Source organism: Catalinimonas locisalis, from assembly GCF_038039535.1.
Lineage (GTDB): Bacteria > Bacteroidota > Bacteroidia > Cytophagales > Cyclobacteriaceae > Catalinimonas.
Map to the genome: position 1 here is coordinate 57,672 of NZ_JBBPHP010000021.1, position 57,671 is coordinate 115,342.

Below are 57,671 nucleotides of genomic sequence, written 5' to 3' on the forward strand. Positions count from 1 at the left end.
TAATGCTTTTTGCCAAACCCTATCTGCCTGCTCTCTTTCACCTAATGTTAACAAAGTACTACTGATATTGAAATAAGAGCTTGCCAGACTACGTTGATACACCTGCTTAAAGCTTCCTTTTTTTTGTAGATTATCAATTAAATGATAGCAGCTCTGCTCTAATCCTAATATTCTGTCTAGAGCGTTTTTGCCTCTACTGATAGATTCGCCCGAATGTCTTCGCCAAAAGCAATCCGGTTGTACATTCAATTTCTTATAGGTGAAATTTTTAAGTAATGCGTTAAGATGAAAGTCATAATCCTGAAATGCAGGAAGATCCTCATTCCATCTTAAGTTTTTCTCTACTAATGATGTTTTACGCCAGATAGGATTAAAAATGAGCCAGGGTGTGTTTTGATCAATAAATCGCATTATATCATCTTCTTCCTCATCAAAATAATTGATCAGTAAAGAAGTATCTCCAGGAGCCTCTTTGAAGACCAGTCCTGGAAATACCCAAAAATCAAATAAGGAATATTTTTGAATGACCTCAACACGTTGCTGTAGGCAAAAAGAAGCTAAAATATCGTCAGAATCCAGAAATATTATATACTTACCAGTACTTTTTTCTATTCCAATATTTCGGCAGGTAGGTGCCCCTTTAAGTTCGCGGTCCCGATAAAACAACTTAATCCTATTGTCTTTTTGGGAATAGGACTGAATAACATTCTGACTTCCATCAGTTGAACCATCGTCCACAAAAATATGCTCCCAATTTTCATAGCTTTGACGGAGTATAGACTTAATAGTATCCTCAACTAAAGTTTTCCTATTGTACAAAGGGGTGATCACTGAAATTTTGGGTTGCATTATTTGATCACTTCCCATAATTCATTAATTCTCTTTTTGATATCGTAGTTTTGTTCCATCCACTTTCTTCCTGCTATACCAAAAGTCTCAGCTAGCTCTATATTTTCTGCCAAATGAATCATATACTTTGCCATATCTTGTATATCTCCCTCATCAACCAAAAAGCCAGTCTCTCCATGTTTGACTGCATCTTTTATTCCGGCATGTTTTGTACTTACAATTGGCAAGTTTGATGCACTAGCCTCTAGTATGGCTAATGGAGTCCCTTCCGCATCCCCATTTTCCGCAGTTACAGAATGTTGTACAAAGCAAAATGTTTGCTCCATTAATTCAGCAACTTTTTGATTAGTTAATATACCTTTAAATTCTACTTTATTTGAGATATCAAGAGACCTAACTAATTGTTTGCATATTGGCAATAAAGGTCCATCTCCAACCATAAATAATTTAGCTTTGGCTACCCTCTTTGCTACTTCTGAAAATGCTAAAATTGTAAGATAGGGTGCTTTCTTTTCTACAAACCTTCCAACTGCAAGGAAATTACAAGTGGTTTGAGATTTCCTTTTTTTTCCAAATTCTGAAAGATCAATGCCATACGGAATACACTTTACTTTATCTTCCAAGGCACCAAACGCAATTAACTTTTTTTTCATATCAGAAGAAACAGCAATTATAGCCTTTGAAAACTCAAACATTACCCTGTATTTGTTTTCATATAATTCTAATATGTCTCGCTTTGAAGCATCATATCCGTGGAAATGAACTACCAAAGGTATTTGATAGTATTTACAGGCTTGTACTAATTTTGCTCCAGTAACCCCATACTCAGCCAAAACACAGCTTACTCTCTCTTTTCTGAGTATCTTAAATAAAGATCTGATCTCCTGATCCATTAAGCTAATACCTTTGATACGTCTTTCCAGAAATCTGAATAAACGAGCAAACTTATTCATTCTGAGCAGAGTAGTTTTATTTCCAAAATGAGCATCATGACCAAATGAATAAACAGGTATTTTTTTACCCGGAAGAAAGTTTATATGATTATTGATGAATGTTTCAGAATAGGTATTATAAGTTGGAGATACTATGGCTATACATTCTTTTGCTTGCATATTAGCATCACAATTATACACTTGAAGGTTTTAAATAATTAAGGAGTTTATCAAAAAACAGTATTCTCCTGATCATAAGAGGAAATAGATTATTTCTCTCTTTTCCCAAGGATAAACGAAGTGCCTTACTAAAAGCCCACATTTCCTTAATAGTATAAGTACTCGCATCATGATATAGTGAGCTTGCCCACCTTTTAGATAGCAGTTTATATGCTTCTCGTTTATTACTTTCTTTAAGAATAGGCTCAATTTTGTCCAGAATCATTAATATTTCTTTAACCGCTAATTTTGTATAAGTATTCTTGACTCTTTGTGATTGATCGTGTCTCCTATTGTAATTTAGAGGCTCTGAAACAAATGCAATATTAAATTGCATTAATATTTTTATATATAACTCCCAATCTCCTGCATATTTCATACTATTATCAGCCTCCCCAACTGAGATATATGCATCACGCCTGATAAGAGCTGCGCTTACATTGGGAATAGTATTTTTCAGGCATAAGTTTTCATTAATTTCGTTTACCCCTAAATTCCAATAATCTTCAACCCATTTTTTATGATTACTTAGATCATTTGTCCATTCTATCCTTGAAGCAATTACTTCGTCACTTTCATTTATTTCATAAGATTGAGAATAGGCAATACCGATATTTTCACCTTTATTGATTGATTTAATTAATTTTTCCAGAAAAGTTATGTCTGCCCAATCATCACTTTCTGCAATCCAAATAAACTTACCTTTTGCCAGCTCCACGCCTTTATTCCACTGTCTAAAAGTACTTCCACTGTTTTTTTTATTAAAGTAAGTCTTAACTCTGGCATCTCTTTGTGCATACTCTTTGATAAACTCCTGACTTTGGTCAGTTGAGCAATCATCTAAAATTATTAACTCAAAATCTCTAAACGTTTGGTCAAAGATTGACTCAATTCTTTTAGGGAGATATCGTCTATGGTTGTAATTTGGCAGTATAACAGATACCAAAGGGTTCATATTAGTGATTTAATTACACTTAAAATTTTGGGTGCAGCTTCATCAACAACTAATTCCTTCACCTTCTCCTTTATTATCTGACCATCTGCTAACAAATCTGAAGGGTTATTAAAATAATACAGGATTGTTTGGGCAGCTTCATTAATATCTAGATAAGAAACCGTTTTTCCTCCCCCATTTTCAATAAGTTCAGGTATACCGCCTGCCTTATCAAAACAAATAATGGGTTTCCCAAGCATTCCACTTTCGATACAGACCAAAGGAAAAGGATCTTCTCTGGAAGAAAGAAAAAACACATCAAAGCTTTGAAAGTCAGCAATAGGAAACTGCTTCTCCCCTAAGAAAAACACATGTTGTGAAATTTCTAATTTACGGAGGTCTTCTTCAACTATTGCTCTATGTTCATCATTCATTGCTCCTACCCACGTAAACTTTATTTTATCTGTTGATTTAAGTACTTCTTTTGCTACTTGAATAAAAATGTCATAACCTTTCCTCCAATGGACTGTGCCAGCACTACCAACATTAAAAATATTTGAAGTAGAACTATTTGATTGAGCAGGAATAGTTATCTTTTCTATATATTCATATATCAGATGGATTCTCTCTTGCTCAACTCCTTTGTTTACCAGCATTTTTGATACTGCGGAAGATACAGCAATAAATTTATCTGTGTCCTCTTGTAAAGACATGAAATTTGGGACATACCTCCTTATAACTGTATCCAGTTCATGGACATGACAAAGTAGAGATGCCTTGCATCTTTTTTTAATAAAAGTACCTACTTCTAGGGTAAGCACCGAGTTACAATATAACAAATCATAATTCCTTGTAGCTAAATTGCCTTTCAGATATCTAAATATATGATCGCTGGAACCACCATATATCTTATTAAATAGGCGCAAGCTAGCTTTCTGTACCTTATTACCAAATAATTGATTTGACACATAATAATGGTCAGAATAGCGGGCAAATTCCTCCTCAAGCGCCCCTCTTCTTATTACCAAAACGTCTATAATAAAATGATTATACTCAGATCTTAACCATTTAATGAAATATAGTAAAAGTAAAGGAGCTCCAGTTCTACTAGCCTCATGTACGATAAAAAGAATACGTTTCATAGAAAGATATATCCGCTAAATTACTATACTTGATAAAGCCTTAAAGAGCTTATGCTTAGTTAAAAAAAGAAAATAACGGAAGTTTTTTTGCTCGATCAAAAATTGATTTCTCGTCTGCTTAAGTGATTGTTTTGCCTTTTGTGCATCAGATGACTTATTACTTACTGTAGTATAAAATAAGCCTAAAATTTTATCTACTTTATGTATATGGTATCTATGATAAGCTCTAAGTAAAAACCAATAATCCATGGTCAAGTGATTATCAATCGGAAAGTCACCAATATTCTGTTGTACATGTCGCCTATAATAATAGCTTACCGGGTTAAGAGGAAATGCACAAGGCCAATACAATAATATTCTAAATATATCAGTACTAGGAGTTATAACTTTACTTTCTCCCCATTGATTTACTTTCTCTAGTTTACCAAGCACAAAATCTACCTGAGGATCTTCAAACTCTTTTAGCACAGTTATAAATACATTTTCTTTTAGCTCATCGTCCGCATTCAGGTACACAATAATATCCCCTGAACTCATGCTGAATGCCTTATTCATAGCATCCGATTGCCCCTGATCAGTTTCTGATATCCATTTCAAGTGAGGATATTTGTTTAATATGTTTAAGGTATTATCCTTACTTTGACCATCTACGATAATATGTTCCCAGTTTTTATAATCTTGCTTAAGTACACTTTGAATAGCCCTTTCAATATATTTCCCTGAATTGTAAGAAGGAGTCAGAACAGAAACTTTCAAGATTAATTAAATAGTTTTGTAAAAATTTTTAATGAAGAATACCTCAGCAAAACTCTTAATAAGCTTGTAAAATTGTATCTTTCAAAAAGATTAAAGTGATCACAATAAAATTTGAAGTATGTAAATTTTAAGCTTTTCTTAGCTTCTCTAACTTTGTAATTTCCATATTCGTTAAGAAAAGATTTACCTAAAAAATGAGCATATCCATTAAGTAACTCCTTATATGAAACAGCAGGATGTTTGTCGCATTTAAGTTGATCCAATTTGTGAGATTGCAAGCTGGTGTATTTATTTACCCCTATCGGATCACCATACTTACCTCTAAACTTTACATTATTACCGTAATTTAACATCTCTGCACTATATTTTATTTCTAACCAATCACATAGCTCTTTGACAATTTTCTCAGATGAGGCTAACAATTCCTCGAAAGTAATTTTTTTCACTCGCTTGTCATCCGTATGATTTTGATAAAACTCTTGAATTAATAAAGGAGCTTGTAAAATGTCTCTTCTATGATGCTTACATAAATTATAAAGATCATATCGCTGCCAAGTTTTCATCATTGATGCCCAACTTGCTAGCGGATTTCTTACAAGAAGAATAATCTTTGCCTTGGGAAAAAGCTTTAAGAGTTCGGGTAAGATTTCATAGTAGCGAGGTGTTTTATCAATGACTAAATTGCCTGTATTCTTTTGCACCTTCTCGTAGTATTTTAACAATAAGCGCTTAGTATCATTTTCAAACTCTTTAACTGCATCATACTTTCCTAAAAAATCTTCAAAAGCATCAGCACATGTATGCATATCAAAATCAGCTCTTAAAAGCCCAGGTTTGAGCAATGATGCAAATCTTAGTAATATCCAATGTTCGCTGGTAGTGTCTACTTTAGGGTGATTGGAGAGTATTGCTTGCAGAAGGGTAGAACCTGATCTGGGTTGAGAAACAATAAAAACGAGTTGACTACTATCCAATAAACTATTCATTTAATTTGATTACATAATCATAGATTTTATATGCTAAACCATTATTATTCTTAAACTTTCTGATAGCTGCATTAGATGGCCAATTCTCTCTTCTTGATACATTTTCATGAGAAATTTTTAGTGAGTTTTTCCCAAGTTTAGCTGCTATAATATCTATGGATTCCTGAAGCTTCTCCATTATACCAATATGTACAAAATAGCTATCTATCACTTTTTGATAGTTATTTCTATCAACTTTTAAAGGCATAAAAAATGGGATTAAAGAGATATTATCTTCTAAGTATTTATCAACAGATAGTACTTCCATTTCATTTGGAATTCCATTTCTAAAATCTTCTCTTTCCCTAAGTCTTTTTTTCCTATAAAAATAATTAGAAAGCGCTATTTCTAAAGTGTCTCTGAGTATTGCAATACATTGTTTAGCCAAAGGGTAATAATCAATTACTCCAATATTCCTTTGATTATTAAAATGACCATGTATACAAATTTCAGGTTTTTTATAAAATGGAAGCCTATATCTTCTCAGCTTCCTATGGTGGTTTTCGGGTAATTTCCCTTGTTTTTCATCAAAGTAGTGTAAATACAAATTTTGCCCATACCACGACTTTAATAGCTGACGAAGACTCGTGCCCCCAGTTTTAGGGACGTGTATTGAAAATAAAGGCTGTTTTGGATTATAAATAACCATTTTTTTACTTCTAAATCTAGAGGTAGTTTTTTCTTTTTAAAATAAATAGATCAACATTCATCCAGATATGTTTTAACGCCCGATTGATTACTAAAAGCAACCATTAAGGAGAAATTATATTTTTTGAATTAGACTTATTAACTTCTCTTTTACTTTAAATTTAAGCTTAAAATGAGATGGATTCCTAACATTTTTCTTCACCTCCCATTTCTGAAAAAAAGATTGAAACCTTTCCTCAACATACACTTTCTGCTCCTTACTTAAACCCTCAAAATCTTCTTTATATTTATGATAAATGTATTGAAAGCTCTCCAGATGTAACTGTGAGTGGCTTCTGGATAAACTATGTGTATCTGTCCTGATCATAGACAGCGGCTCCAAGGTATAATTAATTTTGGCAAGTTTTGAAAGTCTAATCCTCATTTCATAATCTTCATAAATCTTCATATTCAGATCATGAAAACCTGCTCTTTTCCATAAATTATAGTTGACAAGTTCCATACGAAAAAGACTGTCTCTGGGAAATTTTCTTGCAATCACTTCAAAATACATATTCCCAGGATTGGGTATATCGGATTTATTATATGCCCAAATCCATAATAACTCTTTTTCTCTTTTAAAATAGTAATTATTTGAAAACGCAATATGAAAATCACCCTTTTCAATAAGCTTTGCCTCTTTCTCTAGTTTTTCTGGTAAAAACAAATCATCACCATCTAAGTAAGTCACATAATCGCCAGTAACATTTTGTAAAGCATCAATTCTGGTTTGGGTGACACCTAAGTTCGTTTCATGGAAAAAGGGCTTGATGATATCAGGATAATTATGTCTGTACGAATTTATTAACTCTTGTGATCCATCTGAAGAAAAATCATCAACGATAATAATCTCATGAGGACGATAAGTTTGCGCTAAAACACTTTCAATCGCCTCTTGGAGTACCTCTTTTTGATTATAAGATGTGATAAATACAGATATATTCATTAGCTCAGTTGATATCCGTAAGAATTTGCCAACGCTAAAGTGTGTGTTCTCAATTCCGCTTTATCTATATCATTCCACTCATTAAAATGTGGATATTGCGTTAGCTTATACAGGTTTGATGGATCGTCATCCTTTTTTACCTGATTGACCTTTTCTGATTGTATTTTTTTGACAGTTGCTTCATCAACGATATCTCCTCCTGTAAACTGTAACAACTGGTTTACCTTATCTGTATCTTTTACCAAATCTTCTATTTTTAAGCTAAGTACTCTCTCTACAGAAATTGTCTTTTTAAAATCCTCTATAAAATGATGCGTAGCATTCCAGGTCCAGGATAGTCGTTCTATTTGACTCATCTTTTCCCACCTTTCTGCATCATTTAGTTTGACCCTTCCCATTTCCCATATAGTATCATTTTTATGCCATCCCTTCATGATTCCACTTCTGACAAAGGTAGCAGGATGCCGGGTTATGTGCACGAATTTAGCACCCTTCATAAGATCAGCTATTTGGTAGGCGTAAAAAGTCAAACAATGATTTGTCTCTATAAAAACTTTCTGTTTCACACATGCTTCCAGCATCATTTCCAATCTGGCACTCAAAAAAATGGATTTGAGAAGTTCATGATTTGATGCATTTTGATATGCAAAATTACTCAAATACATCAAGTTCGGAAAAGCTTCGTGATAAGCTGCACAATGGGATGACAATTGAAAAACATTTTGAAGAAACTGAGAACCACTCCTGCCTGTATTTAGTATAAAGACAGGGGGGTAAGTGGCAAAAAAAGTTTCTAAAGAGGCATTATCTACATGGTGAATGGATTTAATAATGTCATTTTTGTAGGTAAGCGGGGGAAGTATACTTTTCTCAGACTTTTCGCTTTCATCACTAACATGGCCCAGAAAATTAAGCCCTAAGTACCGGAAAAGCTTCCTTAATATACGCATCAGTTTTTGTAGTAATTTCTGTCAATTGCTTTCTGATCTTCTCAAATTCTACAGAATTATACTCCTTATAATCATCCAGAATACTATCCTTCCATACTTTATCATTTCCTAAATGAAATGTGAGGTGTTGATCGCTGAACTCCTTAAAATTATTGCTAAACACTCTCATATTGAGATAAAGCCCCAGACCAACTTTAGCGGCTCCGATGATGATACGATGTAACACGAACTTATTGTATATATGTGCAGGAAATACAAAACAGTCATAACCCGGATGTTGCTCACCAATTTCAGCATACATCAAGGGTAAATCATTAATTGTAGTATACCGATCAGTGATTGTCCTGCGGTTGATTACAAAAGCATCATACCCCCCCTCAATATATTTTTTTATGCTTAAATAAAAGTGGGGTATCAAAGCAATATCCACATTGGTATAAATATAGTAATCTGTCGCTAGAGGTGCTTCTATCAGTTTATCCAAAATATCTTTAAGCAGCGGTAGCTTTCTAGACTTACGAAAAGACCCAAAATCCAAAACTGAACGCTTCAGGTCTGAAGTTTTATGAAAGTAATCCGGAATAATCTCATGATCTTCAGCGTACTGCGTGCTTAAAAGACTGATTTGCAAATCTGAGTTTTGCTTCTCTGCAACTTCTTTAGCCACCCGCATACTTTCAAAGGTAATAGGTTGGGCTACATGCAGATCTGATGATGAAGTAACTTTGACAGGGTTAATAATATGAGCAATCTTCATTTCTTTTTAGCTATTCTTAGGGCTTCGCTAAAAGTAATTTTTGGAAAAATAGTCAATTTACCCTCATGAGTAGCATCAATGATTTGCTTCTGATCCTGATTGAAATAATACTTTGCAAGCATATAACCAGCTTCACTTCCATCTAAATCAGCTAATTGCCATTCTTGGCCTTTGAAATAATTAGGATCAAAATGGTTAGGGTCATCACCAGACAATACTTGTTTTTCATTCGGCTTGCCTGATTGAAAAAAATTATGGTCAACCCCCACTAAAAAGACCCTAGAAAAACCCATATAATAAGCTAATTGCATAGCTGTAAAAGTAACCGTATATCCTGGTCCTATGTAATCTTTGATATTCCTAGAAAATTGAATATTACCTGGTTTGACATAAACATAATTTATACTTTTTGTAAACTCTAAATTTTTCTTAAGCACAGATAAAAATGATAAAAAGATAGTAGCATCCATCTGTTTAAATTTCTCTATACCTTGCTCAATTACATATGGGTTTATAGATACTAGATAGTCAATATGTAAACTTTTCTTTTTATTGATTAGGTATATCTTATTTAAGCCAAAGGTGTAAAAATCGTTAAGCGTCTCTATATCTATCTTATTTAAAGAAGGTCCATTGCCAATAATGAAACAATCTTCTCCTTTGTGAATATCCTTGAATCTTTTTAATCGTTCTGCGTATTGATTTTTCCAGATATAATAATCCAAAGGCTTATAACGATTTTCCCTGTAGTTTTGAATAGCATCTTTAAGTACATACCATTCTTTTTTTGGAGAAAATAATTTCATATCCTGTGCTATCTTATTTATTCAGTACTTAATTTAATCGTGGCCCCTCCATCAATGGTAATACATTGACCAGTAATAAAGGAGGATTTGCTACTATCAGCTAAATAATATATGGCCTCAGCTATTTCTTCTGGTTGCCCTACTCTACCTATCAGGTGCTTTAAGCCTAAAGCCCTCACCAGGGAATCTTCAGAACTTCCTTTTACATGCCCTCTTTTTAGTCCATCTCTCAACATAGTCGTGTCAACTGCTCCTGGTAATACTGCATTGACTCTCACGCCATCATCTGCACATTCTACCGCAAGAGAACGCGTTAATGTTGTTAATCCTCCTTTACTAGCTGCATAAGCCAATATATTTTTAGAAGTAGCTATCGCATGTACTGAGCTTACATTGACAACAGCTCCTTTATTTTCCTTTAGCAGGTCATACAAAGCGCTTACTAAAAAGAAAGGGGCACGCATATTAACATTAATCACCTGATCCCACTCTTCCACTTTCATCTCCTGGAACGGCTTGCAAACCTGAAGTGCAGCATTATTTACAATTGCATCTACTCTACCTTCCTGTTTCTGTATAGATTGAGCTAAAGTATTGATCTGGTCAACATCCACAATATCTGCCTGAATAAATCTATCTAATCCGGCCTGATTCTCTACTTTACGAACATCAATCCCTATAACTATCCAGCCCTCAGATTTAAACTTAGTACAGCTTGCACTTCCAATGCCGCCATTACATCCTGTTACGACTACTACTTTCTTCATTTGATTCCTAAACCTTCGTATAACATATCCAGTGTGTTTCTATGTACTTTATTCCAGTACTTAGGACTGGCATTCACGTTATGAGAGGATAATATACAGTTATCCATACTCCTGAGTGGGGAGTTAATAGGCAGAGGCTCATGCTCAAATACATCAAGACCAGCCCCGGCAATTCTTTTTTCCTCCAGTGCTTTTATCAAATCAGGCTCATTTACAATCGGACCTCTGGCAACGTTGATAAGGTAAGCCGTAGATTTCATTTTACTCAGGGTATCCGAATTGATCAAATGATGGCTAGTCTCATTGAGGGTACAACAGGTATTGACAAAATCAGACTTTTCCAGTAAAACCTCTAATGGAACGATCTCCACATTTAATTCATCCACAATACTTTTAGGGATATCAATAATATCGTTTGCATATACTTTTGTACCAAATGTTCTGATCTTCCGGGCTACTGCCTTACCGATATTTCCTAATCCAATAATTCCTAAGCTCACCTCACTCAGACAAAGCCCAAAGGCCTTTTCCCACTGACCTGATTTCATAATCCTGTCAGATTCAAAAAGCTTTCTGGAAAAGGCCAGCATGATTGCCAGCACAGAGTCCGAAACTGGCTCAGTAAACGCATTAAGCGTATTCCTTACTGGTATTCCATGTTCCTCAGCATAAACTTTATTGATTGAATCTATACCTGTACCCCATTTAACGATCACTTTAAGGTTTTTAGCCTGATCAATTACTTTAGCAGTTATCCTGTCGTCCCCACATACTATTCCTTCATACTGCTCTATGATTTTCAACAACTCATCTTCTTCTACACGCTCCTTAACCGGATATACAAAAAAATCAATCCCTTTCTCTCTAAGTTCTTCCTCAAACTTATGAATTTCATTTTTCAGATAGGGGGCTGTTATCAGTACTTTACGCATTTTTTTGCTGTGCTTTATATAGTGTTTCCGCTACTAAAAAGTCAGTTTCAATATCAATATCATGAGCTTCATGTTTGGAAATCTCAAACAGACAGGGCCTTTCTCCAATACGATTATGCCGCTGCCTGAGCGTTTCTTCCGTAAAGATATAGATACAGGAATTCTCCTCATAAATAGGAGGCAAATCTTGTGTCCTGAGAAGAATAGCCGCATTATGATTGACCGGCCTGGCTAAACTATCCCAAAGTCTGGTCTGTAAACGTGTTACACCGAATAGAGAATCATAAATGGGATAGTTTTCCAGTAAAAATTGAACTGCCTTGTCAATAGACCTGCTGCTCAACAAGGGATTGGTACTATGCGTCTGTAGGTAAAAATCACTTTCGACCTGAGAGATAATATTAAGCAATACATCATTCATAGGGATGCCTCCATCTCTCAGATGTTCGGGCCTCTCCAAAAGCCTTACCTGAGGAAAGTGCTTCGCAGCATCTTCCATAATGTTTGGACTATCAGTATCAATAATAATCTCATGAATGCCTGGTACCGCAATGAGTGCATGCATCACATGATGGTAAAGTGGCTTTCCAGCAAACAATCGGTAGTTTTTTCCCAGCACTCTTTCACTATTGTGCCTCATTGGCACAATCGCAGCTACTTTTTTACTCATACAAAGTTTCTTTTTTAGAAGACAACAGTTGACTGTAATCTATCAAGTTTGTAGTTGTATTTTCTAAACCATTATTATCGTTACGTCTCAAGTTAAAGCTTTTAGGGTAGTAAAAACGCTGACGTAGTTCATTATTTAGTATCTTACTTTCTTTATGCCCCCTATAGGTTCCATAGTACTGCATAAACCGAAACATCAGAATATTTCTAACTTCCTTTATAAATACTCTATCATGTAAGGCGTGTAGCATATCATGAAATATGCTGCTTAGTGAAAAATTAATGAAGTCAAAAAAAGTAAAGCTACTTTCCTTGATGATCTGCTTCATGGCCATTGCCTCTCGTCTATACCGGTTAAGTATCTTCTTAGGAGTTTCCTGATGCACATGGATAATTTCTGCTTTGGCAGAGTACACTATTTTATACCCTATTGCTTTCACTTTTCTGGCCCAGTCCAGATCCTCAAGGCCGGTTAGCGATTCATCATAGGGTATTACCTGCCATAATGACCTTCTTATTGCTGCATTAGCATTGTTGCAGAAAGGATGCAGTTGATCTTGATCTGAAACTTCAGGAAACCATTTGGCAAATACCTGATGCTCTGAATATTGGCTTTGCTCATTACCCCGCTGTTTTCCATACACTAAGCCAACATCATCATTGTTAAAAGGATCTACTAATTTTCTCAGCCAGTCGGTATATACCGGATAGACATGCGCACTGGCAAAAACTAACACTTCCCCACTAGCCTCATCACAACCTTTATTAAGAGCGTAACCAAAGGAAAATTCTTCCGGGCGTATAGCAATAATCTTCACCGGATAATGGGAAGCAATACTGACAGTAGCGTCCGTTGAGCCAGAATCTACCAGGATAATCTCATAATTCTGATAATCCTGCGCCAGGATACCACTCAGTAATTTGGCAATATGCTCTTCCTCATTAAAAGAACGAATGATGATGGAAGCTTTAAACATACCTCAGTTATCTTAAAAAAGAGTTATAAAACCACTTTACCCCCGGAATCTTCTTTAAAAAAGTCCTCAACGCAGATGATTGCCCACTTTTGAGAGTATTTAAATAGTTGTTATAAGTATAATAAAAATCCTTTGACCTCTCATTAGGTATGAAAATTAGATTGCCCCATGAAGGGTCATGGTTTAGGGGGTACTCTTTACATTGTAGCCAAGTATGTGGCTCGCTGTTAACACCCTGTATTCCATATTCTTTAATTGGAGCCCATTCTGACACAAAACTCTTATAGCCAAAATCCTTCATATACAAAACCATATCATGATGAGAATAACCAAAATTTTTAATTGAACGATTATCCATAAACTCCACCATAATTAATTCTGGCTTATACTTATTAAAATTAAATCCCTTCAAAGCAAGAAAATCTGCTCCTTCTGTATCAACTTTAAGTAGGCTTATCTTGTCAACTTCCAAGCTTTCTAAAGCAGTGTTCAAAGTAATTGTTTCAACTTCATAAGCAGCTTTATGTGTATCGTGAAAAGGCTTAAGAGAATGGATACCATAATGCTTGTTACTTACGAAAAAGGGGACCTTCAAATTATCTTGATCCGATACTGCCTTGTTAATCAGTTGAACATTCTCAAATCCGTAAAGATTTTTTTTAAATGCTTCATGATTTGAGTTTTCAGGTTCAAAAGAAATGACTTTCCAATTTAGTTGAGCAAATTTTTTTGAAAAGCCCCCTTGATGAGCACCTACATCCACTAGGACTTTAAGGTTATCCTGAAACGGAAAATTTATTATTAATTGAAGTTCAGAAAATTTAGACATGTCCTTTAAATGTTAGTTAATTTCTATACATCATAATATCTACTCCCATTAGAACATCATTAATTGGTTTCTGATTTGGAAAAAAATTATGAGCAAACTTTAAACTCTCAATTGCCTGGGGCATCAGGAAACAAACTTCTAACAGTAAAAAGCTACAAGCTTTGAGTGTATTTTCACCCCCTTGCAGCGCAACAAATTCTGCTCCCTGTATATCTAGCTTTATTACATCTACTTTAGGTATGTTCATTTCTGATACAAAGCTATCCATTGAACAGGACGCTACATCAAACACTTCTAATTCCTGTCCTTTAGTAAAAGGCTGAACTGCCTCTTTTAAAAGAGAATTAGTTTGAAAACTATTCCTGTTTCTATAGAATTTAAGTTTCTCACTGTGTAGATTAGAAACTGCCAGATTATGAATATGGATACCTTGAAGCCCCTGGGTATTTTTTTCAATGAACGGTATTAATTGTGGATCAGCCTCAAAAATATATACCGTAGATTCAGGAAAGTAGTGTTTTACGAAAACACTAAAAAGTCCCAGATTAGCTCCTACATCAAAAAAAACGCTTGGTACTTTTGTTCCTTTTGTTTGCTCATATACTGAAATAACAAGTTTTTCCACTTTATCAATGGAATTAAGAATGTGGTACAAGGCTGGCCCATCATGATTTATGTAAAAAGTAAATTGTTCATACTCTACTATTAGCTCATTTAACTGTTTAAGGATTTGATCTGCAAGAGATTTAGAATTTCTAATTTTAGAATTACCTTGAATTTTCTTAATCAATAATTTACTCTGGTAAGCAGGCCTACCTGTCAACCTCTGTTTGATTTGAAACATTCTTTGATAAAAATAAGAGAGCAGCTTTTTCACTTTCAATTACTCTTTAACAAGTCATTATAGTGCTAAAAAAAATCATAAATTTATAGCTTAATTAATCATTCAAAACTTGAATTTGAGTATAAGCCTGATCTATATTTTTCACCCCCTTAACCACAAAAAAATTCGGATATTCTTTTCTTCTAAGCATTAGATCATTGAGATTTTTTCTAAGAATAAACCTGATAGAATAACGTGAAGAAGCAAGGGATACATTTCCCAGGTCTAAATGGATACTATTTTCACCTATTTTCAGGTCTAGTTTTTTATAACAGCTAGCAATGGGCTGCATCTCACCATTGTCAAAAATGAAAGTCAGTAAACAATCCTCCATGGCATAAGAGCTATTCAGTACAAAATGAATAGCATATGCCTGATTCCAGATAAGGGTATCTACTTCTTTTCCTTCATCATTTAAGAAAGCCAAACGCCTTATTTCTATTTGTCCAAGCTCATCATTGTTAAATTCCCCAGAGCTACTTTTACTGCTATTTACCTGAGCGGCCAGGAACTCATTAACCCCGGTTCTCACATCATCACTGTCATACATTACCTTTCCTTTTGCCAGCATGAGTAAATGATTTGTGATCCTGCCCACCTGTGTCATGCTATGAGAAACAAAGATAACAGCAGCTTTGGATAGCAAAACACTAATCTTATTAAGACACTTCATGCGAAAACTAGCATCCCCCACTGCCAATACCTCATCAATGATCAGGATATCCGGTTCCATCTGGGCTGCTACGGCAAAGCCCAGGCGCACTTTCATACCGGAACTATAGCTTTGCACAGGCGTTTCCATAAAGTCCTGCAGTTCGGCAAAATCTACAATAGCCTCGTACTTCTCGTCTATTTCCTTTTTGCTAAAGCCCAGTATCTGCCCATTGATAAAGACATTCTCTCTTCCAGTAAGTACCGGATTAAAGCCTGCTCCTAATTCAATAAGCGCCCCTACCCTACCGTTCATTTCTATGCGTCCCTGGTCAGGTTTGATGAGACCGTTGAGCATCTTCAGTAAAGTACTTTTACCGGCACCATTATGGCCGATCAGCCCCAGGCATTCGCCCCTACGCAGCTCAAAGTTCACATCTTTTACTGCCCAGAATTCATCTTTACGAAGCGTATCTTTCTTACTCCTACCCACTACTTCTCCTACCATATCCTGCACCCCATACCAAAGTGAACGCTTAAGATCACGGCAAAACTTTTTGGAAAGGTTCTCTACCCTTACCAAAACCTCACCATCCTCCTTAGTGGCAGTTGGTGTATGCGTTTCCTGTACTTCCAGCTTCTGCAGGGCTTTACTTTCCTTCATCTTTTCCATAATTAACTCCCGATACGTTCAATGATGATGGGCATAGTAAGTCGGTAAACAAATATTCCAAGTAGAAAAAGTACCAACGCTCCTCCACTTACCCAGAAAAAAGACTCCAGTCCCGGTGTAGGTGCGCCTATCATCAGGTTACGGGTGGTCGTTAGGATTGGTGCTACCGGATTAAATTTCATGAGATCCGCCACAAAGCCACTCTTGGGTTCAGGATAGATTACTGGCGTCAGATAAATGGCAAACTGTAATACTACCGCTATTCCTCTTTGTACGTCACTATAGAGCATAGCCATAGGTGTCAGCAGTAGTCCTATGGTACTCCCCAGCAAAATAAGAGAAGCAAAGCCCAGCAGCCCAAAGAGTGTGCTCCAGGAGGGCATCTGCTGAAAAGCGATAAATACCAATACCAGTAGCCCAATCTTGATCAAAGTATTAAATATCACCTCATAAATACCGGAGAGGATAAGGGATTCACGGGGAAAGTTGATCTTGGCCAGCATGGATTTTCCCATCGTTACCCCTTTGATCGGCCCGTTTACGCCTTCGGCAAAGCTTTGCCATAGGATGGTACCAATGATCACAAAGAGCGGATAAGAAACACCCGGTACGTCAATGTTCACCACCCGCTGCCCATTGAGCAATATCCAGATAAGCGAAGTAATCAGGGGAGGAATGACCGACCAGAACATGCCCAGCAGAGATTGGCGGTACATACCTTTCAGGTTCCGCAGAAAAAGGCGATAGCCCAAAGCATGGGCCTGCGGCAGGCTTTCTACGAAATCACGGATCAGTTCTCCCGGTCGCCGCAAGCCAGACTCGGGAGTGTATACAATACGCTTTACATTGTGCATAAAGCTCTAAATCAATTTTTTACGCTGCAAATTAAGCAGAAAAAGCGAATCATCAAGTAGCCTGCGGGTAATCACAAGCACTATGTTCATTTCTAAAAGGGAGGCTCACATACACCTTGTTTACTTTAGAAGCCTGAATACTAGCGCGCTAAATTAGAAGGAAAAGCTTGTAAGAAAAAAAGTAAATGAAAGATATTTCTTCAAGGCGGATGTACCTTTTAGCGTTTATATACTTCTTTTCCCCCTCAGCGTCACCGGCAGCGGTCGCTCGCAGAGAACGCTGAGGCAGTGGAATAAACGCTCAAAGCAAAGCAACCAGTGCCAATTATTGGTGCAATAAAGGAGCTTTCCTGAGGCAGTAAAACACTTTTTCTGGGGCAAAAAAATTACTTCTGTGGTGCAGAAAAAGGATTTTTTTGGGGCAGAAAAATAAAATTACTGGTACAGCAAATAGCTTTTTCTATGGCGCAGTAAAAACAACTTTCACTGCACTATCTTTTTCAGCAGGGAGGGAATACTAATGCCATACTAGGGTACATTTTCTGATAGTGGGCTGTGGGTAGCGCCCTGCATTGAAAATTAATATTGCTCTCAGTTTCCCACGGTCAAGTGTTCCCTCAGGTTACTTTGCGGTTGAAATTCCGTTTTGTGAGACACAAACCGGGGAGTAAGCAGGGAGGAAATACTAATTACATAAGTTTCAAAACTAAAAACAGTGGAGAGTCAGCCAGAGTAGTAATGCTTATTGCAAAAAATAAAGGTTTGTTAGACACCCATTCATGGACACCGACCCTGGTGGGGCTACTGCTCCGCAGGGGCTGCTCCACAGCGGCTGCTCCATAACGCATATCATCCAGAACGGGCAATAAACGAGATTCATTGACAAAGTACTAGACATTTTCACCACCCCTCCTGTCATCCTGGAAGGAACTTTTTATTCTTGAAATGGAGAATGACTTTCTTATAGCTGTTTTATGTTATTAGTAGGCAATTCCGGTCTAGAGGGCTTGACTATCCCTTCAAATTAATTTCGGATAAGGTGCTGGTTCCACAAGGCGTTGTGGCCTAAACTAAATTATCCAAACCCTACTCATTACATAATTTTTCATTATATCAAAGCCATCCATTCCATACCAAAAAGATCCCTCGGCATCGGCCGTCCGACAGGAAGACAAGATAGAGTTGGCACTTTTTTTATTAATGAGCTTTACTTCCTAACCGTTCGGCATGATAAGTAGCTAAGTGGCTTATGAAAAATGTGATGGGGGAAAGTAAATGCCAGGCTATCTGAAATGAGCAAACACAAAAAAGCCTGTCCCAAATGGAACAGGCTTGCTACTGAGGAAAAAGCTAATGATCAGCTTACTGTAAGCGGGCTGGTAAACTCCCCTACCCTGATCTCACTGCCCATATGGGCTCTGATCTTTAGGGTATAGTTACCACTGGCCAGGGCATCGGGTACTGTCAAGGAAATCTGCTTGTTGCGGCTTTCCATATACATATCAGCCCGGCTCTCAGTCTGGTCGGCCATGTTGACGAAGAACACGCCCTGGGCAGTATCCTGAGGGTCCAGCTTCAGGAACTCTCCGGTGATGCGTATCGGCTTGCCGGGCGTAAGGATATCATCCGTACTGTCGCTGGCATGATCATAAACATCGTCCACATAAGGTACATTTTTGTTGCCCCGGATTTTCTCGGCCCCAATATTATTGGCTACCTTTTTCAACTGCACCCCCGCTGTCACATTAATCTTGATCCGGTGCTTACCTTTTTCAAAAACCGCCTTCTTGTCGGCAAATACGCCACATACCGTAGGGGTAATGTTGAAGTAAGGCGTAGTGATACGGTTGCCATCTTCCAGAAAATACTCTATGGCTACAAAGTATTCCTTCAGTACTGATGAAATCTCAGACTCGGTGAGTCCGGCGCTGCGCAACATGATCAGCTTAATGAGCTGATCCATGGTAATCGTTTTTTTGTGCTGGGTAATAGCCCGACAATCATTGGGGTCTTCCGTCAGATGATTGTCCGTCAGAAAGAAATCTAACATAGTTTTTATAATTTTTATTAACTTTTTAAACATGCCCAAATTTATGCAGGGGCTTGAGTATATACCATCAACATATGTCTCCTAACACACTTAAATAAAACATAAACACTTAAGCATATTTTGCAGTAAATTTTTCTAAAACCACAAAAACACTTACCGTATAAAGTGATGAATCGTTATACACAACGTGTACCTACACGATTTTATTTTTCATAATTTGAGTGTAAATATTTAGGTATAAATCTGGCAGAAAAGAAAAAAATATGTAATCCGCAGAAAAGAGGGTGTTGATGCAAAAAATTTTAAGAAAACTTTAGAAGTGCAGATTTAGCTTACAATCAGGCGCAGAGAAAAGACAGGATAATCGCTAAGCTAGAACAGCTTTTGGGCAGGCACACCGGCATAAATACCCGGCTGGTTGATGTCTTGCAGTACAATACTGCCCATCCCGATGAGGACATGATCGGCTATTTTCACGCCCTGTCGCAGTGCGGCCCGGCTGCCTACCAGAATCTCATCACCCACCTGGCAGTCACCGTTGATGACCGCAGCGGTAGAGATATGGCAATGGTTACCCACTACCGCATCATGCTCTATCAGCGCCTGGCTGTTGATAATGGCATTTAGCCCCACTTTTGCCCCGGCATTGACACAGGCAGCATGCATGACCACGCTTCCTTCCCCTATTTGCGCTTTTGGTGATACATAGGCATGGGGGGAGACAATCACTGGTAATTGCCCTCCGGCAGCTTTGATGCGTTCAAAAAGTTTTATCCGTAGCGCTGAGTCTCTCACCTGTCCTACAGTGACCATTGCATAGGGTATGCTTTTGAGCAATTCCGGCAGTTCCTCTTCAGTACCGATAATGTTATAACCCGATACCTGTTGTCCTACCTTCTCAGCTACATCTATTATGCCTTTGATGGTGTAGCTACCTTCCTGTTCAATCACATCAATAACCGACTTACAATGCCCGCCTCCACCGATAAGCAGAATTTCCTGCCTCATATAAACTATAATTTAAAAATGTCCCCGACTTTAATTTTAAAAGCTGGTAAAACGGGTGAAGCATCCAGGATATCGTCTTCAAAAAAACTGTGCGACGTTCTAATATTTTTGAATATCCTTACCATTTTCAGAGCAGGAAAAACGTGCCAAACCAACTTCACTCCGGCTTCCAGATACTCTTTAGTTTTTAGCTCTACCTGATTGATTTCATCGTTTTTTGAAATGATCTCTATCACAAAAGCAGGAATAGGGTGCTCACCTTTGGCTGATTCCTCTATCTGGGCATGAGTAAAGTAAGCAAGATCTGGTCTCCGCATCTGATCTTCTGATAACCAGCAGTCTGTTTCAGGAATTAACTCAGCACCTTCTTTATAAGCTTTAGTATTTTGCCACTTCCTTTGCAGGTTACTCACCAGATATCGCCCGGTATTTTTCATAGACGTTACCGGTACTAATTGTCCTTTGTCATACTCGTAACTTTGTTCACTTTCTTCCTGTAACTTCAGGAATGCATCCACAGAAAGATAAGAAGTATCATTTTTCAAATAGGTTGATTCTATCATGCCTATATTTCTTTTAGAATGAATATAATCAGAGAAAACCTGGTATCATAACTTTCCTTTTAACAACAAAAGCATATCTGCAAAAGTAAACACACGCTTCCACTTATTTTGTAAAACTCGGCAAAAGTACCAGGTGTTGCGCTGCCCATTCGGCATTAGGTAAGGCGGTGCTGATGCAATTCTGGTACATAGGCAGGTGGTTCATCAGCGTCCAGGCAGGGCGTGTCAGTATGCCATTCGCATTGGTATTTTGCACAAAAGCGTCACGTTCTGAAGGTTTGGCAAAAGCTACTGCGTTTAACCAGTAGTTAGACTTCGTCTCCACACATTCTTTTACTACTTGCAGACCGTAGGCAGTGAAGAAAGTATGATAGGCCTCTGCCAGCTGATGTAACTTATTTATTTTTTCTTCCAGACTTTCCATCTGTGCCAGTCCCAAAGCAGCATTGAGATTAGGCATGCGGTAGTTATAGCCCACAGCATCGTAGCTAAGCCCCCTGTCCTGCTGTCGCCGGGCCTGTACTGACAGATGATGCGCTTTTTCTGCTATTTCTTTGTGCTTCGTAAGGAGCATCCCCCCCCCTCCACTGGTTACTATCTTATTTCCGTTAAAGCTCAGCACCGCCATATCTCCCCAGCAGGCAGCGGGCTTTCGCTGGTAGTTGCTACCCAGGGCTTCAGCAGCGTCTACGATCAAAGCAATATTATATTTGTTGCAAAGGGACTGTATTGTGTCCAACTCGGGCGGATGACCAAAAGTACAGACCGGCAGGCAGAGACTGATCCTTCTGCCGCTGGCTTTATGATAAGATTTTCCATCTTCTCTTACTTCTGTTTCCTGCTGCAGAAAAGCAGCCAGGGCATCAGCGGATAAGCCTAATGTTTGCCGGTCAATATCTACAAAGAGAGGGTCGGCTCCACAGTAACGGATAGCATTGCAGGACGCTACAAAACTAAAGGGCTGGGTAATGACCAGATCATTGGCCTGTACGCCTGAACAAACCAATGCCAGATGCAGGGCGGCTGTTCCGGTATTGGTAGCCACTGCGTATTCCGTATTGACTGTCCTGGCTATTTTCTGCTCAAATTCCTCTACCAGACGACCTACGGTAGACACGATGCCCGAATCCAGACAAGCTTTCAGTTGCAGATAATCCTGCTCACCTACAGAAGCTTCGTGCAAAGGGATTTCACCTTCCGGCCTTAGGTAGTACTCTCTGATAAAGCTGATAAATTCGGCTAACATAAAGCGCAAATTACGCGATTCTATGCTTTGGACCAACCATTAAATAAGGTTGATAAAATGTAGACTGTGATTGAAGCTATCATGATGTAATTGATAAATTTGCGCCTATGGATCGTAGTAAGCCTCAGCAGATTGTTTTTTTATGTCCTTACCCTCAGGGAGAAGCGCCCAGTCAGCGTTTTCGTTTTGAACAGTACCTGGATATACTTACGCAAAAAGGCTACCGCTATCGTGTAGAAGGATTTCTGGATAAAAAAACCAAGCGAATTCTTTATCAGCCGGGTCATGCCATTAAGAAATTGCTGGGCGTATTCAAAGGCTTTCTACGAAGGTTTTTGCTCCTGCCCAGCCTGAGTAGAGCAGATTATGTGTTTATCCATCGTGAAGCTACACCGCTGGGACCTCCCTTCATAGAATGGATCATTGCCAAAGTATTGAAGAAAAAGATCATCTACGATTTTGATGATGCAATCTGGCTCCCTGACAGTTCAGGGGTAAACCAGTTTATGGTGCTGCTTAAGTGGCAGCAAAAAGTAGCCAGCATCTGCAGGTGGAGCTACAAAATAAGCTGTGGAAATGATTACCTCCGTAGCTTTGCCAGGCAGTATAATGCTCAGGTAGTACTTAACCCAACCACCATTGACACTGAGCATTATCACAAACAACTAAAAAATCAGGCAGACATACCAATTACGATCGGGTGGACCGGCTCACATTCTACCATGAAATACCTCTATCCTATAGAGGGAGTGTTACAAAATTTAGCCAGGAAATACGATTTTCGTTTTGTAGTCATCTCTGACCGACCACCTGAGATGAAGTTGGAAAACCTGCATTTTATCCCCTGGAAAGAAGTCAGCGAGGTGGAGGACCTGCTACAGCTTCATATCGGTATCATGCCTCTGCCTGATGATGCCTGGGCCAAAGGGAAATGTGGCTTCAAAGCCTTACAGTATTTATCTTTGGGGATACCCGCGCTGGTTTCTCCGGTAGGCGTAAATGCTAAAATTGTAGCACAGGGGGTAAACGGTTATCTCTGTTCTTCTGATCAGGAGTGGTACGATGGCTTATCCAAACTACTAAATGATCAGGAACTGCGTAGGAGGATGGGAACAGCAGGAAGGAAGAAAGTGGAGGAGGAATACTCTGTAAAAGCCAATACCAGAAACTTTTTAGGCTTATTTGAATGACTAAATGGCTAAAGATTAGGTACAAACCATAATGTTATCATTTTTCGTTATTAACACCTATTATCTTGTCTTTAATCCTTCAGCCTCTGACAACTCTTTCAATATAGCATCTGATGTAAAGTAATATTGAATTTCATTTTTAACCATTAAACCAGATGCCAGTTGAAGCGAATTCAAAGTCCTTAATCCGTTCTCCCAATACTTTCCAATCAATTCACCTGCCATTGTTTTTAAACTACTTGAATCTGGCACATAACTATATCTTATTGCATCGATAATAAATTTCTCGATAAGCTTTTTAGCTATTGTTTCGTCAATATCTCTTTTACGGCATTTTTTCCAAACTGTAGATACAAACTCAATCCTTGCAATTTCAGCGAGATAAATTTTTTCAATAGAGTTATTTTTAAAAAAATCCATCAACTCTTTGGTTCCGGATTCTTTATGATAGAGTTTGAAAAGAGAAGAAGTATCAAAAAACACCCTCATTAGTCTCGCCGCCGCTCTTCAATCAAATCATCTGAAAAAGATGAATCGCATTCTTTTAGCAATTCTTGCGTTTCCAAAAATGAAAAATCTGATAATTTCAATTCACTGGGATCATCCTCTTCAAACGTTAATGTAACCCTAATAGGCTTCTTAGTCTTTAATGGTTTATCTAATTTAAGCTTTCCATTATGATACGTCCCTGTTATTGTACTCATACCTTTTATTTTTAAGTTAAAACAAATGTAGGATACATAATAATTCTTTTTATCCAATTGTCTTAAAGTAATTTTTAACGGTTCGGAGATTCATGCAATCCAGTTATAAATCGAAACTTAAATTCACCAACTTTCAGAAGTTGGTAGATCTGTTAGAAATCATAGTAGCGCTGCCGAATGTTCCAGCGCAGTGCTATGGAAGTAAAGTTGGTGGTTTCTGCTTCGGGCAGCAAGTCATTCTGACGGCTGCGATGCAGATAGCGTAAGTCTATAAACATATTGTGCCACAGCTGATAAGAGGCAATAAGATCAGCGATTAATAAATTATTCTCTACCCCCTGTCCTAGTACATTCCCATAATCCTGCTCCTTGGTACGATTATCCAGAAGAATATTATGTCCCCAATTAGCGTTTAGGGTATCTCCTCCGTACTGTGCGCCAATGAGTTTGGCCTGTAATTGTAACCTGCCCATGGGTTGAAATCTTGCTATCCCTACTACTTCCTGAAAATTTGCGCCTAGCGGATGCGCCAGCGGCTGTTCGTAATGGGTATAGCTGCGATACAAGTCTTCATGGGCGTAAGTATAAGGTCGTACCCTGTTGTATTCCAATTGCAAATCTAAGTTATTGATGGTAAAAGCATTGGCGTACTCAGCACCAAATTGAAGCGCATACTTGTTGCCCCACCAGTTTTCCCCTGAGCGAATTTCAGAGATCACAAACTCATCAATCAAAGCCTGTGTGTAAAAGGCTATGCCTTTAAGGGGAAGCCAGCGAAGGTCTAAGCCTAACAAGGCATTACCGGCACTACCTCCCTGTTGCTCTACCGCGCGATAGAAAATGATGGGATTCAGGTAGTTGAAATCAAAATTACCCGACGCATCTCCATAGGTAATACTCTCAAACAAGCCAATCTGTAACTTAGGCGTAATACTGGCGCCCAGCCTATGCATGGCAAAGTATTTATGAGGAAAAGCTGCAGTTCCGTAAAGACCGGTACTATTGCCGGTGATGTCTGCCGTCATCTGGGCGAAGATATTGGTATACTGTAACTTCCAGATATTTGTATTGATTCGCAGAAAAAGATAATTGTTGGCAAAATCAGAAAGCAGCAAGGAGCGATAGCCATTCCCCACAAAGTGCCGTCCATGGCCTAGTTGCAGATCTATGTGTTTACTGGCGCTGAAACTGATGTGTCCACGGGCAGTCAGGAAATCTACTCCCCTGTCGCCATAACCTTTCCAGAAACCTTCCTGCGGAACATTAAGATTGTTTCTGATGTAACGGTCTACATAGTCGGGAAAGGCGAGCTGATTTTCACCGATGTAGGTGTAAAAGCCAATTTTGTGATCAATGGTCCCGTGCAATTGCACGCCTCGGGTGTTGATATATGGGCTGCCTTCTGCCTGATCTGCTCCCACACCCAGATGCAATACAGGATTTACATAGAGTTCAAAGTCTTTTTCTCTTACACTGAGCAGGTCACGCTGATTTTTGTAAAAAACACCAAAGATGGCACTACGACTATTCTCTGCCAGTGTATCTGTATATTCCCAATTGTCTAAACTCAGATAACTGAGGTTAAACTGATCTACCTGTGAAGGATTAGTTAGCTCCAGAGAATCCAAAAAATGTGCGATAGCCTCTCGCTGAAAAGGCTTGACCATAGAACCTAGTTCAGCAGACCAATGCCCATCCAAAAGCTCATAGCGATGCAGCAGTTGGTAATATGATTCCTGCAAAGGCGCATAGGTACTCTGAGCAAATGTGGGAAAGGAGTACAAAAAAAGAAATAGAGAGAAAGAGAGGAGAAGTTTTTTCAAGGGTTTACAAGGACTTTAGTGCGCTGTTTGGGTTTTATTTTTTTTCGCTGGGCAAGATAGCGCAAGATAAATAAGCCCGCCAAATAAAAAGGGAACATTGGAATCTTATATCTTACAAGGGAACCAAAATTATAGGTAGAGATGCCCACCGCAAAGCTAAAGGCAATAGCGAAGAGCAGACAGAAGCTGATAATAGGCTTAGCCAGCAAATATCTGAACACATTGAAAAGCCCTGCCTGATAGATTACCCACAAAGTTAGCAGTAAAGTAGCAAAACTTTCCAGCGCCGATAAAAGCATGACTACATTATGGGCCTCCCACAAATAGGGTCGGAAAAGCGTTACATTAACCGCCAGAGGAAACTTCCTGATCATACCTGCAGGACTAAAGTCATAATCATCCCCTAAGGTATACACCGAACCGCCCTGACTTTCGCCTACATAAGTCAGATAGCGAGCCGTAATTTCTGCAGTCTCCGATACTTTGTCCAGGGAGTAGCGTGCATTATCCTCGCCAATTTTTAGCATGGCAAAGTAGCCTAGTACTCCTCCAATAATTAGTACGAAAGGAAGTATCATTACCCTAATAACCACTGACTTTATTCTTTCGGCATTTGCCAAAAATATCCAAAGGATGGCTGCCGGGAGAAAACAGAGTACAATATAAATTTTGATAGAGTAAATGGTATAAAGACTAAAAAGCAGGATAAGCCCGGCAATCACCACTCCTTTTCGTTCAAAGAAAATTCTTACTATAGCCCAGGTCGCCCATCCCAATGCCCCTAAAGTAATGGTATCCTTCAATATCCCTGATCCCCAAAAGAATACTGAAGGAATGAAAAGCATGGCTATCGCAAATTCTTTGTGCAGGGAAGGAAATAACTTATAAAAAGAACGATACATTGCCCAGATGCCTGAAAAGCTCAGCGCAGCAAAAATTACCGCCACAGCCGAATAGGTATGGGCTGTCAGCAAGGAAAAAAAAGCAACTACTTTGATCACAAAATATTCGGTAGGCGAGCCAAACCAGTACATGCGATTGGCATACTGAAAGATATCGGGCGTCACTTCTCCATTGGCCAGTAACAATTTGATTCCTGCTTTCGGATTTTCCCAGAAAGCCTGAAAAATCACACTGGCATCTTTAAAATAGGCAAAAGTATCCCCACTGGGGCGACCCCCTCCGTAGTAGAACTGGTAGATAAAACCTACCGCCAACGCACCGATGATCTTTACACTAAGTCCGGGAATGAAATAGCGTTTGATACTAGGATCCGTGAAAGCAGGCCTTAATGCATAAGCTATCATGTAAATGATGCCTATACAGACCGGTGTTATTAAAAGATCCTTTATCCCCATAGCACAAGATAGACAAATTCTGCACTAAAAATCCAGCGGCTTGCCCTGATAGAAATCCAGTACTTTGAGACTGAAAATGTAATTGTATTTTGCCCGTATCAAGTCGGATTCGGCAGCATTCAGATCATTCTTAGCCAGATTGAAATCCACAGCATCAATGGCACCTACCTGGTAACGGGTTTCGGTATTCCTGAAAGCTTCCTGTAAAGAGGTTACTCTCTTATTATTGGCCTCAAAACTTTTGGACGCTGCCTTGGCATCCAGGTATACCTGCTCTATGGTCTGGCGCAGCTGGTTGCGCTGGTTGAGCACTTCCAGACGAGCACTTTCCAGGTTAATCTGGGCATTGGCTACATTGCTTCGTACCCTCCAATTATTGAAAATAGGAATGTTTAGATCCAGGCTGATGAAACGGCGCAGGTTAAAATCCAGCTGATTCCAGTAAGTATTATCTGTAAACTCTGAAGGAATCTGTGTCTCTGTCAGCACCGGAATACGCGTCCCGCCCGGCACATTGGGGATAAGGTTATCTGGTACCTGAAGAAAATCTCCGGTAGGAATCACACTGGTAACATTGTCCGTCCCTGCTCGGGGAATCTGGTCCGGGGCGATACTGGAATACTGAGAAAAAAGCCCGGCGCTGAGGGAAAGCGTAGGATAATAACCTCCCTGTGCAATGGAAAGACCATAGCGGGCACTGTTTACCTGCAGTTCTGCACTTTGCAAATTTGCCCAGCTTTGCGCTGCATTCTCATAAATCATCTGAGCAGAAAATGGTATTTGTGCTGCAACAGGATCATCAAATTCCGGAATCACAATCTCTATTGAATCACTTTCAGGAATTTGCAATAACTGTTTCAGATTAAGGTAAGCCAGTTCCAGATCATTTTCCGCATTGACGATATTCAGTTCGTCATTGGCCTGTTGCGCTTCTAGCTGCAATTGATTGGCGATGGGTAATGAACCGGCATTCACCAGTTTTTCCGTACGCTGCAACTGTTGCTGGGTAGTCAGCAGTTGAAACTCAGCGGTTTCTAATAACTCAATATTGAAGAGAATCTGAGTGTATGCCTGTATCACATCCAGCGTCACCATATCTTTGCTGGCTTCCAGATCATATTGACTACCCTCCAGATTTAAATTATTTTGTTTAATTGTATTGAGCCGTTGTAGTCCGTTGAATAGAGTCAGTTGGGAATTCAGTCCCATATTTTGCTGGCGTACCGGCTGGTCTACATACTCATTGGTAAACTGGTTGATGGTACGCCCTACACTATAGCTAATGCCAGTACTGGCATTGATGGATGGTAAAAGGTCTGCTTTGGACTGCTTGAGTGCGACCTGACTACCTACCACCTGTAATTCAGTCTGCTTGACAGAAATATTGTTACGGATAGCACGATCAATGCTTTCCTGTAGGCTTAAGACCAGAGGGTCATTATCCGTAACCTGGGCCAGGCTGGCAGTTGCATAAAAAAAAACAAAAAGAAGGCTGAGGGCTAATGTTCTGATGGTTGTGGTCATGTTGGCTAACGTTCTTGCTTCAATTTCTCGAAAAAAGCATCTCGGTAAACTTCCCCTATAGGTATTTCCACCTTTTGAATAAAGACTTTACGCTTTTGCACCAGGGTAATCCGTTCAAAATTGACAATAAAACTGCGATGTACCCTCACAAATTGCTCCGGCAGGTCATCTGCCAAAGTCTTCATACTCATCAAAGATACCACAATCTTTTCATCAGTATGTATTTTTACATAATCTTTTAGCCCTTCTATATAGCGAATATCCTTATAATGTACTTTGATAATGTCATAGCCCGACTTCACAAACATATAATCCTTCACCACGGGGGCTGCCTGTTCTAGTGGGGCAGGCTGCATGTTGATCTGCTGATACGCTTTGTTTACTGCCTTGAGAAAACGCTCAAAGGTAAAAGGCTTGAGTAGGTAATCTACCGCGTCTAAGTTAAAGCCTTCCAGTGCATAATCGGAGTAGGCAGTAGTAAAAATCACTTTAGGGCGATGTTCCAGGCTTTTCAGAAACTGTACTCCTGAGATTTGGGGCATTTGAATGTCCAGAAAGATGAGCTGGATATTTTCCTGATGGAGAAGCTCTATGGCTTCCACCGCGCTCTGACAGCACTTCACTAGTTGAAGGAAAGGGACTTTTTTGATAAAGTCTTCCAGTACATCCAGCGCCAGGGGCTCATCATCAATCGCTATGCATCTAATCATGGGTCAAATTTAGCTTCAAATCTACTTCAAATGTTCCTTCTTTCTCTTCTATGTTCAGCTGATACCGTTTGGGATAAAGTAGGTCAAGCCTCTTTTCTATATTTTTTAACCCAATACCCGAGTGCTTATCTTTAACGTGTCCGTTCCTGCTTACAGTGTTTTTTACTTTAAAATTTAACTCGTCGCCTACTACTTTTAACTTGATGCAGATATTACCCTCCTGCCGAAAGATGTCTCCATGCTTAAATGCGTTTTCTACAAAAGGCTCCAGAAGCATAGGTTCAATCTGCTTGATTTCCAGATCTCCTTCGGTATCAAAACAAATCTTCTTCCCCTGCTTCAGGCGGAGTTTCTGCAAATCTATATAGTTTTGCAGGTGCTCTACTTCTTTGCTCAGACTGATCTTATCGGCGCTGGAATCATAAAGCACATAGCGCATCATCTCCGAAAGCATCACAATGCCTTTGGGTGCATCTTCAGACTTTTTGATAGCCAGCGAATAAATATTATTAAGATTGTTGAACAGAAAGTGAGGGTTGATCTGCGATTTGAGCATGGCCAGTTCGGAAGCCATTTTTTCTTTCTCCATTTCATTTTTCAGCCGCTCATTTCTGAACCATTCCTTGGTCATTTTCAAACCTCCGCTCACGGTAAGAATCAGAAGGCTGTTCAGTACCGAACGACTGGTCACAATTCCCGGATACCAGCTATGGCTTTCGTAAAACTCCCAGTTGAAAGTTCTTTCAATCCACAAAGTAAGTAGGGCCACCAGGCCAACGGCTCCTATAACGGCCAGTATATAAGGGATTACTCTTTTCTTAGCCAACAGGCGAGGAATCAGAAAAGAGGTATTGGAGTAGAAGAGCGCGATCAGGGGAATGGTAGACAGCAAGGTTCTCATCGTCACACTCGGATCATCAATAGGGGTACCGAATATCACGAACAGTAGTAAAATAAAGGCAATCCATGCTCCAACATGGATCATGACCACGCGAAAGGTAAGTGGCGAATTTATATCAGTAGACATATTAATTGATTATACAAAATTGAAGGTACACTTTCTACTGATTCGCCACATTTGTATTAGACGGAGACCTCCTAAGATTCTACATAAGTATTTTTGCAGTAGATAAGAATCTCATCGCTGATGACTTTCTTCGGGCTTTAGCTTTAGGCCTTAACCTTTTAATAGTTTAGATAAATGTTCTGAAGTATTTTTTCCATTTCTCTTTTCAACGGAGCAGTAGAAGTAATATAGTTATTATGTAAAAAACTGAAGATCAACTTTTTACCGGATTTAGTATAGATGTACCCACTCAACGCGGACTTGTTGCTAAGCGTTCCTGTCTTGGCAAATACAAAAGGCTCCCCGCCATCCGGATTCTCATACCAGGAGCTTATGGTACCGGATTCGCCTCCTGCCGGGAAAATATCTTTGATTCTTTCGTCGCTTAACTCTTCGTCTACTTTTTGCAAAAGAGCAACAATACTCCTCGGCGTCTGTAGATTGTATCTTGATAAACCCGAACCATCTCTCCAGATGGGTTCATCCGGCAGATCGTTCAGGTAATGCTCTTTCATATAGTCAATCGTCCAATCGGTGCTCAGCGTATCCTGAAAAACCGATGAGCAGGTCATAAGTAACTGCTCCGCAAAAAAGTTATCACTGTTCTGCATCATCCTTTTGTACACACTATCGGCAGGCAAACTATAGAGTTTGTGCGTAAAAACCGGAAAGCTATCCAGTTCATTACCTTGAGGCTGCATCAGTTGTACATTTCTCTTCAGTGTATCGGAAAGTAGTTGGGCGACCAGTTCATTGGATTGTATGAAAGGTACGTCTCTTTCAAAGCTCAAGGTATCATCTTTGGGTGCGTAGCTAAAATAGTTTTCGTGCTGCTGCCTGAATACTGAATAGGGCGCATTTGGATCCGCAAACCCTTCTACATAACTGGTGAAAAAATCAGGGCTTACCAGCGGCTTGTTAAAGCCTTCCATAAAGTTGAAATGTACCACATTGGCATAAATAGGAAAGACAGATTTCTCTGAAGAGTAATAGAAATTGTAGTCACTCCACGCCCAGCCGGGTCCGAAATATCTGTCTTCTGTAGGTCTGGGCACATAAAGCAGTTGTCCGTCATAGTCTTTCAGGAAATTGTAAACATGCTGATTGTAGGTAGTATCCAAATCCGTGATTTCATGATGCAAAAAAGTAGGGTCTCCCGTACCGGTAAACAGCATTGAATCTCCCTGTACGGTATATTCAAGCGCCGGAATAGAATCTCCCAACAGCTTCAGAGAAGCATACAGGGTAAATATTTTGGTATTAGACGCAGGTGTGTAGTATTTATCCGCCTGATAGGTATATACCATTTCATCCAGCTCGGTATCATAGAGGGCAAAGCCGGTAAAGTTGGTTTCAAATACCGGTGACTCGGCTACATAATCTTTAAACTTTCGGGAACTGATACCCGGCCGGTTAGCACAGGCACTGATGCATATCATGATAGCAATAAAAAACAGTAAATGAAGCGATTGTTTCTTCATAGAGAAAGTAACGTATTTTGATTTAGAGATACAGATTTTTTCTTTTCAAGGCATACAGCGTAATACCTGTCCATTCAAAGTGCAGTAGGAGCGCATCAGGTCGGCAGTCAGGCAGGAATGTACCGGTAAAATGCCAATCCAGTCGCCCACTTTTATCTGCTTCATGACTTCTTCACTCAACTTCACTACTCCATGCTCCTGCGAAAGTGATTTTACGTAGCAACCTGCCAGAGGGGCACCCCAGCCTTCGTTGTGGAGGGGTACTACTTTACCATAAATCTTTTGATCGCCTTCAGCCAGGGTGTCTTTGGAAAAATGCACGGCACCTCCATGTACAATCACTTCTCCTCTTTCAGCATGTTTTTCAACAATAGGCGAAGCCATGCACACGGCTATATCCTCAGTGGTGCAAGAGCCAATCTGGGCCTGTACCAGATCATAGAACACATAATTACCAGGACGAATGATATCTACATCGCTAAAATCATCGGCCAGGCTACAGGAAGGAGTATCACCCAGACTCACTTTAATCGGACCAAAATCTGCTTCAAACTTTTTCCTGACTTCGTTGAGGCGGTCAGCAGTCTCCCAGTGAATTTTGCTTACCGCTTCTTTGCCCTGCACATGATAGGAATGACCCGCATGTGCATACACGCCCTGAAATTGCAGATGCTCCGAGTCCTTGAAAAAAGAAAGCAGACGAGAAATTTCCTCATCAGCTTTATAGGGGATGCCGGAACGGTGATAGCCTGTATCAATTTCAGTAAATACGCCCACAGGTCTTTTCAGGTGGTTTTCCAGGTACTGAGCAGATTCCAGATTGTTGATAAAAAGGTTAAGTCGGATTCTTTTTGAAAGGTCTTTGATAATGTCTTTTCGGAGTACGTTGACCGGAAAAGCTACGGTAATTTCTTCCCAGCCATCATCAGCAAAGTAGGAAGCCATGCGCAGAGAAGAAACCGTAATGGCTTTGATTCCCTCTTCGGCAAACCACCCTCCTACAGCCTGTGATTGATGTGTTTTAAAGTGGGGATGAAGTTCAACACTCAGGTTTCGGGCTTTATCAGCCATCATGGCGATATTATTTCTGGCTTTTTCCTCATCCAGCAATAAGGTAGGTTCTGTAAGTTTCATGTATGCTTTAGCTAATCTTTTAGCCGGTGAATTTAACGAAAATTTGCTAAGTGCTAAGCAAGCCCATCAAATCTATTGAGAAAGCAAGGAAAATTATCAGTAAGAACTGATTTAGAGATTCATCACTTTACATTTGATAACCTAACGAAAGTAGATGAATGCTTAACAGCATTGAAAGCTTATACCCTATTTAGATTAGCCTTTTCAGCATCAATGGTTAAGATTAATAATTTTCTTTCTCCTACTCCACTACCGCATCAAAAGCAGTGTTAAGTACCTGTCCCTCACGCTTCATCTGTATCCAGATACGATAATTGCCCGGCTCTGGAAAAGCGTATGGAAAAGTTACTGTAGAATGACCGGCATGCTCTCCTTCTTCATCTTCCTCATAAGTATGCCCCATCAGTTCCATCAGGTAATCATTTCTTTCTTCTTCACTCATAGCCTTGATGCTGGCTACCACCTGATCTACACTATCGCGAAACTGATCAGCAGATGGCAGTGCAGCCATTCGGCTATCATCCTCCATGCGCCGTTTGATCAGATCCTGAGAAGCAGATGAATAATTACCTACCGGATGAAGGTGGATATAAACACTACCATCATGCTTCATGACTACTGCATGTCCCATCATCCCCATATAGGGTTCCAGTTCAGCAGGTTCACCATCGGGGTCAAGAATACTGAAGGTCATGGGATAAAGGCGGTTGGCCTGTAAGCTTTCGCCTTCATGCTCCCAGATTGCCGAAGAGCCATCCGGCAGAGGCGTACGAATACCCGGCTTACCGCAGACTACTATATCTCCGGCAGCCAGTTGCACCTGATTGGGTAAGACCGGATTAGAAATAATGTAGGTGTCATCAGGGTCGGAAGGCTGCCATCTATCATTTTCGCCAACTTTAGTCAAACTTACAGGCATCTCCGAACTCATAATTTCTAAAGTATCAGCAATTGTTTCATGAAAGCCATTGCCCCTTACAATGTCGCCAAAGACAAAGTAACGGCCGTTGGGGAGCGGGGGTAAATCTACTTCAAATGTAAGCGAATCGGTACGAACAGGATGCACATGGGCGAAGGCATCCAGACTTCCTTCCCTGACCAGAAACATATGCATAAGCTTACCATGATCGGGAATGAGATAACTAATGGGCAGGTAATTCTGGCGATATTCTTTATAGGCTGAATCAATCTCAAAGATCATCTTCCTCCCATTTTCTGTTGTCACAACTTTGGAGTTTGCCTGGTAGGGCTTATACATATAACGGCGGTAATCCTCAGCCCAGTTGTTCCACCAGCTCATTCCGCCATAGAGGATAAGACAAAGAAAAGCAGCGGCGACTACCATACCTTTGGTTTTGCGCTTACCGGTTTTCTTATTTTCATCTCCGGGTGGAACTACCGCATCACTGACACTTGCACCAATGATAGTAATCATAAGGATGACCAGAAATAAACCTAGAGCTCCCAGTATCCAACCCAGGGCAGGGTCCATTTCTTTCTGGGCAGTAGACATCGCCATTACCGGAACCAATGCTGTTCCTTCTCCTAAGTCACCACTCACCCTGACTTCTATGCTGGCGGCCCCATTGCTCATCAGCCAGGTCAATCCCTCGTATTGCCCGGGGGTTCCTGCCACCGGCAAAGCCTCATCCGCCCTGGGCGCACCCTCAGCCCCACTAAACCAATAAATAGGCTTGAGCAATACCTGTTGTACTTCTCCATTGGTCACATATACCTGCGCGGTAGCGGTACCGGGGATCACATCGGGTGGGTTTAAATTGACCATAATCTTATAAGGACCGGCTTCGCCTTCGTAGATAACTCCCGGACTTCCTACGTGGGCGTAGGCAGGAGATAGTAACAGTAAGAATAAGATAAGAAGACAAACTGGATTTGTGATGTTTTTCATAAACTCAGACTTTAGCGCATTACTTTTTTCATCCAGCCTCCCCAATGGAGGCCAAGGCGGGTAGTCAGTATGGAGATTCCTATTGCGATCAGCAGACTTTTGATCAGGGGCCATCCGCTACTCACCATCCAGGGTGCGTAGGCATAGCGATATTCCCAGTCAGGATTACTGCCAAAATACCAGCTCTCCTGCGCAAAAAACCAATTGCGTGCATAAGGTGACATGAGAAAATCACCGAATGGCCACTGCACTGCCAAAAGCAGTAAGACGAAAACTGGGCCGATCACCAACGCAAGCAGCCATTTATTACTTGCTTCCTTTCTCTGCATAATCATATCAATGGCAATTGCAGGAATGATCAGTAGCAATGGAAAGTCAAATGCCTGATAGTGAGTGATATCATTCAGAATTGGGCCCAGCAAGGGTTCGGCAGGAAAAAAAGGCAGAATCCAGGCGAGCAGCAATAGTACCAGCATATATACTCCGGCAGTAGCAGTGGCAGCCCACTTAAGCTTGGAAGAACGCGCTATCGCCGAGAGAAAGAAAGGGTACAGTAGTCCACCCACAATATAAAAAGTACCACCGTGCATATCATGCCTTCCCTGAAATTCAGAGGCCATAGTGTACAGCATCACCAGGAAAAAACCTGAGGTCACTACGTAAATTGTTCTCAGCAGTCTGTTGCGCCTATTTTCCTGCGAAGCAGAAAGAGCAGCTGGTGCAGGCTGATTCTGCATAGCCAGTACGCTAATCATTGCCCCAAACTGTACCATCATCATTCCCAGGAGCAATACTGTGTGAGGTGGTGAAAGTATGGTTACGTCCAGACCGTAGGTATTGTGCCACCAGTCATCAAAGGGGGCGGAAGTCAGCATAGCAAAACAGCCCCAGATACAGAAAAGAGCTCCCAGTGAACCTGAGAAAATACCCCAAAAGCGTACTGAACGCTGATTCTCAGCTTTACTTCCCCAAAAGCTGGTTTTCAATACCTGATAGCCGGAAAAAAGGCCGGAGACTACTGCTCCCAGGTACATACCCAGGTGTGGAGGTGATAATAAGCCATCGCGCCCTATGCTGGTATGCCAGGAGATATCCCAGATAAGCCCGATGATAATGCTCAGGGAGGCAAAAGCGGTAGCAAAAACAAATAGCGGTATGCCTAGCATCTTGACAGAGTCGAGTCTAACCTCGCTTTTTTAGTGATAGCGTGCGCTTGATATGAAACATCCATAAAGGTAACAGATTAGGTATGCAGCATGAATTTATAAAAATTCAGCAACTTTGAGCGCATCTGTGCCAATTGGATGAATATATTATGATAAACTTAAAAACTTTTCATGAGTCTGTCTCTCTCTGAACACTACACCCAGATGTGGACTAAAGCCCGAACAAGCTTTCTGGAAGGGCAACTACAGACCGATTCATTACTGGATGAGCCGGACGATGACCGCTACGGGATTACTTTATTACTGCGCCCTGATAGTGCTACTGCCCTCCACGTAAATAGCTTTTTAGAAGATATCGCTGCGGTAGAGCCTCATCAGTATTATTACCCTTTGTCGGACCAGCATATGACCATTCTTTCTATTATTTCCTGCTACTCTGGTTTTCAACTGGCTGATATTGATATACCTGCCTACACAAAACTGATTCAAGAGGCATTAAATGATATCCCTCCTATCAAAATTTGCTTTAAAGGCATCACTGCATCCCCTTCTACTGTACTCATCCAGGGATTTCCCGTAGATAATATACTGGAACGGCTAAGAGAGCACCTCAGGGAAGTTTTTAAAAGTTCTGAATTACAACATTCCATAGATTCTCGCTACCGACTTTTCACTGCACATAGTACAGTCATTCGTTTCAGAGAACCTCTGCTCAACTATACAAAATTAATTGATAGGCTGGAAAAATACCGGGAAACAGATTTTGGCCTTGTAACTGCCAATCAACTTGAACTGGTAGGAAATGACTGGTACCAGCGTGAGGCTAAAGTCAGCTTATTGAAGACTTTCCAGCTTTCTTCTACACGATAATATGCTTGCTACTAATTTCTGATACGAACAAGGAATGTTTAATTCTCGGCTGACGTTATTATCTGCGTTTATATTTTCTATTTTTGCACGCATATGTTAGCCATTAATAACTTATCGTACTATATCGGCAGCAGGCCCATCTATGAGGATGCTAATCTGCACATTAAGCCTAAAGACAAAATTGGCCTGATCGGTCTCAACGGGACCGGCAAAACTACTTTGCTACGTTTAATCAACGGAGAATATACCGCTGATGGTGGAGAGATCAGCAAAGCCAATGACTGTAGCATTGGCTACCTCAACCAGGATCTGCTTTCTTTTCAGTCAGATGACTCTATCCTGAATGTAGCCATGCAGGCTTTTGAAGAGGCGCTTAAGATTGAGCACGAAATTGAAAAGGTGCTCAAAAAGATGGAAACCGACTATGATGACGCGCTGGTAGATAAACTCGCCAAGCTTCAGGAGAAGTTTGAGATGATGGAAGGCTATGCACTACAGGCCAAAGCGGAGGAAATTCTGGAAGGAATCGGATTCAATACCGAAGACCTGAAGCGTCCACTCAGAGAGTTTTCCGGAGGCTGGCGCATGCGTGTGATGCTGGCTAAACTCTTGCTGGAAAAGCCTTCACTGCTCATGCTGGATGAGCCTACCAACCACCTTGACCTCCCTTCTATCCAATGGATTGAAAATTACTTACGTTCTTATGAAGGTGCTGTAATTGTAGTGTCGCATGACAGACAGTTTCTGGATAATACCATCAATACCGTCGTGGAAGTATCTAATCAGCAGCTCAATGTTTATTCAGGGAACTACTCTTTCTATCTGGAAGAAAGGGAACTGCGCAGGGAGATACAACAGAATGCCTATGAAAACCAGCAGCAGAAAATTAAGCAGACTGAGAAGTTTATTGAGCGCTTCCGTGCCAAAGCTACCAAAGCTCGTCAGGTACAGTCCCGTGTAAAGGCTCTGGACCGAATGGATAAAGTAGACGAAGTGATTGATGAAAATGCCAGTGTCAACTTCCGGTTCAACTTTAAGAAGCAGTCGGGACGCTTTGTGGTAGAGCTTGATAATGTCTCCAAATCTTATGGCGATCTGCAGATTCTAAAAAATACTTCCCGGGCCATTGAAAGAGGTGACAAAATTGCCCTGATCGGTGCCAATGGTAAAGGGAAATCCACACTGCTGCGCATTATTGCCGGTACTGAACCTGTTGAGGGAGAAAGTAAGCTAGGCTACAATGTAGATATGGGCTTTTTTGCCCAGCACCAGTTAGAAGCCCTAAATGTAAGCAATGACATTCTGGGCGAACTTAAACAGGCGGGCAGCGAGAAAACCGAGCAGGAACTGAGAGGTGTGCTGGGCTGCTTTTTGTTTACGGATGAAGAAGTCTTTAAAAAGATCAAAGTGCTTTCCGGGGGAGAAAAGTCCCGGGTAGCCCTGGCCAAAACGCTTATCGGAGAATCTAATTTTCTGCTGCTGGATGAGCCTACTAACCACCTGGATATGCAGTCGGTGAATATTCTGATACAGGCTTTACAGCAGTATAAGGGTACGTTTATCATCGTATCTCACGACCGCTACTTTATTTCCGAAGTAGCCAACAAGATCTGGTACATTGAAGATAAGGAAATAAAAGAGTATCCCGGTACGTATGAAGAATATGCCTACTGGCAAAGCCAGCAAGCTCCATCCAGTAATGGTAAGCAAGAAGAAAAGCAGGAGCAGCCTAAGGCTAAACCAAAATCCACCGAACCTAAAGCACAGCAGGCTGGTCAGGAGACTCAGAAAGAGCTAAAAAGACTAAAAAGCGAGCTGGAAAAAGCGGAAAATAAGGTCATGGAACTGGAAGAGCAAAAGGAACAACTTGAAAAAGAATTAGCAAAACCTTCTGTATTTGGTAATGTTGATCTTTTGGCTGAAAATTCTCAGAAATTTGATACTGTGGAAAGAGAACTAGCGGAAGCCACAGAAAACTGGGATGAACTAGCCATGAAAATAGAAGAACTAGAGAAGCAATTGAATTAAAATTTCCATGCGTCATCTCCTGTACAAAGCCCTGATTTTTTTAGCTGTTATCACATATTCGGTAGCTTGTGTTCCTGTGGCCGGTACTTCAACTACCAGTAGCACCAATAGTAATCCTTCTTCCTCGGTAACGGCCGATGGTGTGTACGAAGACCGAACTTTTACCGAAGAGATACAGACGGTCAGACTGATTCAGCCCGATGAGCAACAGTATGATGCTGTTATTTCTATCAATCAGAATATTCCTACGCTGCTTACTTTTGACTGGTTGGAATTAGGCGAGCGGGAAGTGTATGGTCAATTAAATGCCAAAATTATCCACTGTAATACCGATTGGCGTCAATCCAAGCTCTATAGCATGGATTATCTGTATGACTATAATGAATTTAGGATTGTAGATGAGGAGCTCTCTTACAATACCAAAGTACCCTTTGCCCGCTATACTTTAGCCATCCCCAGGGTAAAGCTACCCGGTAATTATGCCATCGTCGTCTATGAGGGTAATGCCGATGACAAGCCTCTGTTTACCAAGCGCTTTATGGTGTATGATCCCAGAATCAGTATTCAGGCTTCCGCCAAACTTTCCAGTGGGGTACAGGCAAGAGATACTCGTCATCAGATAGAGTTTCTTATCAACTATCAAAATTTTGATATACCAAATCCATATAATGACATCTATATTGTGGTTCGGCAAAATCAGCAGTGGTTCAATACCATTAGCGGACTCAAGCCAAGCTTTGTACGGGAAGATGTAAAGGAACTGGAGTATACATTTTTTGATCTGAAAAACAATTTCTGGGCAGGGAATGAGTATCGTTATTTTGATTTAAGAACCTCCAAAGCCTTAGGCCAGAATGTGGCAGAAATCCTTCAGGATCAACAGCCTATGGAAGCCTTTCTGATGCCTGACCGCAGCCGGGTCAATGAAGCTTACAGCCAATACAATGACCTGAATGGCAACTTTATTATTGGCAATCTTGAAACCAGAGGAGGAGAGCTCAACGCAGATTATATCAATACCCATTTTTTTCTTGACACCACCGAACCCCTACAGGGTGATGTGTATGTGATCGGAGCTTTTAACCACAGAGTGCTTAATGAGCGAGTAAAAATGACTTATGATGAGCTTCAGCAAGGTTATACGCTGAATGTTCTATTGAAACAGGGGTTTTACAATTACCTCTATTATGTAGACAATGGTGAAGGGCAAAACCCCTACCCTTTTGACGGAAACCATTTTGAAACCGAAAACTTATACGAAATTTTTGTATACACCCGTCCATTGGGTGAAAGAGCTGACTTTTTGATTGGTTATACCCGTTTCGTATCTAACTTACGTTAGGATCAAGACTCTATTTCTCTATCCTCTCTATCCCGACTACCAGGTTTAACCGCAGGTGCTCCTTCAAATTCATATTTGGAAGTACCTTTACCAGGATCAGCGGTCGCTAAATCAAGCATACCAAACCCTTTGTGAGCATATAAACCCAAACCATTGTTGAAGATAAAGTCCTGTACTTCTTTGGCAGCGTATAGTACGAAAGGAAAGGTATAGCCTCTAACTTCATACTTTACATCCTGATCATAAAGGGGATAGATACGTGCAAATTTTTTCTGCTGTTCTTTGATTCTTAATAAGTAATTTTTGTCCGGTACCAGCTGAAACTTATAGAAATCAGCCATTTGCTCTGGTGAGTAAATTCCTGATTTCTCCATCCTGATCATAATGGACTCATACAATAAGTCGGAAAATGTATCCGAGGTAGGCACGATAAATTTCTTACCACGATCATCACTGAAAGAAGGTTCTACCAACACCAATGGTGATATGCAGACATACTTCATAGCGTCTTTTAGCTCAGGTCTATCCTCCAGTTCTACAGCCTCCGGAATAAGGCTCATAGTGCCGATGTCAATCTGAGGAAATGCAAAAAGATGTTTCAGGAAGTAATCAATGAAATCTTTGTTGGTAGCTGATAATACCAATGTAACCCGACTAGAGTAAAAATGAAGGCCATTTCGGCTAATCTTCGTTTGCCCTTTAAGTCCCGAAAAATTATAAAGCCTGGAATTAATAAATTTTTCTTCGCCTCCTTTCACCAGTATCCCTTTGATTAACTGGGCTAGTAGATACTGATGATGGAAAGGAACATATGAGCCCTTATTCCGCAGTATAAAAATGATACGTATTCTCAAAAAACCAGCTGTTTAAATTAAACCAAAAAAAATTTGACTGAACAAAAGTCTTATTCTAAAATGTAGGAATAGAATTTAACAGAAATTGTTTATATAGACCTACTATTTATATGTAAAAATACTTATTTATTAAGCAAATAGTCAAAAAACTTTTCAGATTGATTGATACTCACGTAATTATTAAAGATTAATTTACAAATTCCTAATCAAACATTGAATCTAAAATGCATTATATCACCATCCTCAACAACATATTCTTTCCCCTCAATGGCCAGCTTTCCTGCTTCTCTGCACCCCTGCTCTGACTTATACTGCTGATAATCCAGTAGTTTAATGACTTCTGCTTTGATAAAACCCTTTTCAAAGTCTGTATGGATTACTCCGGCAGCCTGAGGAGCTTTCCATCCTCTCATAATTGTCCAGGCTCTTACCTCTTTTTCGCCAGCAGTAAAGTATGTAATTAAATTCAGGATTCTATACGATGCCCTTATTAATTTATTCAGCCCTGACTCAGTCAGACCATATTCTTCAAGGAAAATAGCACGCTCTTCCGGGTCAAGCTCAGCAATTTGTGCTTCAATAGATGCAGAAATCAAAATGATTTCAGACTCTTCATCGCTCACCCCTTTTTTCAAAGCTTCTACATATTCATTTCCATCATGTACTGAAGCCTCATCTACATTGGCTACATAAATAACTGGCTTGGCAGTAAGTAACTGTAAATCCTGCACCGCTTCTTTGTCTTCTTCAGCAATATCTATGCTGCGCGCATTTTTTCCTGCTTCCAGATGTTGTTTATAACTTTGTAAAGTCGTCAGATGTTTTTTGGCTTTGGTATCCCCTGATTTAGCTATCTTTTCCAGCCGTAGTATTTTCTTATCTACCGACTCCAGGTCTTTGAGTTGCAGTTCGGTATCTATCACTTCCTTGTCAAAAACCGGATCTACCGAACCTGCCACATGAACTACATTATCATCAGCAAAGCAGCGCACAACATGAATAATAGCATCTACTTCTCTGATATTTGCCAGGAACTTATTACCTAAGCCTTCACCTTTGCTGGCCCCTTTCACCAATCCGGCTATATCTACAAATTCAATGGTTGTGGGAATAACCTTCTGCGGATTAACGAGTGATTGCAAGGTGTTAAGCCTTTCATCGGGCACAGTAATCACTCCTACATTAGGTTCAATAGTACAAAAAGGGAAATTTGCCGCTTCTGCTTTGGCACTTGACAGAGCATTAAACAAAGTTGATTTGCCTACATTAGGCAAGCCTACTATACCACACTGTAAACTCATATGCTAATTTCTCTAATTTTATTTAGTCTTAAAAATATGATACTGTTTGTATCCAGTATAAAGTTCCATGTACACTACTTTTAATATGGTGTAAACCGGAATTGCGGCTATCATGCCAATCACACCGGCGATGGTAGCGCCCGCAAAAATAACTATAAATATTTCTAATGGATGCGCTTTTACACTTTTTGAAAAAATCAATGGCTGCAGTACAAGATTATCAGTGAGCTGTACTACGGCAAATACAGAAATAACTTTGATGGCAAGAATAAGCATTTCATTGGTGCTGGCATCAAGTATAGTAGTTGATAAACCCACAGCTATGCCAAAGGCTGAGCCCAGAATAGGACCGGCATAAGGGATAAGATTGGCTACCGCCGCAAAGATGGCGATAGTAAGTGCGTATTTAATCCCAAACAAGCTTAGCCCCAGGGAGGCGATACAAAAGATAGAGAAGATCTGAAAGAGTAAACCAATCAGATAATTGGAGAGAAGTGTTTCTATTTTGTAGATGGCTGCGATAAATACCTCAAAGTAATGATTGGGTATGAGCTTAATGACCTGCTTGCGGACTATGCCTTTTTCATAAAGTAAAATAAAAGTGATGAAAACCACTGCGAGTATACCTACAAAGAAGGTTCCGGTAAGGGAAATTAACTGATTGAAAAATTCTCCGAAATTGATCGTTCCAATAAGCGAAAGAAGGCTGGATCTTAAACTTTCTACCAGCAAATCTTCATCTTCAATAATCCCATTGTTAAAGAGGAAAGTCTCTATGCGCTGTAGGGGTGCACTTGCCTTATAATAAAGATCCTCATAATTGATACTGGTAATGATATTCACCTGATCATCAATGAGAGGGATAAAGAGCACAATAAAAGAAGCAATCAATATGACTATCACAGCAAACGAAATCAATACTGCTATAAAGCGCGGCATGTGATAACCAAAAAAATGCAGCCGATTAATGTAATTGGTCAAAGGAGAAAATATGGCAGACAATACCAGGGCAATCACGAAGTATCCAAATATATCAGAGAATATCCATGCCAACAGCACAAAGCCTAGCACAAACAATATGATATAGAGGACCCCTTTATTGATCATGATTGTACAACAAAAATATTAGGCTGCAAAAAAATAAAGCCCCAGAAGATTCAAGGGCTCACATCGTCAATGACTAAAAACGGTTTAATCCCATTTCAATTCATCATCAATACTTGTTTCTTCCTTGTTGGTAGCTTCAGCTTCGTACTGATCAAAATCGTATTCAGGCATTAACTCCTCCTTCACATGATTGATGGTATCCTGAAGCGCATTGATAAATTTGTTAAAGTCTTCTTTGTAGAGAAAAACTTTGTGCTTCTCATAAAAATAACCATCATCCTTGTATCTTCTTCTACTTTCGGTGATAGTAAGATAATAATCATTTGAACGTGTAGACTTCACATCAAAGAAGTATGTACGTTTACCGGCCCTTACTCTCTGCGAATAAATTTCTGCCCTTTCTTTACCTTGATTATCTTCCACAACAGCTAAATTTAGGTTTTAAAGTGAGTACTTTAGATTTATTTAGGTTTAGTTTGACACTAAATTGTCCTAAATATAGTATAAATCCAACCATTATTACAAATAAAAAACTGCAATATAAGCTAACACTAAAATTTTTGCGTTATGGGCAGGAATGCATACTTACTATAGGTTTGTACTCATTGTGTTGGCTAACGTAGAGGATATATAAATCTAATCCTTTATTTATGCACACAAATTGATATATTGAATTTCATTATACACATACCGGAATTTATTTTTTATGCTGCAATTAAAAGAAATACGTGAATTTGGAAACATAGAGCTACTGGCGAAGCAAATGGTAGAAGGTTTCATTACCGGCCTTCACAAGTCTCCTTACCATGGTTTTTCAGTAGAGTTTGCCGAACATCGTTTATACAATTCCGGAGAAAGCACCCGTCATATTGATTGGAAAGTATATGCCAAAACCGATCGCTTATATACCAAACGCTACGAGGAAGAGACAAATTTGCGATGTCAGCTGGTAATTGACAACTCTTCCTCTATGTATTACCCCCAGGAAAATATGGGTAAGATTACCTTTAGTATCATGACTGCGGCAGCCCTGGCTTATTTACTGCAAAAACAGCGCGACGCCTTCGGTTTATGTATTTTTTCTGATGATATAGAACAGCAAACCCAGGTAAAATCTACCTCTTCTCATCTGCATAAATTATTTCTGATTCTGGAAGCCATGCTGAAAAGCCAACCCAAAATGCAGCAGACCTCCGTGGCTGGTGTACTGCACCAGGTTGCAGAAAAGATCAGTAAACGCTCTCTGGTGGTAATCTTCAGTGATATGTTTGAGAACTTTCATGAAAAAGAAAAAATATTCGGGGCACTACAGCATCTTAAGCACAACAAACATGAAGTGCTAATATTTCATGTAACTGACCATAAAACTGAGCTGGATTTTGACTTTGATGAAAGGCCCTACGAATTTATTGATATTGAAAAAGGTGACCGTCTAAAACTTCAACCATCCCAGATCAAAGATGCTTATCGCAAACAGATGGAAGAATATTACCATGAATTGAAGATAAAATGCGGGCAGGCAAAGATTGATTTTATTGAAGCAGATATTAATGAAGGTTTTGACCAGATTTTGAGGTCATATCTGATAAAACGGGCCAGTATGAAATGAGTTGAAGGTTAAAAGTTGAAAGTTTCAAGTTTACGCTTATCTACCTTTAACTTTTAACCAGCAACTTTAAACTTATTCAGCGTGCATCCAAGCCTTTTTGCCAAGTAATTCTTCTTCTGTTTCCCTGGCATCAGGGTCTTCCACGCAGCAGTCAACCGGACAAACTGCAGCGCATTGAGGTTCCTCATGGAAACCCATGCACTCGGTACACTTTTCTGTCACGATATAATAAAATTCGTCAGAAACAGGTTCCTGAGGCTCTGTCGCATCCATTACTGTTCCATCATCTAATTCAACTTCACTTAAATCTGTACCGTCTGCCCAGGACCATTCTACACCACCTTCATATATTGCAGTATTAGGGCATTCCGGCTCACATGCACCACAATTGATGCATTCATCGGTAATCATTATTGCCATATCAACTTTTGATATTTGGTTACTTGTTTTTTACTAATTTAATTAACGAATTAAATAACCATTAGTTTATTATACAATCATTTGAATGATTTATTAAGAAATGATCAAATTAGAAGATAGAATAAAAGCTTTTCATACAGTTGGAAATATTCTCAAAAACTTATCTTCAGAGGAGAAAAGCCACATCTACCAGCGTGCGAAGGGAGAGAATAGTTGGTTTACAGACGAGACTCTTGACTTGGCGCTCCAGAGTACTATCCGTTATCTGGATGAAAATAAACTTAAAGTCTGGACTAAAGATATGCCTGAAAGTCCTGAGAAAGTGAAAAAAATAGGCGTGGTAATGGCAGGCAATATCCCGCTGGTTGGGTTTCACGACTTTCTTACTGTATTGATCAGTGGGCATCAATTACTGGCAAAACTAAGTTCGCAAGATAGTTTCTTGATTAAGTACATCGCTGAGATACTTACGGATATTGAGCCCTATTTTAAGAAACAAATTCATTTTCTGGATAAGCTAAATGAGGCAGAAGTGATGATTGCTACCGGCAGTGACAATACGGCGCGCTACTTTGAATATTATTTTGCCAAAATTCCTCATATTATCAGACATAATCGTAGCTCGGTAGCCATAATTGATGGACAGGAAACTCAGGAGGACTTAGCAAATTTGGCGGATGATGTATTCCAGTATTTTGGCTTGGGCTGTAGAAATGTATCCAAGGTTTATGTTCCTGAAGACTATGATTTTAAGCTTTTGTTAGATGCCTGGCAACCCTATGAACCCATTACCCACCACCACAAGTACAACAATAATTACGATTATAATAAGTCTATACTTTTGGTAAATAATGAACCTCATTACGATACTGGTTTTGCTTTACTGCGAGAAAGCGAGCAGCTGGTCTCACCAATTTCTGTTATTTTTTACGAAAAGTACCGACAAAAAGAAGAGTTGCAAGAAAAGCTGAGAACATTGGATGACAAAATTCAATGTATCGTTTCCAGAGATGCATGGTTTCCCACCAGTTTGCCTTTGGGCAAGGCACAGCAGCCGGAACTTTGGGATTATGCCGATGGTGTAAATACATTGGAGTTCGTCAAGCAACTTTCTTAAAAAAGGAAGCCGACTTGTGAATCGGCCTCCTTCTTTATGCGTTTACTTCTTGTTCTTCATCCAGCGGCTCTTCTGCTGACAAAGCTTCTTTCTTCTGCTTTTTCTTCTTTTTCATCACTACATCGTAGATATCTTTACGACGTTGCTGCAAATTACGTACACTACCCTGAGTCCTTAGTTTCTTGAGCAGTTCCAAATCCAGATCCGATACTAAGGTCGTTTCGGTATTGGGAGTAGCTTCAGCCACAATTGCATCATGCGGAAATGAAAAATCGGAAGGAGAAAAGACAGCGGACTGAGAATATTGAATATCCATGTTTTCCACCCTCGGCAGGTTACCTACACTTCCTGATACTACAACGTAACACTCATTTTCTATGGCTCGGGCCTGCGCACATCTTCTTACCCTCAGGTAGGCGTTTTTAGTATCTGTCCAGTAAGGTACGAATAGGATATCCATCTGCTGATCTGCCATAATTCTGCTAAGCTCAGGAAATTCCACATCATAACAGATCAAAATACCAATCCTACCTGCATCAGTATTAAATACTCTTACTTCATCACCACCTTGTAAACCCCAATAATTTTGTTCATCAGGAGTAATATGAAGCTTGTATTGTGCATCTACTTTACCATCCCGGTGGAGTAGGTAACTTACATTGTATAGTTTGTGGTCTTCATAGACCGGCATAGAACCAGCAATGATATTAATGTTATAAGATATGGCAAACTCCAACATCTTATCTTTTATCTTTTCGGTATAATCAGCCAGCATACGCACTGCATCAGCAGCATCTACATCTTTAAACATGGCCATCAGAGGCGCATTAAAGAACTCAGGAAACATGACAAAATCAGCATTGTAGCTGGATACAGTGTCCACAAAAAACTCCATCTGATGCAACATGTCTTCCAAAGATACCACTCTGCGCATCTGCCACTGTACTGCTCCTACCCTTACTACAGACTTGGTACCTCCAATCAGTTTCTCCGACTCATCATAATATACATTGAGCCATTCCAGTAGCGTAGCATAATAATGTGAGGCAACATCATCATCCGAATATTTGGTAATGACTTTGCGGACGTGAAAATCATTGGCAAGCTGGAAGCTAAGTACAGGGTCATAAATCTCTTTGTTCTTTACTTCCTCAATATACCTTTTGGGAGTCATCTCATTACGGTACTTGTTGTATCCCGGAATTCGTCCACCCGCAATGATTGCCCTGAGGTTAAGATTTTCGCATAGCTCTTTGCGGGCATCGTACAAACGCCTTCCCAAACGCATGTCGCGGTATTCGGGATGTACGAAAACGTCGGTACCATAGAGGGTGTCTCCATTGTCATCATGCGTATCAAACTTACCATAGCCGGTAATTTCATCATAAGTATGATTGTCTCCAAACTTACTGTAGTCTACAATAATGCTTAAAGCACCGGCTACAACTTTGTCATCTACTTCAATACATATTTGTCCCTCAGGAAAAGCTTTGAGCTGGTTCTTAAACTCTTTTTTTGTCCATGCACCACCTGCCTGGGCATATACAATCTTCATAATTTCTTTGATATCATCATGATCGCTCAGACGAAGCTGGCGTAATTTAAGGCGGTGATGCTCTACTATTTCTCTATTATTCATATCTGATGTTTGTATAATCTCATTCTTGCGGATCAATACCGCAATTTCGTTTTATTATTAACTTTTACCAAGCTCAGTCGTTTTATGATAGTACTATTTTTTCAACCTTTAATATTAAATTTTATGGCACTAAGAAAATCAAATGCTGAATGGAAAGGTGGTCTTAAAAGCGGAAAAGGCGATATGGCCTTAGGCAGTGGCGCTTATAAAGGTGCTTACAGCTTCCAGTCACGCTTTGAAGAAGGAGATGGCACCAATCCTGAGGAACTGATAGCCGCAGCCCACGCCGGTTGTTATAGCATGGCTTTATCAGGAGCTTTGGAAGGCGCCGGATTCTCTCCAGAAAGTGTAAAAACTGAAGCACAAGTGAGCCTAACCAAATCTGATGGAGGGTTTTCCATTTCAAAAATCAAACTAATCACCCAAGCCAAAATTCCTGAAATCAGTAAAGAAGATTTTGAAAAGCATGCTAAGGGAGCAAAAGAAAATTGCCCAGTTTCAAAAGCATTAGCTGCAGTAGATATTGAGCTAGATGCCAAGCTGGTTTAAGCAGCTCTTGACTTAGAGAAATTAAAAAAGGCTGTCTTCTATATAAAAGACAGCCTTTTCTTTTGGCAGTTCAACCTTAAGGCGTTCTGCCTCTCCAAACTTCTATCCAGCCGGTATACTGGCTACCATCGGGCATTACCAACTGATAGAAGTACATCCCATCCGCACTTTCACCTCCATCCCATCCATCGTCATTGCTATAATTATTGGAACGATAGACGATTTTGCCCCAACGGTTAGTGATAAGCATTTTAGCGCCACTCTCACTATCCTCAGGCGTGAGGTTGATGATTCTGAAGGTATCATTATCACCATCTCCATTAGGAGTGATGATGTTAGGAATATATAACTCTGCGGTATAACGGATATCTACCTCAAACAAGACAGAACAACCAAAACGATCCCTAAGCTCTATAAAATAGGTACCTATCTCCAAATCAATAAACTCATAAGCATAAGGCTTGATGACCGGATTGTCATTGGTTACTTCTACCCAGTCGGTAGTATTTCCGTTAGGGTCGGCTGCAATACGCACTTCATAAGGCAAGCCTCCTCCTTCTATACTATCCAGTTTGATGGTGCCATAAGGATTATTTACATCTACAAACACTTCCTCAGGCACAACTGCCGAAAGCTCCTTATCGCCTCCATCAATTGTGAATACCGGAGAACTTTCGGTACTGATGATTCCACAGCTTGACTGTTGCTGTACAAGCTGAATGCGATAATCTCCTTTTTCAAGGTTAGCAAATGTATAACTACTTGGTATTGTAGAGAAGATACGACTAGCATATGGCTGCGTCTGATCCGGCTTCATCACATTCATGGTGAAGCTGGTATTTTCAGCCACTACAATATTGCTTACTGTAATTGTACCTCCATCTCCGAAACAAGTAATATCCTCGCTACTATGCTCAAAGCTGATATCCACAATACCTGTTACCGGTACATTGATAGTACGGAAAGCCGGGCAGTATTCAGTATCAGTTGCTCTGGCTTGCATCACGATATCATAAACATTACCAGTTGCTAGACCTACTATTTCCGTATCAGTAGCACCAACTTCCAGCACTACACTACTCACTGTATCACTGCCACTCATTACGTACAGATCAGTGATAGAAGGAAGTACACTGAACGATAGATTCAAAGAAGCTATTTGCTCAGGGGCATCACAGTCAGGTAAGTTATAGTCTCCTGCTGCAACCGGATCAATCACCACTGTATTTTCCAGAAGATCAAAGGATGAGAAGCAGTTACTTCCGGTTACCACATTGGAAACAGTATATGTGTAGCTACCGGAAGGTAGATTTTCAAAAGTAGCCGTTCCGACAACTGTTGTATCTCTGTCCACTACACCTGAAAGGCTGTTGAGTGTGAAAGTGTATTCGTTGCTAAAGTCCCCTTCTACTCTCAGAGAAACACTACCTTCCCCAGTTTCACAGTTTACAGCTCCTCTCTGGAAATTCACGATTCTTCCATCAACCGTACATACAGATCCGTCTGAACCTCCACCTCCGTTGCTACAGGTGGTGATTACATCCCGATAATAAGTAGATAATGTATCTCCCAGATCATTGATCACTGTAATCTCGTAATTCCCTGCTGGAACTTCGGCAGTATTGTCATCAAAATATAAGTTTTGATTTTCGCCGCTCATGTCTCTCAGCAAGACCCCATAGAGCAGTGAACCATTACAGGTTGAAGGCATCGCATAGGAAATGCTTCCATTTTCTTCACAGCTTGCTGGCGTAGACGATAAAGTAATATCATTCTGCACCGAAATTGTGCGGGTAAAGGATTTAAGCGTATCACAAGTTGCCGGATCCCCATTCTTATCCCAAACATAGACTGTATAATCTCCGGCAGAAAGATTATTAGCCAAGAATACCAATCCTGTGGAACGTCCTCCTGCCACAAAACCAACGGAATCCTGTCCGTTGACATAGCTGTACTCATATCTGCTAGGGTTTGCCGTAGATGTAGGACTTAAGGATACCATTAAGGCTCCATCTTCACTACCTGGACAGTTTACATTCTCTGAAGAGACTACAAAAGATGCTCTGGCAGGATCAAATCCGCAACCACAATCTTCCTGAGGAGCAGTTTGGGCATCCATCTCTGCCGATAAGGTACCATCATTTCCGCAATTGTCTATCGCTACCACTCTTACTTTGTAATCCATAACGTTAGAAGAAAGTGATACAAAGTCGTAGCTCAACGTACTTACCAACATACTCTCTGCAATAGTACCAAAGTGGTCTGATGAAGCCTCAACCCTATATTGGATAGCTCCGGCTACGGCATCCCAGCTTAGGGTAAATCCGGTACAATTTGATGAACTTATATTTAAGTTCACTGGTGCTGCTAGAGTTGTAACTGTGGGTACTTCATTTCCAGTACCCTCCGTTCCATCTCCGCATCCATTTCCAGGAGTAATGCGATAGAAATAAGTCACACCATCAGTTAGCCCTGAAACAATGTAGCTAGTTTCAGGCTGAAGTAAATCAACCTCCGGACTGCCAAACAGATTATCATCATCTATTTCTACATGATATTCACCTGCTCTATCCGCTGCATCCCAGCTTATTTCAAAGCCATCACAGAATACGTTATCTACTGTTAAGCCTGAAAGTGCAGCGGGTTTTTCTAATGTGATTACACTATTATTGGCTCCCACTCCATCACCACAACTATTTTCAGGAGTAACCCGATAGAAGTATTCTGTTCCTTCAGCCAACACAGTCGTGGTTACATAAGTAGTTCCTGGCTGAGTTACACTTTCAATAGCCAGTCCGGTGAAACCAGGATTGTCAAATATTTCTACTCGGTATTCGCTAGCACCATTAGTAGTATTCCAGCTTAACTCAAAACCTTCACAGGAAGGAGTGGCAATGAGATTTGTCAAAGCTTCCGGTACATCCAAAGTACTAGCGGGGACAGGAGCTGATGCAGCGCTATTGTTACAAGGGTGAAGTGCGGTCACTCGCCATTCGTAGGCCGTGCCTGCAGTTAATCCAGGAACTTCAAATGACTCAACATTTGAATAATGCGAAGTAATGGTAGTAAATCCATCTGCACTCACTTCAATCAGATAATTAGCTGCTCCTGGTACTGCGTTCCAACTGGCCTGGAAGCTTGTACAATTCTCAAGACTTGTAGTTAAACCATCAGGCTGAGCAGGGGCTCCTAAAAGCTCCACAGTTACAACATTAGAATTTGCCGATATTTCACATGTTTCTGCTCTTACTCTGTAGTAGAAAGGTCCAGCATCAGTCAGGCCATTTACATTAAAACTATTTACTAAACCTACTGCCTGATTATCAATAATATCATTCGTTGTAAAAGCAGGATCAGTAGATACATCCAGATAATAGTCTATTGCCCCCGTTACACTGGTCCACTCTGCTGTAAATGAATCACAGAAACCATTGACTTCTTCAGCACGAGGAGCCGGGATTGGATCGGTAGTTACGCTTTCTATATCTGAAAACTGAGAGGGTGTAAGGCATGCATCATCAATTGCTCTTACTCTATAGAAGTATTCTACTCCTGCTTCAATTTCTGTACTACTTACCGAGAGACTGGTTCCTCCGCTCACTACCAGTCCATTGTAGCCTGTAATAATATTTATAAATGCGTTATCAGTAGCTATATCTACTAAATAGTCAGTTACCCCTTCATCGCTCCAACTGATATCAAAGCTGTTGCAAGTGATATTGGTAGGACCATTCGCTACCGGAGCAGCTTCAGGAGCAGGCTCTCCAATAGTAAATATTGCTGAGGTAACTAAAGGACAGGCAGAGCCGTCGCTTACTTCTACATAATAGTCCCCGGCTGCCAGGCCTATAGGATCTTCGTCAGTACTTACTTCGGTATTTGTATCATCTTTCCAACTGAAAGTATATGTTCCTCCTATACCTCCGGTTACATCTACAGTAATGCTGCCATCTGCTACTCCAAAACATGAGGCATCCGTGATAACATCCGGCATAATTGTGATAGGAGCGGGTTCAGTGATGATTACCTTTCGCCCTGTGGAACAGCCTGCACCCAGATCCTGTACATCTACATAATAGATACCTCCGTCAAGGCCAGTCAACTGGTCGTTGAGTGGTCCGGCTGCTAAATTATGTGGTGTATCCGCTTCTATTCCAAACTCATCATAGTAAGTCACTACATAGGGACCAGTACCCGTCAGGTACTCCACCTCTATGCTTCCTGCACCATCTCCACTACAAGCATTATCATTAGCTGTGATGGAAACTGCTCCATCTATACTGATATTCGTAATTTCCTGTACAAAAGTAGCTTCACATCCGGTATCATTGTCTGTAACAGTTAGTACATATACTCCTCCAGGTACTCCGGGGCCAAAACCAGCCGCTGCTGTTCCATTTAAGAATTCGTCAGATTCTCCGTTGGGGCTCCAAAGCAAAGTATAATTTCCACTGCCTCCTGAAACTGTCACCCTTCTACGTCCACCAGGGGTAGCTGTACAATTGGCTGTACTAGGACTTCCTACCGGAGTTATTTCCAGAGGATCAGTAAATACAACTTCCACGATATCACTACTAACACAGTTACCATTGACAACTTCCCACTGAAATTCATAAGTACCTGGGTTATCCACCTGCACGTCGGTAGCAGGGTCATTGAGATCATTGAAGAAAGCTGTGCCCGGAGGTGTGCCCACCAATGTCCAGGTACCTATCCCATTTGCTGGTACGTCCGCACCCAAAGTATAATCAAAACTACAGGAAGCACCATCCAGTCCGGCATTGGCAGTCACCTCCTCATAAATTGTGATGGTGACTGTACTGCTACCCGCACAGAAACCAGGAGCAGTGCCAGGAGTCTGATAAGTGATTTCATATTCACCCGCAGTACTCGCAGTCAGATCTATCTCACCCGGATTAGCGGTAAATACTAAACCAGCATCCGAACTGAATGTACCTCCGCCCACACCATCTATAGTGACCGCCGGATTCGCATCTGCTTTGCAGAATTCTGTAGCCCCACCGTAGTTAAAGCTGGCATCTTCTACATCCGAAATTTCAAGGGCAAAGGTTTCACTAGCATTACAAACACCACTGGTGTTATAAGTAATGATATAGTTTCCTGCCGTACTTCCTGCCAAATCTATCTCACCTGTGCCTGTATCTACAAATACTAATCCTGCTGTTGAGCTAAACGTACCACCTGTGGTAGCTAGGTTCTGCGCACTAGGGTTTGCTTCGCTCTTACAATATGTTATTTGGGCATAATCAAAACTAGCATCTTGCTGCTCTCTGATCTCTACCAGGTCAGTATGTGTGACCGCAGGACAAGAACCAGCCGCAGGAATGGTATTGGTTACTGAATAAATACCGGGAGCACTAGCTATAAGATCAATTTCTCCGGGATTAAATCCAGTGAACACTAAACCTGCTGGTGAAGCAGAAAATGAACCTGGGGTAGCTCCAGAAGGAAAATTCGGTAATGGATTAGCATCATTCTCACAGAAGGAAGATGCTCCATCTACTGTAAGATCATACTCAAAGGTAGCATCAGGAGCACCAGTGATGGTAACATCAAAGGTATGTGTATCACTACATGCTGGCCCATTGATTTGATGAATGATCGTATAAGTATTTCCTACGTTTCCAGCTGCTGGATCAATTTCACCTGTGCTGGCATCTACTAAAAATCCAGCCGGAGCAGGTCCTACGATGGAGAAAATACCTCCACCCTGCGTAACACTATTGGGTAACTGATTGCCTGCAGTCTGACAGAAAGAAGCTGAAGCATAGCTAAAAGTAGCATCTGGAGCAGCTTCAATGGTGATGTCAAAAGTTGTTGAAGCCGGACAAGGACCGCCTGTAGTATAAGTAATCGTATATGTACCTGCTGTACTTCCTGCCAAATCTATCTCACCAGTAGAAATATCAATTACCAGATCTCCACTAGGCTCATCAAAAGTACCACCTACATCTCCCGTAACATTTGCACTAGGATTTGGCAGATCGCTCTGACAATAAGTACTACTAGCATATGTAAAGCTAGGATCTTCTACTGGATTGATGTTAATCGGCACTTCTGTAAATGTCGGACAAGTTCCAGTAGTAGTATATCTTACAACATATGCATTTGGAATACTTCCTGCTATGTCAATTTCTCCGGTGTTCGCATTGATGATCAGACCAGCGGGGCTTACTGTGAATGTTCCGCTGTTTGGCACATTAACCGTTGGTACAGGATTGGCATCCCCAGGACAGTAATCAGTCTGAGCATAGGCAAAGCCTGAATCATCTGCCGGGTTGACAGTGATATAACCAGTTTTGCTTTCCGTATCTGTATCTACACCATCACTTACTTCCAGAGAAACGGTATAACTTGCCACGCCACTATAAGTAACCGCGTGCGGTCCAACCCCTGTAGCCGTAGCCGGGGTAGCTCCGACACCAAAATCCCAGGTGTAAGTTGTAATGGTTCCCGATGACTGATTGGTGAAAGTTACTGTCTCACCATCACATATACTGGTAACGTCAGCGGTAAAATTAGCGCTTACCGGCAAGGTACAATCGTTAACCACCACGGTCTGTGTACTTACGGCCGTACATCCATTACCATCTGTATATGAGTAGGTGATGATATGAGTTCCTTCGGTAGCAACAGCAGGGTCAAAACTGGCTGTTCCGTCGCCATTGTCTGTTATTCCTGGCCCAGAGAATGTACCATTGGGTGCCTGATCCCCGGTTAATAATACAGCACCATCTGTTTCACAATAAGGAGAACTTAGTCCACTAAAGCTTATCACTGGCAGTGCATTTACTGTATAAGTCACCGAAGCGGAGTTCTCGCAAGTACCATTGCTGGCCAATGCATAAAAATCATCTCCATTACTTACTGTTACATTAGTAGGATCAGCAACTGGTGTAGAAAACAAATTATCTTCAAACCAAGTAAAGGTAAGTCCCGCGCCACCATCCATAGCGACTTCCAAATCTCTCAGGCTTGCTGAAGCGACACCACTGCCAGCAGTCGTTTCACAAGCGTCAGGGGTTAAGTCAATTACCGTTGGAAGGCTATTTACGGTATAGCTAACCTGTCCTACCGTCTGGCAGTTGCCATTGCTCACTACTGCGTAATAAGTATCTCCATTACCCACTGAAACATTGTTAGGCGTAGTAACTTCATCAGTTGGAGCCAATCCGGGATCATCGTACCAGGTAAAGGTCAAGCTTCCATTACTGTTTATAGCATTTTCAAGTGCTGTCAGATCAACAGTGGTTGTGCTTCCTCCTTCCGTATCTTCACAAACTTCTTGGGTAAGACTATTGGCAGTAGGAACTGCGTAGATTTCAACATCAAAAGTACTGCTTCTTGCACAAGCTCCTGTAGTCGTATAAGTAATGGTGTGTGTACCCACAGGCGTAGTAGCAAGATTGATTTCACCAGTAAATTGGTTGCTAATATTTGCTGTGGCTGAAGTAAATGTACCTCCCAGGGTGCCTAGGATATTTGCCGTAGGGTTTGCAACATCTTTGCAATATCCGGCAGGATCATACTCAAAACTAGGATCATCTACATCGTTAATGGTAATGTCAAAAGTAGATGAAGAAGGACACGTTCCTAAAGTAGTATATGTAATAGTGTATGTACCATCGTTACTAGCAACTAAGTCAATTTCACCCGTACTGATATCTACAATCAAGTTTACAGGATCGCTAGAAGTAAATTCTCCTCCTGTAGTACCCAAGAAGTTAGCGGTAGGATTAGGATCATCCTTACAATAAGCAGTCTGAGCATAATCAAAGCCAGGATCATCAGTCGGTAAAATTTCTACATCAGTAGTTTCAGTAGAACCCGCACAAGTGCCTGAGGGTGCGATAGTATTGATTACTGTATATGTTCCGGCAGCACTTGCTGAAAGATCAATTACACCAGTGGTAGCGTTGATCACCAGGCCTGCCGGAGCTGAGAAGGTTCCCACACTGGCTCCAGGTGCAAAAGCAGGTACGGGATCAGTATCGCTCTGGCAGTATGGTGACCCTGCATAGGTGAAAGTCGCATCCGGCGCATTGGTAATGGTCACATCAAAGGTGGCATCGGAAGGACAGGTTCCACCAAAAGCGTATGTCACTGTATATGTCCCAGGAGTACTTGCTAATGGATTAATTTGACCACTTCCTCCATCAATTACCAAACCAGCCGCCGCGGAGAATGTACCTCCATTAGTAGCTACAAAATCGGGAGTCTGAGGATCGGCATCCTGACAGATGGTAGCGTTGGCATAGCTAAAAGAAGGATCATTGGTGGCATTGATCGTTATTCCAAAAGTAGACACAGAAGGACAAGCACCAGCAGTAGTATAAGTAATTGTATACGCTCCATCTGTACTGGCTGCTAAATCAATTTCACCGGTATTTACATTCAAGAAAACAAGTCCGGCAGTAGAAGAGAAAGTACCACCCGGAGTAATTACATTCTGTGCACTTGGATTAGGATCATTCTGACAGTAAGGGCTTCCTGCATAATTAAAGCTGGCATCTTCCAGCGGATTGACAGTATAGGTAAGGCTGGCAATCACTTCGCAGGAACCTGTGCCTACTCTGGCATAAAATCTTTGTCCATCAGTAACTGTTACGTTTGTCGCATCAGGAACTAATACTGTCGCCGCAGC

General features: G+C 40.5%; 48 protein-coding genes (2 of these 48 cut by a window edge). 7 read left to right on the forward strand and 41 right to left on the reverse strand.

The window, feature by feature from the left end; all coding sequences use genetic code 11:
* The 23 genes from WJR50_RS21275 to WJR50_RS21385 form a co-directional block, all read right to left on the reverse strand.
* A protein-coding gene (locus tag WJR50_RS21275; RefSeq protein WP_341295340.1) for a glycosyltransferase family 2 protein crosses the window boundary here: on the reverse strand, positions 1–849 show its 5' portion. 201 nt of this gene lie to the left of the window's left edge; the window shows 849 of its 1,050 coding nt (coding positions 1–849); the start codon lies at positions 847–849; its stop codon lies off the left edge, out of view.
* Complete coding sequence (locus WJR50_RS21280; RefSeq protein ID WP_341295341.1) at positions 849–1,961, reverse strand: glycosyltransferase; 1,113 nt, start codon at positions 1,959–1,961, stop codon at positions 849–851. Before WJR50_RS21280 ends, WJR50_RS21275 begins: the two co-directional genes overlap by 1 nt.
* Positions 1,962–1,974: 13 nt before the next feature.
* Positions 1,975–2,955, reverse strand: coding sequence for a glycosyltransferase family 2 protein (locus WJR50_RS21285; protein WP_341295342.1), 981 nt, complete (start codon positions 2,953–2,955; stop codon positions 1,975–1,977).
* On the reverse strand, positions 2,952–4,076 hold the full coding sequence (locus tag WJR50_RS21290) for a glycosyltransferase (protein ID WP_341295343.1): 1,125 nt from the start codon (positions 4,074–4,076) through the stop codon (positions 2,952–2,954). Before WJR50_RS21290 ends, WJR50_RS21285 begins: the two co-directional genes overlap by 4 nt.
* A 15-nt stretch (positions 4,077–4,091) precedes the next feature.
* Complete coding sequence (locus WJR50_RS21295; RefSeq protein ID WP_341295344.1) at positions 4,092–4,832, reverse strand: glycosyltransferase family 2 protein; 741 nt, start codon at positions 4,830–4,832, stop codon at positions 4,092–4,094.
* Positions 4,833–4,834: 2 nt separating this feature from the next.
* Positions 4,835–5,818, reverse strand: coding sequence for a sulfotransferase family protein (locus tag WJR50_RS21300; protein ID WP_341295345.1), 984 nt, complete (start codon positions 5,816–5,818; stop codon positions 4,835–4,837).
* On the reverse strand, positions 5,811–6,506 hold the full coding sequence (locus WJR50_RS21305; RefSeq protein WP_341295346.1) for a hypothetical protein: 696 nt from the start codon (positions 6,504–6,506) through the stop codon (positions 5,811–5,813). The genes WJR50_RS21300 and WJR50_RS21305 overlap by 8 nt, the downstream gene beginning before the upstream one ends.
* 114 nt (positions 6,507–6,620) lie before the next feature.
* Positions 6,621–7,490: a glycosyltransferase family 2 protein gene (locus WJR50_RS21310; RefSeq protein ID WP_341295347.1), complete on the reverse strand. Its 870-nt coding sequence runs from the start codon at positions 7,488–7,490 to the stop codon at positions 6,621–6,623.
* Positions 7,490–8,440 carry a sulfotransferase gene (locus WJR50_RS21315; protein WP_341295348.1) on the reverse strand — a complete coding sequence of 317 codons (951 nt, stop codon included), beginning with the start codon at positions 8,438–8,440 and terminating at the stop codon, positions 7,490–7,492. Before WJR50_RS21315 ends, WJR50_RS21310 begins: the two co-directional genes overlap by 1 nt.
* Positions 8,400–9,197, reverse strand: coding sequence for a hypothetical protein (locus WJR50_RS21320; protein ID WP_341295349.1), 798 nt, complete (start codon positions 9,195–9,197; stop codon positions 8,400–8,402). The genes WJR50_RS21315 and WJR50_RS21320 overlap by 41 nt, the downstream gene beginning before the upstream one ends.
* Positions 9,194–10,003: a 6-hydroxymethylpterin diphosphokinase MptE-like protein gene (locus WJR50_RS21325; protein ID WP_341295350.1), complete on the reverse strand. Its 810-nt coding sequence runs from the start codon at positions 10,001–10,003 to the stop codon at positions 9,194–9,196. The genes WJR50_RS21320 and WJR50_RS21325 overlap by 4 nt, the downstream gene beginning before the upstream one ends.
* Positions 10,004–10,020: 17 nt before the next feature.
* Complete coding sequence (locus WJR50_RS21330; RefSeq protein WP_341295351.1) at positions 10,021–10,770, reverse strand: SDR family NAD(P)-dependent oxidoreductase; 750 nt, start codon at positions 10,768–10,770, stop codon at positions 10,021–10,023.
* Positions 10,767–11,702: a phosphoglycerate dehydrogenase gene (locus WJR50_RS21335; RefSeq protein ID WP_341295352.1), complete on the reverse strand. Its 936-nt coding sequence runs from the start codon at positions 11,700–11,702 to the stop codon at positions 10,767–10,769. Before WJR50_RS21335 ends, WJR50_RS21330 begins: the two co-directional genes overlap by 4 nt.
* Complete coding sequence (locus WJR50_RS21340; RefSeq protein ID WP_341295353.1) at positions 11,695–12,372, reverse strand: acylneuraminate cytidylyltransferase family protein; 678 nt, start codon at positions 12,370–12,372, stop codon at positions 11,695–11,697. The genes WJR50_RS21335 and WJR50_RS21340 overlap by 8 nt, the downstream gene beginning before the upstream one ends.
* Positions 12,365–13,348, reverse strand: a complete 984-nt coding sequence (locus WJR50_RS21345; RefSeq protein ID WP_341295354.1) for a glycosyltransferase family 2 protein — start codon at positions 13,346–13,348, stop codon at positions 12,365–12,367. The genes WJR50_RS21340 and WJR50_RS21345 overlap by 8 nt, the downstream gene beginning before the upstream one ends.
* Positions 13,349–13,355: 7 nt before the next feature.
* Positions 13,356–14,177, reverse strand: coding sequence for an FkbM family methyltransferase (locus WJR50_RS21350; protein WP_341295355.1), 822 nt, complete (start codon positions 14,175–14,177; stop codon positions 13,356–13,358).
* 16 nt (positions 14,178–14,193) lie between these two features.
* Positions 14,194–15,054, reverse strand: a complete 861-nt coding sequence (locus WJR50_RS21355) for an FkbM family methyltransferase (RefSeq protein WP_341295356.1) — start codon at positions 15,052–15,054, stop codon at positions 14,194–14,196.
* A 61-nt stretch (positions 15,055–15,115) separates the two neighbouring features.
* Positions 15,116–16,375, reverse strand: coding sequence for an ABC transporter ATP-binding protein (locus WJR50_RS21360; RefSeq protein WP_341295357.1), 1,260 nt, complete (start codon positions 16,373–16,375; stop codon positions 15,116–15,118).
* A gap of 11 nt (positions 16,376–16,386) precedes the next feature.
* Positions 16,387–17,238: an ABC transporter permease gene (locus tag WJR50_RS21365; protein WP_341295358.1), complete on the reverse strand. Its 852-nt coding sequence runs from the start codon at positions 17,236–17,238 to the stop codon at positions 16,387–16,389.
* A gap of 1,357 nt (positions 17,239–18,595) precedes the next feature.
* On the reverse strand, positions 18,596–19,288 hold the full coding sequence (locus WJR50_RS21370; RefSeq protein ID WP_341295359.1) for a DNA-binding domain-containing protein: 693 nt from the start codon (positions 19,286–19,288) through the stop codon (positions 18,596–18,598).
* A gap of 372 nt (positions 19,289–19,660) precedes the next feature.
* Positions 19,661–20,296 carry an acetyltransferase gene (locus WJR50_RS21375; RefSeq protein WP_341295360.1) on the reverse strand — a complete coding sequence of 212 codons (636 nt, stop codon included), beginning with the start codon at positions 20,294–20,296 and terminating at the stop codon, positions 19,661–19,663.
* A 5-nt stretch (positions 20,297–20,301) separates the two neighbouring features.
* On the reverse strand, positions 20,302–20,859 hold the full coding sequence (locus tag WJR50_RS21380) for a Uma2 family endonuclease (protein WP_341295361.1): 558 nt from the start codon (positions 20,857–20,859) through the stop codon (positions 20,302–20,304).
* A gap of 103 nt (positions 20,860–20,962) precedes the next feature.
* Positions 20,963–22,105, reverse strand: coding sequence for a LegC family aminotransferase (locus WJR50_RS21385; protein WP_341295362.1), 1,143 nt, complete (start codon positions 22,103–22,105; stop codon positions 20,963–20,965).
* A 107-nt stretch (positions 22,106–22,212) separates the two neighbouring features.
* Between WJR50_RS21385 and WJR50_RS21390 the strand changes: the two genes are divergently transcribed.
* Positions 22,213–23,295, forward strand: a complete 1,083-nt coding sequence (locus WJR50_RS21390; protein ID WP_341295363.1) for a glycosyltransferase family 4 protein — start codon at positions 22,213–22,215, stop codon at positions 23,293–23,295.
* A 60-nt stretch (positions 23,296–23,355) separates the two neighbouring features.
* On the opposite strand, the gene WJR50_RS21395 is transcribed toward WJR50_RS21390, so the two are convergent.
* The 11 genes from WJR50_RS21395 to WJR50_RS21445 all read right to left on the reverse strand — a co-directional run bounded on the left by WJR50_RS21395 (position 23,356) and on the right by WJR50_RS21445 (position 36,170).
* The gene (locus tag WJR50_RS21395; RefSeq protein ID WP_341295364.1) at positions 23,356–23,715 is read right to left on the reverse strand and encodes a type II toxin-antitoxin system VapC family toxin; all 360 of its coding nucleotides are present in this window, start codon (positions 23,713–23,715) and stop codon (positions 23,356–23,358) included.
* 68 nt (positions 23,716–23,783) lie between these two features.
* The gene (locus tag WJR50_RS21400) at positions 23,784–23,999 is read right to left on the reverse strand and encodes a hypothetical protein (protein ID WP_341295365.1); all 216 of its coding nucleotides are present in this window, start codon (positions 23,997–23,999) and stop codon (positions 23,784–23,786) included.
* 152 nt (positions 24,000–24,151) lie between these two features.
* On the reverse strand, positions 24,152–25,822 hold the full coding sequence (locus WJR50_RS21405) for a hypothetical protein (RefSeq protein WP_341295366.1): 1,671 nt from the start codon (positions 25,820–25,822) through the stop codon (positions 24,152–24,154).
* A complete protein-coding gene (locus WJR50_RS21410) occupies positions 25,819–27,129 on the reverse strand; it encodes a hypothetical protein (protein WP_341295367.1) in 1,311 nt (436 codons plus the stop codon). Before WJR50_RS21410 ends, WJR50_RS21405 begins: the two co-directional genes overlap by 4 nt.
* A gap of 75 nt (positions 27,130–27,204) precedes the next feature.
* The gene (locus WJR50_RS21415; RefSeq protein WP_341295368.1) at positions 27,205–28,704 is read right to left on the reverse strand and encodes a TolC family protein; all 1,500 of its coding nucleotides are present in this window, start codon (positions 28,702–28,704) and stop codon (positions 27,205–27,207) included.
* Positions 28,705–28,709: 5 nt separating this feature from the next.
* Entirely contained in the window at positions 28,710–29,414 is a 705-nt protein-coding gene (locus WJR50_RS21420) for a LytR/AlgR family response regulator transcription factor (protein WP_341295369.1), read from the reverse strand.
* Positions 29,407–30,441 carry a sensor histidine kinase gene (locus tag WJR50_RS21425; RefSeq protein WP_341295370.1) on the reverse strand — a complete coding sequence of 345 codons (1,035 nt, stop codon included), beginning with the start codon at positions 30,439–30,441 and terminating at the stop codon, positions 29,407–29,409. The genes WJR50_RS21420 and WJR50_RS21425 overlap by 8 nt, the downstream gene beginning before the upstream one ends.
* Before the next feature lie 158 nt (positions 30,442–30,599).
* Complete coding sequence (locus tag WJR50_RS21430) at positions 30,600–31,961, reverse strand: D-alanyl-D-alanine carboxypeptidase (protein WP_341295371.1); 1,362 nt, start codon at positions 31,959–31,961, stop codon at positions 30,600–30,602.
* A 45-nt stretch (positions 31,962–32,006) separates the two neighbouring features.
* Positions 32,007–33,095, reverse strand: a complete 1,089-nt coding sequence (locus tag WJR50_RS21435) for an alanine racemase (RefSeq protein ID WP_341295372.1) — start codon at positions 33,093–33,095, stop codon at positions 32,007–32,009.
* A gap of 241 nt (positions 33,096–33,336) precedes the next feature.
* On the reverse strand, positions 33,337–35,004 hold the full coding sequence (locus WJR50_RS21440) for a DUF8832 domain-containing protein (RefSeq protein WP_341295373.1): 1,668 nt from the start codon (positions 35,002–35,004) through the stop codon (positions 33,337–33,339).
* Between the two features lie 11 nt (positions 35,005–35,015).
* Complete coding sequence (locus WJR50_RS21445) at positions 35,016–36,170, reverse strand: hypothetical protein (RefSeq protein WP_341295374.1); 1,155 nt, start codon at positions 36,168–36,170, stop codon at positions 35,016–35,018.
* 171 nt (positions 36,171–36,341) lie between these two features.
* Between WJR50_RS21445 and WJR50_RS21450 the strand changes: the two genes are divergently transcribed.
* From WJR50_RS21450 to WJR50_RS21460, 3 genes are all read left to right on the forward strand, one after another.
* On the forward strand, positions 36,342–37,040 hold the full coding sequence (locus tag WJR50_RS21450) for a 2'-5' RNA ligase family protein (RefSeq protein ID WP_341295375.1): 699 nt from the start codon (positions 36,342–36,344) through the stop codon (positions 37,038–37,040).
* 93 nt (positions 37,041–37,133) lie between these two features.
* A complete protein-coding gene (locus WJR50_RS21455; RefSeq protein ID WP_341295376.1) occupies positions 37,134–39,068 on the forward strand; it encodes an ABC-F family ATP-binding cassette domain-containing protein in 1,935 nt (644 codons plus the stop codon).
* Positions 39,069–39,075: 7 nt separating this feature from the next.
* Positions 39,076–40,410 (forward strand): type IX secretion system plug protein, encoded by a 1,335-nt coding sequence (locus WJR50_RS21460; RefSeq protein ID WP_341295377.1) that lies wholly within the window; start codon positions 39,076–39,078, stop codon positions 40,408–40,410.
* Positions 40,411–40,412: 2 nt separating this feature from the next.
* On the opposite strand, the gene WJR50_RS21465 is transcribed toward WJR50_RS21460, so the two are convergent.
* The 4 genes from WJR50_RS21465 to WJR50_RS21480 all read right to left on the reverse strand — a co-directional run bounded on the left by WJR50_RS21465 (position 40,413) and on the right by WJR50_RS21480 (position 44,095).
* Positions 40,413–41,264 carry a CRISPR-associated endoribonuclease Cas6 gene (locus WJR50_RS21465; RefSeq protein WP_341295378.1) on the reverse strand — a complete coding sequence of 284 codons (852 nt, stop codon included), beginning with the start codon at positions 41,262–41,264 and terminating at the stop codon, positions 40,413–40,415.
* A 206-nt stretch (positions 41,265–41,470) separates the two neighbouring features.
* Complete coding sequence (gene ychF / locus WJR50_RS21470; protein ID WP_341295379.1) at positions 41,471–42,565, reverse strand: redox-regulated ATPase YchF; 1,095 nt, start codon at positions 42,563–42,565, stop codon at positions 41,471–41,473.
* Between the two features lie 18 nt (positions 42,566–42,583).
* Positions 42,584–43,672, reverse strand: a complete 1,089-nt coding sequence (locus WJR50_RS21475) for an AI-2E family transporter (RefSeq protein WP_341295380.1) — start codon at positions 43,670–43,672, stop codon at positions 42,584–42,586.
* 84 nt (positions 43,673–43,756) lie between these two features.
* Positions 43,757–44,095 (reverse strand): DUF3276 family protein, encoded by a 339-nt coding sequence (locus tag WJR50_RS21480; RefSeq protein ID WP_341295381.1) that lies wholly within the window; start codon positions 44,093–44,095, stop codon positions 43,757–43,759.
* Positions 44,096–44,378: 283 nt separating this feature from the next.
* Here WJR50_RS21480 and WJR50_RS21485 point away from each other — a divergent pair, with 283 nt between their 5' ends.
* Positions 44,379–45,281 (forward strand): DUF58 domain-containing protein, encoded by a 903-nt coding sequence (locus tag WJR50_RS21485; RefSeq protein WP_341295382.1) that lies wholly within the window; start codon positions 44,379–44,381, stop codon positions 45,279–45,281.
* Between the two features lie 72 nt (positions 45,282–45,353).
* Here the strand turns inward: WJR50_RS21485 and WJR50_RS21490 are convergent, their stop codons facing one another.
* Positions 45,354–45,701, reverse strand: a complete 348-nt coding sequence (locus WJR50_RS21490; protein ID WP_341295383.1) for a 4Fe-4S dicluster domain-containing protein — start codon at positions 45,699–45,701, stop codon at positions 45,354–45,356.
* Between the two features lie 100 nt (positions 45,702–45,801).
* Here WJR50_RS21490 and WJR50_RS21495 point away from each other — a divergent pair, with 100 nt between their 5' ends.
* Positions 45,802–46,818, forward strand: coding sequence for an acyl-CoA reductase (locus tag WJR50_RS21495; RefSeq protein ID WP_341295384.1), 1,017 nt, complete (start codon positions 45,802–45,804; stop codon positions 46,816–46,818).
* A 34-nt stretch (positions 46,819–46,852) separates the two neighbouring features.
* On the opposite strand, the gene WJR50_RS21500 is transcribed toward WJR50_RS21495, so the two are convergent.
* On the reverse strand, positions 46,853–48,457 hold the full coding sequence (locus WJR50_RS21500; RefSeq protein WP_341295385.1) for a carbon-nitrogen hydrolase family protein: 1,605 nt from the start codon (positions 48,455–48,457) through the stop codon (positions 46,853–46,855).
* Between the two features lie 9 nt (positions 48,458–48,466).
* On the opposite strand from WJR50_RS21500, the gene WJR50_RS21505 reads away from it, so the two are divergent.
* Entirely contained in the window at positions 48,467–49,006 is a 540-nt protein-coding gene (locus WJR50_RS21505) for an OsmC family protein (RefSeq protein ID WP_341295386.1), read from the forward strand.
* A 76-nt stretch (positions 49,007–49,082) separates the two neighbouring features.
* On the opposite strand, the gene WJR50_RS21510 is transcribed toward WJR50_RS21505, so the two are convergent.
* Positions 49,083–57,671, reverse strand: partial view of a T9SS type B sorting domain-containing protein gene (locus tag WJR50_RS21510; protein ID WP_341295387.1) — the 3' portion only. It continues 1,707 nt past the right edge of the window; only the last 8,589 of its 10,296 coding nucleotides appear in the window; its start codon lies beyond the right edge, outside the window — the gene reads right to left on this strand; its stop codon occupies positions 49,083–49,085.

What these genes read in the sequence shown, in the direction of transcription:
- WJR50_RS21400 (WP_341295365.1), bottom strand. Translation starts at nt 23,999, where the DNA reads ATGAGTACAATAACAGGGACGTATCATAATGGAAAGCTTAAATTAGAT.
- WJR50_RS21330 (WP_341295351.1), bottom strand. Translation starts at nt 10,770, where the DNA reads ATGAAGAAAGTAGTAGTCGTAACAGGATGTAATGGCGGCATTGGAAGT.
- WJR50_RS21320 (WP_341295349.1), bottom strand. Translation starts at nt 9,197, where the DNA reads ATGAAGATTGCTCATATTATTAACCCTGTCAAAGTTACTTCATCATCA.
- WJR50_RS21290 (WP_341295343.1), bottom strand. Translation starts at nt 4,076, where the DNA reads ATGAAACGTATTCTTTTTATCGTACATGAGGCTAGTAGAACTGGAGCT.
- WJR50_RS21430 (WP_341295371.1), bottom strand. Translation starts at nt 31,961, where the DNA reads ATGAAGAAACAATCGCTTCATTTACTGTTTTTTATTGCTATCATGATA.
- WJR50_RS21485 (WP_341295382.1), top strand. Translation starts at nt 44,379, where the DNA reads ATGCTGCAATTAAAAGAAATACGTGAATTTGGAAACATAGAGCTACTG.
- WJR50_RS21305 (WP_341295346.1), bottom strand. Translation starts at nt 6,506, where the DNA reads ATGGTTATTTATAATCCAAAACAGCCTTTATTTTCAATACACGTCCCT.
- WJR50_RS21280 (WP_341295341.1), bottom strand. Translation starts at nt 1,961, where the DNA reads ATGCAAGCAAAAGAATGTATAGCCATAGTATCTCCAACTTATAATACC.
- WJR50_RS21300 (WP_341295345.1), bottom strand. Translation starts at nt 5,818, where the DNA reads ATGAATAGTTTATTGGATAGTAGTCAACTCGTTTTTATTGTTTCTCAA.
- WJR50_RS21390 (WP_341295363.1), top strand. Translation starts at nt 22,213, where the DNA reads ATGGATCGTAGTAAGCCTCAGCAGATTGTTTTTTTATGTCCTTACCCT.
- WJR50_RS21460 (WP_341295377.1), top strand. Translation starts at nt 39,076, where the DNA reads ATGCGTCATCTCCTGTACAAAGCCCTGATTTTTTTAGCTGTTATCACA.
- WJR50_RS21395 (WP_341295364.1), bottom strand. Translation starts at nt 23,715, where the DNA reads ATGGATTTTTTTAAAAATAACTCTATTGAAAAAATTTATCTCGCTGAA.
- WJR50_RS21380 (WP_341295361.1), bottom strand. Translation starts at nt 20,859, where the DNA reads ATGATAGAATCAACCTATTTGAAAAATGATACTTCTTATCTTTCTGTG.
- WJR50_RS21415 (WP_341295368.1), bottom strand. Translation starts at nt 28,704, where the DNA reads ATGACCACAACCATCAGAACATTAGCCCTCAGCCTTCTTTTTGTTTTT.
- WJR50_RS21475 (WP_341295380.1), bottom strand. Translation starts at nt 43,672, where the DNA reads ATGATCAATAAAGGGGTCCTCTATATCATATTGTTTGTGCTAGGCTTT.
- WJR50_RS21375 (WP_341295360.1), bottom strand. Translation starts at nt 20,296, where the DNA reads ATGAGGCAGGAAATTCTGCTTATCGGTGGAGGCGGGCATTGTAAGTCG.
- WJR50_RS21500 (WP_341295385.1), bottom strand. Translation starts at nt 48,457, where the DNA reads ATGAATAATAGAGAAATAGTAGAGCATCACCGCCTTAAATTACGCCAG.
- WJR50_RS21425 (WP_341295370.1), bottom strand. Translation starts at nt 30,441, where the DNA reads ATGTCTACTGATATAAATTCGCCACTTACCTTTCGCGTGGTCATGATC.
- WJR50_RS21370 (WP_341295359.1), bottom strand. Translation starts at nt 19,288, where the DNA reads ATGTTAGATTTCTTTCTGACGGACAATCATCTGACGGAAGACCCCAAT.
- WJR50_RS21345 (WP_341295354.1), bottom strand. Translation starts at nt 13,348, where the DNA reads ATGTTTAAAGCTTCCATCATCATTCGTTCTTTTAATGAGGAAGAGCAT.
- WJR50_RS21325 (WP_341295350.1), bottom strand. Translation starts at nt 10,003, where the DNA reads ATGAAATTATTTTCTCCAAAAAAAGAATGGTATGTACTTAAAGATGCT.
- WJR50_RS21365 (WP_341295358.1), bottom strand. Translation starts at nt 17,238, where the DNA reads ATGCACAATGTAAAGCGTATTGTATACACTCCCGAGTCTGGCTTGCGG.
- WJR50_RS21440 (WP_341295373.1), bottom strand. Translation starts at nt 35,004, where the DNA reads ATGAAAAACATCACAAATCCAGTTTGTCTTCTTATCTTATTCTTACTG.
- WJR50_RS21340 (WP_341295353.1), bottom strand. Translation starts at nt 12,372, where the DNA reads ATGAGTAAAAAAGTAGCTGCGATTGTGCCAATGAGGCACAATAGTGAA.
- WJR50_RS21285 (WP_341295342.1), bottom strand. Translation starts at nt 2,955, where the DNA reads ATGAACCCTTTGGTATCTGTTATACTGCCAAATTACAACCATAGACGA.
- WJR50_RS21445 (WP_341295374.1), bottom strand. Translation starts at nt 36,170, where the DNA reads ATGCTAGGCATACCGCTATTTGTTTTTGCTACCGCTTTTGCCTCCCTG.
- WJR50_RS21350 (WP_341295355.1), bottom strand. Translation starts at nt 14,177, where the DNA reads ATGTCTAAATTTTCTGAACTTCAATTAATAATAAATTTTCCGTTTCAG.
- WJR50_RS21310 (WP_341295347.1), bottom strand. Translation starts at nt 7,490, where the DNA reads ATGAATATATCTGTATTTATCACATCTTATAATCAAAAAGAGGTACTC.
- WJR50_RS21495 (WP_341295384.1), top strand. Translation starts at nt 45,802, where the DNA reads ATGATCAAATTAGAAGATAGAATAAAAGCTTTTCATACAGTTGGAAAT.
- WJR50_RS21455 (WP_341295376.1), top strand. Translation starts at nt 37,134, where the DNA reads ATGTTAGCCATTAATAACTTATCGTACTATATCGGCAGCAGGCCCATC.
- WJR50_RS21335 (WP_341295352.1), bottom strand. Translation starts at nt 11,702, where the DNA reads ATGCGTAAAGTACTGATAACAGCCCCCTATCTGAAAAATGAAATTCAT.
- WJR50_RS21450 (WP_341295375.1), top strand. Translation starts at nt 36,342, where the DNA reads ATGAGTCTGTCTCTCTCTGAACACTACACCCAGATGTGGACTAAAGCC.
- ychF (WP_341295379.1), bottom strand. Translation starts at nt 42,565, where the DNA reads ATGAGTTTACAGTGTGGTATAGTAGGCTTGCCTAATGTAGGCAAATCA.
- WJR50_RS21385 (WP_341295362.1), bottom strand. Translation starts at nt 22,105, where the DNA reads ATGTTAGCCGAATTTATCAGCTTTATCAGAGAGTACTACCTAAGGCCG.
- WJR50_RS21315 (WP_341295348.1), bottom strand. Translation starts at nt 8,440, where the DNA reads ATGCGTATATTAAGGAAGCTTTTCCGGTACTTAGGGCTTAATTTTCTG.
- WJR50_RS21420 (WP_341295369.1), bottom strand. Translation starts at nt 29,414, where the DNA reads ATGATTAGATGCATAGCGATTGATGATGAGCCCCTGGCGCTGGATGTA.
- WJR50_RS21360 (WP_341295357.1), bottom strand. Translation starts at nt 16,375, where the DNA reads ATGAAGGAAAGTAAAGCCCTGCAGAAGCTGGAAGTACAGGAAACGCAT.
- WJR50_RS21490 (WP_341295383.1), bottom strand. Translation starts at nt 45,701, where the DNA reads ATGGCAATAATGATTACCGATGAATGCATCAATTGTGGTGCATGTGAG.
- WJR50_RS21410 (WP_341295367.1), bottom strand. Translation starts at nt 27,129, where the DNA reads ATGATAGCTTATGCATTAAGGCCTGCTTTCACGGATCCTAGTATCAAA.
- WJR50_RS21435 (WP_341295372.1), bottom strand. Translation starts at nt 33,095, where the DNA reads ATGAAACTTACAGAACCTACCTTATTGCTGGATGAGGAAAAAGCCAGA.